At 41.8% G+C, this 57,671-nt stretch carries 57 protein-coding genes and 1 pseudogene (1 of these 58 only partly in view); 41 read left to right on the forward strand and 17 right to left on the reverse strand.

The genetic code is table 11. The features are described 5' to 3' along the window. The first annotated feature begins 48 nt into the window (after positions 1–48). Both rpoH and glsB read left to right on the forward strand, forming a co-directional pair. Positions 49–912: an RNA polymerase sigma factor RpoH gene (gene rpoH / locus BWD47_RS12555; protein ID WP_036970997.1), complete on the forward strand. Its 864-nt coding sequence runs from the start codon at positions 49–51 to the stop codon at positions 910–912. A gap of 92 nt (positions 913–1,004) precedes the next feature. Further along, entirely contained in the window at positions 1,005–1,925 is a 921-nt protein-coding gene (gene glsB, locus BWD47_RS12560) for a glutaminase B (protein ID WP_036970994.1), read from the forward strand. Positions 1,926–1,931: 6 nt separating this feature from the next. Here glsB and BWD47_RS12565 read toward each other — a convergent pair whose 3' ends face one another. Beyond that, positions 1,932–3,236: an inosine/guanosine kinase gene (locus BWD47_RS12565; protein WP_075594081.1), complete on the reverse strand. Its 1,305-nt coding sequence runs from the start codon at positions 3,234–3,236 to the stop codon at positions 1,932–1,934. A 230-nt stretch (positions 3,237–3,466) separates the two neighbouring features. On the opposite strand from BWD47_RS12565, the gene tadA reads away from it, so the two are divergent. Further along, a complete protein-coding gene (tadA, locus tag BWD47_RS12570) occupies positions 3,467–3,964 on the forward strand; it encodes a tRNA adenosine(34) deaminase TadA (protein WP_065978122.1) in 498 nt (165 codons plus the stop codon). Here the strand turns inward: tadA and BWD47_RS20135 are convergent, their stop codons facing one another. Beyond that, positions 3,965–4,138 (reverse strand): hypothetical protein, encoded by a 174-nt coding sequence (locus BWD47_RS20135; RefSeq protein ID WP_162898022.1) that lies wholly within the window; start codon positions 4,136–4,138, stop codon positions 3,965–3,967. A 103-nt stretch (positions 4,139–4,241) separates the two neighbouring features. Next, positions 4,242–5,717 (reverse strand): membrane-bound lytic murein transglycosylase MltF, encoded by a 1,476-nt coding sequence (gene mltF / locus BWD47_RS12575; protein WP_036970988.1) that lies wholly within the window; start codon positions 5,715–5,717, stop codon positions 4,242–4,244. Between the two features lie 376 nt (positions 5,718–6,093). Here mltF and purL point away from each other — a divergent pair, with 376 nt between their 5' ends. The 4 genes from purL (at position 6,094) to BWD47_RS12595 (ending at position 13,158) form a co-directional block, all read left to right on the forward strand. Further along, positions 6,094–9,978 (forward strand): phosphoribosylformylglycinamidine synthase, encoded by a 3,885-nt coding sequence (gene purL / locus BWD47_RS12580; protein WP_075594082.1) that lies wholly within the window; start codon positions 6,094–6,096, stop codon positions 9,976–9,978. A gap of 182 nt (positions 9,979–10,160) precedes the next feature. Next, positions 10,161–12,638, forward strand: coding sequence for a YdbH domain-containing protein (locus BWD47_RS12585; protein ID WP_075594083.1), 2,478 nt, complete (start codon positions 10,161–10,163; stop codon positions 12,636–12,638). After that, a complete protein-coding gene (locus BWD47_RS12590) occupies positions 12,631–12,813 on the forward strand; it encodes a YnbE family lipoprotein (protein ID WP_036970983.1) in 183 nt (60 codons plus the stop codon). Before BWD47_RS12585 ends, BWD47_RS12590 begins: the two co-directional genes overlap by 8 nt. A 9-nt stretch (positions 12,814–12,822) precedes the next feature. Then, the gene (locus BWD47_RS12595; protein WP_074988845.1) at positions 12,823–13,158 is read left to right on the forward strand and encodes a YdbL family protein; all 336 of its coding nucleotides are present in this window, start codon (positions 12,823–12,825) and stop codon (positions 13,156–13,158) included. 36 nt (positions 13,159–13,194) lie between these two features. On the opposite strand, the gene BWD47_RS12600 is transcribed toward BWD47_RS12595, so the two are convergent. Both BWD47_RS12600 and waaA read right to left on the reverse strand, forming a co-directional pair. After that, positions 13,195–13,716, reverse strand: coding sequence for a DUF1415 domain-containing protein (locus tag BWD47_RS12600; protein WP_036971769.1), 522 nt, complete (start codon positions 13,714–13,716; stop codon positions 13,195–13,197). 28 nt (positions 13,717–13,744) lie between these two features. Next, a complete protein-coding gene (gene waaA, locus BWD47_RS12605; protein ID WP_075594084.1) occupies positions 13,745–15,016 on the reverse strand; it encodes a lipid IV(A) 3-deoxy-D-manno-octulosonic acid transferase in 1,272 nt (423 codons plus the stop codon). Positions 15,017–15,181: 165 nt separating this feature from the next. On the opposite strand from waaA, the gene BWD47_RS12610 reads away from it, so the two are divergent. The 3 genes from BWD47_RS12610 to hldE are packed head-to-tail and all read left to right on the forward strand — an operon-like array spanning position 15,182 to position 18,682. Beyond that, entirely contained in the window at positions 15,182–16,624 is a 1,443-nt protein-coding gene (locus BWD47_RS12610) for a capsule assembly Wzi family protein (RefSeq protein WP_256719375.1), read from the forward strand. 28 nt (positions 16,625–16,652) lie between these two features. Beyond that, positions 16,653–17,243: an SIS domain-containing protein gene (locus tag BWD47_RS12615; RefSeq protein ID WP_036970972.1), complete on the forward strand. Its 591-nt coding sequence runs from the start codon at positions 16,653–16,655 to the stop codon at positions 17,241–17,243. Then, on the forward strand, positions 17,243–18,682 hold the full coding sequence (hldE, locus tag BWD47_RS12620) for a bifunctional D-glycero-beta-D-manno-heptose-7-phosphate kinase/D-glycero-beta-D-manno-heptose 1-phosphate adenylyltransferase HldE (protein ID WP_036970970.1): 1,440 nt from the start codon (positions 17,243–17,245) through the stop codon (positions 18,680–18,682). Before BWD47_RS12615 ends, hldE begins: the two co-directional genes overlap by 1 nt. Here hldE and BWD47_RS12625 read toward each other — a convergent pair. Continuing rightward, a complete protein-coding gene (locus BWD47_RS12625) occupies positions 18,672–19,394 on the reverse strand; it encodes a 3-deoxy-D-manno-octulosonic acid kinase (protein WP_036970968.1) in 723 nt (240 codons plus the stop codon). The genes hldE and BWD47_RS12625 overlap by 11 nt on opposite strands. A gap of 125 nt (positions 19,395–19,519) precedes the next feature. Between BWD47_RS12625 and BWD47_RS12630 the strand changes: the two genes are divergently transcribed. From BWD47_RS12630 to glpG, 6 genes are all read left to right on the forward strand, one after another. After that, positions 19,520–20,578: a glycosyltransferase family 9 protein gene (locus tag BWD47_RS12630; RefSeq protein ID WP_075594086.1), complete on the forward strand. Its 1,059-nt coding sequence runs from the start codon at positions 19,520–19,522 to the stop codon at positions 20,576–20,578. Further along, positions 20,578–21,138, forward strand: coding sequence for a D-glycero-beta-D-manno-heptose 1,7-bisphosphate 7-phosphatase (gene gmhB, locus BWD47_RS12635; RefSeq protein WP_065978004.1), 561 nt, complete (start codon positions 20,578–20,580; stop codon positions 21,136–21,138). Before BWD47_RS12630 ends, gmhB begins: the two co-directional genes overlap by 1 nt. 150 nt (positions 21,139–21,288) lie before the next feature. Next, positions 21,289–22,485 carry a glycine C-acetyltransferase gene (locus BWD47_RS12640; protein ID WP_036970959.1) on the forward strand — a complete coding sequence of 399 codons (1,197 nt, stop codon included), beginning with the start codon at positions 21,289–21,291 and terminating at the stop codon, positions 22,483–22,485. Positions 22,486–22,539: 54 nt separating this feature from the next. Continuing rightward, positions 22,540–23,565 carry an L-threonine 3-dehydrogenase gene (gene tdh / locus BWD47_RS12645; protein ID WP_036970956.1) on the forward strand — a complete coding sequence of 342 codons (1,026 nt, stop codon included), beginning with the start codon at positions 22,540–22,542 and terminating at the stop codon, positions 23,563–23,565. A gap of 55 nt (positions 23,566–23,620) precedes the next feature. Further along, complete coding sequence (gene glpE, locus BWD47_RS12650) at positions 23,621–23,938, forward strand: thiosulfate sulfurtransferase GlpE (protein WP_065978005.1); 318 nt, start codon at positions 23,621–23,623, stop codon at positions 23,936–23,938. After that, positions 23,935–24,750: a rhomboid family intramembrane serine protease GlpG gene (glpG, locus tag BWD47_RS12655; protein WP_065978006.1), complete on the forward strand. Its 816-nt coding sequence runs from the start codon at positions 23,935–23,937 to the stop codon at positions 24,748–24,750. Before glpE ends, glpG begins: the two co-directional genes overlap by 4 nt. A gap of 33 nt (positions 24,751–24,783) precedes the next feature. On the opposite strand, the gene BWD47_RS12660 is transcribed toward glpG, so the two are convergent. Continuing rightward, positions 24,784–25,191, reverse strand: a complete 408-nt coding sequence (locus BWD47_RS12660; protein ID WP_036970946.1) for a flagellar basal body-associated protein FliL — start codon at positions 25,189–25,191, stop codon at positions 24,784–24,786. Between the two features lie 166 nt (positions 25,192–25,357). On the opposite strand from BWD47_RS12660, the gene BWD47_RS12665 reads away from it, so the two are divergent. Both BWD47_RS12665 and ubiA read left to right on the forward strand, forming a co-directional pair. Next, positions 25,358–25,903, forward strand: coding sequence for a chorismate lyase (locus BWD47_RS12665; protein WP_036970941.1), 546 nt, complete (start codon positions 25,358–25,360; stop codon positions 25,901–25,903). Further along, a complete protein-coding gene (gene ubiA / locus BWD47_RS12670; protein WP_036970938.1) occupies positions 25,900–26,778 on the forward strand; it encodes a 4-hydroxybenzoate octaprenyltransferase in 879 nt (292 codons plus the stop codon). Before BWD47_RS12665 ends, ubiA begins: the two co-directional genes overlap by 4 nt. Here ubiA and BWD47_RS12675 read toward each other — a convergent pair whose 3' ends face one another. The 4 genes from BWD47_RS12675 to BWD47_RS12690 form a co-directional block, all read right to left on the reverse strand. Then, positions 26,779–27,399, reverse strand: coding sequence for a 2OG-Fe(II) oxygenase (locus tag BWD47_RS12675; protein WP_036970936.1), 621 nt, complete (start codon positions 27,397–27,399; stop codon positions 26,779–26,781). Positions 27,400–27,528: 129 nt separating this feature from the next. Continuing rightward, positions 27,529–28,416, reverse strand: a complete 888-nt coding sequence (locus tag BWD47_RS12680; protein ID WP_065978067.1) for a LysR family transcriptional regulator — start codon at positions 28,414–28,416, stop codon at positions 27,529–27,531. A gap of 122 nt (positions 28,417–28,538) precedes the next feature. Then, positions 28,539–30,065, reverse strand: a complete 1,527-nt coding sequence (locus BWD47_RS12685) for a DUF3369 domain-containing protein (protein WP_036970933.1) — start codon at positions 30,063–30,065, stop codon at positions 28,539–28,541. A gap of 52 nt (positions 30,066–30,117) precedes the next feature. Continuing rightward, positions 30,118–30,525: a DUF2721 domain-containing protein gene (locus tag BWD47_RS12690; RefSeq protein WP_036970930.1), complete on the reverse strand. Its 408-nt coding sequence runs from the start codon at positions 30,523–30,525 to the stop codon at positions 30,118–30,120. 85 nt (positions 30,526–30,610) lie between these two features. Between BWD47_RS12690 and BWD47_RS12695 the strand changes: the two genes are divergently transcribed. From BWD47_RS12695 to tsaD, 3 genes are all read left to right on the forward strand, one after another. Continuing rightward, a complete protein-coding gene (locus tag BWD47_RS12695) occupies positions 30,611–30,976 on the forward strand; it encodes a DUF2007 domain-containing protein (RefSeq protein WP_075594087.1) in 366 nt (121 codons plus the stop codon). Next, complete coding sequence (locus tag BWD47_RS12700; RefSeq protein ID WP_036970924.1) at positions 30,960–31,550, forward strand: YjaG family protein; 591 nt, start codon at positions 30,960–30,962, stop codon at positions 31,548–31,550. The genes BWD47_RS12695 and BWD47_RS12700 overlap by 17 nt, the downstream gene beginning before the upstream one ends. 61 nt (positions 31,551–31,611) lie before the next feature. Then, entirely contained in the window at positions 31,612–32,625 is a 1,014-nt protein-coding gene (gene tsaD, locus BWD47_RS12705; protein ID WP_036970921.1) for a tRNA (adenosine(37)-N6)-threonylcarbamoyltransferase complex transferase subunit TsaD, read from the forward strand. 1 nt (position 32,626) lies between these two features. Here the strand turns inward: tsaD and plsY are convergent, their stop codons facing one another. After that, a complete protein-coding gene (gene plsY, locus BWD47_RS12710; RefSeq protein ID WP_036970917.1) occupies positions 32,627–33,235 on the reverse strand; it encodes a glycerol-3-phosphate 1-O-acyltransferase PlsY in 609 nt (202 codons plus the stop codon). Between the two features lie 226 nt (positions 33,236–33,461). On the opposite strand from plsY, the gene folB reads away from it, so the two are divergent. From folB to BWD47_RS12750, 8 genes are all read left to right on the forward strand, one after another. Continuing rightward, positions 33,462–33,818, forward strand: coding sequence for a dihydroneopterin aldolase (folB, locus tag BWD47_RS12715; RefSeq protein WP_036970914.1), 357 nt, complete (start codon positions 33,462–33,464; stop codon positions 33,816–33,818). A 1-nt stretch (position 33,819) separates the two neighbouring features. After that, the gene (folK, locus tag BWD47_RS12720; RefSeq protein ID WP_074988850.1) at positions 33,820–34,308 is read left to right on the forward strand and encodes a 2-amino-4-hydroxy-6-hydroxymethyldihydropteridine diphosphokinase; all 489 of its coding nucleotides are present in this window, start codon (positions 33,820–33,822) and stop codon (positions 34,306–34,308) included. Beyond that, positions 34,305–35,108, forward strand: a complete 804-nt coding sequence (locus BWD47_RS12725; protein ID WP_036970908.1) for an undecaprenyl-diphosphate phosphatase — start codon at positions 34,305–34,307, stop codon at positions 35,106–35,108. Before folK ends, BWD47_RS12725 begins: the two co-directional genes overlap by 4 nt. Before the next feature lie 160 nt (positions 35,109–35,268). Beyond that, positions 35,269–36,612, forward strand: coding sequence for a UDP-N-acetylmuramate:L-alanyl-gamma-D-glutamyl-meso-diaminopimelate ligase (gene mpl / locus BWD47_RS12730; RefSeq protein ID WP_036970904.1), 1,344 nt, complete (start codon positions 35,269–35,271; stop codon positions 36,610–36,612). Between the two features lie 21 nt (positions 36,613–36,633). Then, on the forward strand, positions 36,634–37,257 hold the full coding sequence (locus tag BWD47_RS12735) for a flavin prenyltransferase UbiX (RefSeq protein WP_036970902.1): 624 nt from the start codon (positions 36,634–36,636) through the stop codon (positions 37,255–37,257). Next, a complete protein-coding gene (locus tag BWD47_RS12740) occupies positions 37,254–38,183 on the forward strand; it encodes an ABC transporter ATP-binding protein (RefSeq protein ID WP_036970900.1) in 930 nt (309 codons plus the stop codon). Before BWD47_RS12735 ends, BWD47_RS12740 begins: the two co-directional genes overlap by 4 nt. After that, positions 38,183–38,950 carry an ABC transporter permease gene (locus BWD47_RS12745; protein WP_036970898.1) on the forward strand — a complete coding sequence of 256 codons (768 nt, stop codon included), beginning with the start codon at positions 38,183–38,185 and terminating at the stop codon, positions 38,948–38,950. Before BWD47_RS12740 ends, BWD47_RS12745 begins: the two co-directional genes overlap by 1 nt. Beyond that, positions 38,950–39,615: a tRNA (guanosine(46)-N(7))-methyltransferase TrmB gene (locus BWD47_RS12750; RefSeq protein ID WP_074988851.1), complete on the forward strand. Its 666-nt coding sequence runs from the start codon at positions 38,950–38,952 to the stop codon at positions 39,613–39,615. The genes BWD47_RS12745 and BWD47_RS12750 overlap by 1 nt, the downstream gene beginning before the upstream one ends. Here the strand turns inward: BWD47_RS12750 and BWD47_RS12755 are convergent. Further along, on the reverse strand, positions 39,612–41,471 hold the full coding sequence (locus BWD47_RS12755; RefSeq protein ID WP_074988852.1) for an EAL domain-containing protein: 1,860 nt from the start codon (positions 41,469–41,471) through the stop codon (positions 39,612–39,614). The genes BWD47_RS12750 and BWD47_RS12755 overlap by 4 nt on opposite strands. Before the next feature lie 248 nt (positions 41,472–41,719). Here BWD47_RS12755 and panP point away from each other — a divergent pair, with 248 nt between their 5' ends. Next, entirely contained in the window at positions 41,720–43,348 is a 1,629-nt protein-coding gene (gene panP / locus BWD47_RS12760; protein ID WP_036970892.1) for a pyridoxal-dependent aspartate 1-decarboxylase PanP, read from the forward strand. 262 nt (positions 43,349–43,610) lie between these two features. On the opposite strand, the gene argE is transcribed toward panP, so the two are convergent. After that, a complete protein-coding gene (gene argE, locus BWD47_RS12765; RefSeq protein ID WP_036970890.1) occupies positions 43,611–44,765 on the reverse strand; it encodes an acetylornithine deacetylase in 1,155 nt (384 codons plus the stop codon). Between the two features lie 221 nt (positions 44,766–44,986). On the opposite strand from argE, the gene argC reads away from it, so the two are divergent. The 9 genes and pseudogenes from argC (at position 44,987) to BWD47_RS12810 (ending at position 52,686) form a co-directional block, all read left to right on the forward strand. Continuing rightward, entirely contained in the window at positions 44,987–45,997 is a 1,011-nt protein-coding gene (argC, locus tag BWD47_RS12770; RefSeq protein WP_065978016.1) for an N-acetyl-gamma-glutamyl-phosphate reductase, read from the forward strand. Beyond that, positions 45,997–46,758 carry an acetylglutamate kinase gene (gene argB / locus BWD47_RS12775; RefSeq protein WP_036970887.1) on the forward strand — a complete coding sequence of 254 codons (762 nt, stop codon included), beginning with the start codon at positions 45,997–45,999 and terminating at the stop codon, positions 46,756–46,758. Before argC ends, argB begins: the two co-directional genes overlap by 1 nt. A gap of 7 nt (positions 46,759–46,765) precedes the next feature. Continuing rightward, a complete protein-coding gene (locus BWD47_RS12780; protein ID WP_036970885.1) occupies positions 46,766–47,686 on the forward strand; it encodes an ornithine carbamoyltransferase in 921 nt (306 codons plus the stop codon). Positions 47,687–47,695: 9 nt separating this feature from the next. Further along, positions 47,696–48,898 (forward strand): argininosuccinate synthase, encoded by a 1,203-nt coding sequence (locus BWD47_RS12785; RefSeq protein WP_036970883.1) that lies wholly within the window; start codon positions 47,696–47,698, stop codon positions 48,896–48,898. A gap of 51 nt (positions 48,899–48,949) precedes the next feature. Continuing rightward, a pseudogene (argH, locus tag BWD47_RS12790) lies at positions 48,950–50,311 on the forward strand (argininosuccinate lyase); the annotation flags it as partial. A 582-nt stretch (positions 50,312–50,893) separates the two neighbouring features. After that, positions 50,894–51,100, forward strand: coding sequence for a hypothetical protein (locus BWD47_RS12795; protein ID WP_074988854.1), 207 nt, complete (start codon positions 50,894–50,896; stop codon positions 51,098–51,100). 14 nt (positions 51,101–51,114) lie between these two features. Continuing rightward, positions 51,115–51,639, forward strand: coding sequence for a hypothetical protein (locus BWD47_RS12800; RefSeq protein ID WP_075594089.1), 525 nt, complete (start codon positions 51,115–51,117; stop codon positions 51,637–51,639). An 11-nt stretch (positions 51,640–51,650) separates the two neighbouring features. Beyond that, complete coding sequence (locus BWD47_RS12805) at positions 51,651–52,160, forward strand: hypothetical protein (protein ID WP_065978021.1); 510 nt, start codon at positions 51,651–51,653, stop codon at positions 52,158–52,160. A gap of 58 nt (positions 52,161–52,218) precedes the next feature. Continuing rightward, positions 52,219–52,686, forward strand: a complete 468-nt coding sequence (locus BWD47_RS12810; protein ID WP_143474493.1) for a hypothetical protein — start codon at positions 52,219–52,221, stop codon at positions 52,684–52,686. A gap of 11 nt (positions 52,687–52,697) precedes the next feature. Here BWD47_RS12810 and BWD47_RS12815 read toward each other — a convergent pair whose 3' ends face one another. Continuing rightward, positions 52,698–54,074, reverse strand: coding sequence for a capsule assembly Wzi family protein (locus BWD47_RS12815; RefSeq protein WP_075594090.1), 1,377 nt, complete (start codon positions 54,072–54,074; stop codon positions 52,698–52,700). Then, on the reverse strand, positions 54,071–54,553 hold the full coding sequence (gene coaD / locus BWD47_RS12820) for a pantetheine-phosphate adenylyltransferase (protein WP_036970871.1): 483 nt from the start codon (positions 54,551–54,553) through the stop codon (positions 54,071–54,073). The genes BWD47_RS12815 and coaD overlap by 4 nt, the downstream gene beginning before the upstream one ends. Positions 54,554–54,771: 218 nt before the next feature. Between coaD and BWD47_RS12825 the strand changes: the two genes are divergently transcribed. Both BWD47_RS12825 and thiI read left to right on the forward strand, forming a co-directional pair. Further along, the gene (locus BWD47_RS12825) at positions 54,772–55,425 is read left to right on the forward strand and encodes a TetR/AcrR family transcriptional regulator (protein ID WP_075594110.1); all 654 of its coding nucleotides are present in this window, start codon (positions 54,772–54,774) and stop codon (positions 55,423–55,425) included. 109 nt (positions 55,426–55,534) lie between these two features. Then, positions 55,535–56,992 (forward strand): tRNA uracil 4-sulfurtransferase ThiI, encoded by a 1,458-nt coding sequence (gene thiI / locus BWD47_RS12830; protein ID WP_036970869.1) that lies wholly within the window; start codon positions 55,535–55,537, stop codon positions 56,990–56,992. A 121-nt stretch (positions 56,993–57,113) separates the two neighbouring features. Here the strand turns inward: thiI and BWD47_RS12835 are convergent, their stop codons facing one another. Further along, on the reverse strand, positions 57,114–57,671 hold the 3' portion of the coding sequence (locus tag BWD47_RS12835) for a ketopantoate reductase family protein (protein WP_075594091.1). The gene runs 345 nt beyond the window's last position; the window shows 558 of its 903 coding nt (coding positions 346–903); its start codon lies off the right edge, out of view; its stop codon occupies positions 57,114–57,116.

Consider the following 57,671-nt stretch of genomic DNA (forward strand, 5'->3'; position numbering starts at 1 on the left):
CTTAAAGAGTGCTAAGATGGTTTCAAATGTTTATCACTGAGGTGAAAAATGAGTAAAGATTTATACGCAATGGCACTTACTGCAGGTCAACAAAGCGCGAGTATGGACGGCTATCTTCAAGCTGTCAGTACGATTCCAATGCTTGATGCCGAGCATGAAAAGCAGTTAGCGACACGTCTTCAGGAAGAAGGTGATCTTGATGCTGCGAAGCAACTCATTATGTCGCACCTTCGTTTTGTAGCTCACATTGCAAAAAGCTATTCAGGGTATGGTTTACCGCAAGCTGATTTAATTCAGGAAGGTAACATCGGTCTAATGAAGGCTGTAAAACGCTTTGACCCGAGCGTCGGCGTACGCTTAGTTTCATTCGCTGTACATTGGATTAAAGCGGAAATTCATGAATACGTACTAAAAAACTGGCGTATCGTGAAAGTTGCAACGACAAAAGCGCAACGTAAACTATTCTTCAATCTACGTAAAAACAAAAAACGTTTAGGTTGGTTTAACCAAGCCGAGGTTAGCACTGTTGCTAACGAGCTAGGGGTTAGTGAAAAAGAAGTACGTGAGATGGAATCGCGTATGAGTGGCCAAGATATGGGCTTTGATTTAACGGGTGACGACAATGACGATGCACCTACAAGCACCTACTCGCCAGTACAATATTTAACTGATGGCAGTGCTGACCTTGCTGACGATATTGAAGAGCAGCAATGGCAAGAACAGTCGCATGCACGTTTATTTAGTGCATTAAAAACACTTGATGAACGCTCGCAAGATATCGTAAGTGCTCGTTGGTTAGCTGATGATAAAGCAACACTGCAAGAGCTTGCTGAAAAGTATAACGTGTCAGCAGAGCGTGTTCGCCAGCTAGAAAAAACAGCGATGAAAAAACTGCAAACAGCCATGAGCTAATGGAGTCACGAGCTAATTAAGAGCTCGGACTTCAGAGTTATCTCTACTATAAAGCCTCGCAAATGCGGGGTTTTCTGTTTTAAGGATACAGTATGCCAGATACTGATTACCAACACGTACTTAATGAAATTACCAAAGAAGTTCAGCCATTATTGAGTCAAGGCAAAGTGGCAGACTACATTCCTGCACTTGCGGATGTTGAACCAAACCAATTTGCAATTGCTATTCATACTGTCGATGGTCACACTTTTTGCGCTGGTGATTGCCGTGCTCGCTTTACCATTCAGTCTGTGTCTAAAGTGATGACATTAACGCTTGCACTGCAGCGTTATGGTGATGAACTTTGGCAACGCGTGGGCAAAGAGCCTTCTGGTACTGCATTTAACTCGCTCACTCAGCTAGAGTTTGAGCAGGGTATTCCCCGAAACCCGTTTATTAATGCTGGAGCCATCGTGACTTGCGATGCCTTATACAGCCGACTTTCAGCGCCAATGCACTCGATGCTTGAATCTTTTCGTCAACTGTCAGGCAATCCATCGGTTGTGATAGATAAAAAAGTTGCTAATTCAGAGTATGAGTTTCGTCATCGCAATGCCGCTATGGCACACTTAATGAAATCATTTGGTAATTTTAATAATGAAGTCGATGATGTTTTGTGGGCTTATTTTAATTTTTGTGCCATTGAGCTTAACTGTGTGGAGCTCGCTAAAGCGTATAATTATCTTGCAAACCAAGGCAAAGACACTCGGGGTAATAAAGTACTGAGTACAAGACAAAATAAGCAGCTTAATTCGTTGCTGTTTACCAGTGGTTTATATGATGCGGCGGGAGATTTTGGTTACCGTGTTGGGATGCCCGGAAAATCAGGGGTATCGGGCACAATATTAGCCGTTTTACCTAATCAGTTTACAGTTGCTGTGTGGGCACCACGTTTAAACTCATACGGTAACTCAGTGGCTGGGATAGCCGCCCTTGAGCGTTTATCCCAGAAACTGGATATTTCGATTTTTTAATGAGTATTACTGATCCCAGTATACTTGTTCTAAACAATCTTCACGTTCAGGTAAACCACGCGATAGACGCGGAGAGTGCTGTACGAGAACTTCATAACTCGCACGGTTGGCATACTTGCTAATTTGCGCCAGTGATGAGTAAGTCATCGCTGGTTGCTGGTGTTTCGCCGAATTAGCAACATTAAGCTTGTGGTACACATTTGCAGATAAATCATGTAGCACAGCAGCGAGTGCACAATCACCCGCGCCATTGGTGTTTTTAATGCTATCAGGGCCGCCCATGAATGGGGCAGTGTGGCTGTATGCACGGATTGGGTTTTGACAATCGTCTTTTCTCATTGCACGCGAAAATTCATAGCGATTAAAGTCAGCGATAGCGCCTGGTAGCAGCGGGTACTCTGTTTCGCGTTTAAATTGCTCGTCAACATAACCGGCCATAAACAAGCCTTTTTCACCTGCAGTACAAATCACTAAGTCGGTCCAATCAAGTGCTTTATCTGCCGCAAGAAGTGGGTCTTCGAAGCCTGTAATCGCAAGGCCTTCTTCTTCATTCATTGCTAAGATATCGACATGCTTTTTAACAAAGTCGGCCCACCATAAAGGGTCTTGCTCAATTAAGAATTTAGTGCCTAGAGTCAATACCACTGGCACGTCTGCATCATTGGCATATTTAACTGCCTGCATGGTTGCTTCAGTCATGGTTTCATCACCTTGGGTACGCATTAAGTATGCGCTGATCACAAGTGCTGATGAATTTTCAATTAACTCTTTATCAATTGATTCAGGACGTAGATGATTCATTAAACCTGCGCTTATCGCGAAGGTGCGCTCACCAGTTTCATCAATCAGTGTAAAACAGCGACCAATTGGGCCATCAACAGGTTGTAAATAATCTAGATCAACCCGGCTTGATGTATTACATAAAAAACGGTACGCATAGCTGCCAATTTTAATGTTTTCACTCATTACACCTAACAACACAGAGCGATCATCAGCAAGTGTTGAGTAGTTATGCATCGTGTTACCGATGGTGCCACCTGCGAACTCGTAATCGATCATATCGTCAAGCTTTAGGCGGTCATATAATGCATTGGTAATGTCGCTATCAATTACCTGTGACATGCCACGGCGCAATTGAAATTCATCGAGGAAAGCTTGATCAACTTTCGCTTCAATATCGACAACTATTTGATCGATACCCGTTATATAACTACGTTGTAGCCGCTCGGTTGAGTTCAGTTGATTTGTTAGTGGATCTTTGGCTTCCACTGGAAAATAATGTTTATGCCTGCGGCGTCCAGGAAATTTCATTTGCTACCCGTGTATTGATATCAATTGCAAAGTGTAAATCAACAAATTTACCTAGTTGAATTGCTATTAGCTAAATAAAAAAAGCGCGAGATTATAGCGCAATATAGGTTCATTGAGCCATGATAAAGCCATTAAAATTTACTTTAATTTTTTAGTGTAGTCTTAATTATCGCCCTTTTTATCGACTAACTAGGTATAATTACAGGCAGTTTACAAGTTTTGTGTGATTTATGAGCGAACAATATAGCGACGAATACTGGATGAAAAAAGCCCTCGCTTATGCAAATGAGGCGGGAAACATTAATGAAATTCCTGTGGGGGCGGTATTAGTCAAAGACAATCAATTAATAGCGTATGGGTATAATCGCTCAATTACTGATAACGACCCTTCTGCTCATGCCGAAATGATGGCTATTCGTGAAGCAGGTAAGGCACTTAATAATTATCGGCTTATTGATTGCACTTTATATGTCACTTTAGAGCCTTGCTCTATGTGTGCAGGGCTATTAGTTCATAGCCGAATTAAGCGTCTGGTATTCGGCGCAAAAGACGCTAAAACAGGATCGGCTGGGTCTATTATGAACTTACTGCAAGAACCGCGTCTTAATCATCAGGTTGAAGTAACCGGTGAGATAATGGCTGAGCAATGTGGGGCTGTAATTTCGGCATTTTTTAAACGCCGCAGAGAAGAGAAAAAAGCGGCTAAACTCGCTGCTCGCAACGCCTAGTTAAACAACTGGCGTTGCAGGAGTTTCCTGTGCTTCCATTAATTGCATCGCGAATAAACGACGACGCCAAATAACTTTTTTGTGGGTATTGCGTAACATAATACGACGGCGAGTCGCTGTCGAATAGATAACATTCCGTTTGAACTTATGTGTGGTACGTCTTCTTTTTAACATGTGTGCTCCTTAAGTGAGAGTAAAGCATGACATTGTCCATTCCATCAATACTAGAAGATAATGATCATTTGATGACAAGTAAACAGGTTTCTCTGGCTTTAGGCTAGTTGTTATCTGGCTTTTGCTGTTCAGAGCTGGTTTGTTGTTGAGTGTCAGCTGGTTGAGCCGTATTTTCATCTAACTCAGGCGAAATGACGGGTTGTTCTTCAATGTTTTCTTCGGTGCTTGGATTGGCAATCGCATCATTTTCATCCAACCAAACCAAAGCATCGTAGTAACGGCGAATATTATCAACATACTTCACGGCAACATCGCCACGCGCGTAACCGTATTTAGTTTGACGATAATAACGCTTTTTAATGAGCAGCGGTAAGCGTTTTTTTACATCAGCCCATTTATCAGGGCTCGCGCCTTCTTGTTCTGTGATAATTCTCGCATCATTTACATGCCCCCACCCGACATTGTAAGAGGCTAATGCAAACCAAGTACGATCAGGCTGTGGGATGCGTTCTGGGATCCATGAAATGAGTTGAGCTAAATATTCGGCGCCCCCTTTGATGTTTTGCTCTGGGGCTAAGCGATTTGTTACACCCACTTGTTTCGCAGTCGCTTGTGTAAGCATCATGATACCACGCACTCCGGTGGGCGATTTTGCTTTAGGGTTCCACATCGATTCTTGGTAACTGAGGGCTGCTAACAAGCGCCAATCAATATTGCCTGCATACTGCTCAAACCACGGTTGGTATTTGGGTAAGGTTTCTTTTATGGCCTCAATATATGCCAGTGTATTTACATAATTGAACTGCCTTACATGGCCAAAATACTTTTCTTCGAGGACGTATAACTGATTATTTTGTTTTACCTCGCCGAAAAAAGGCACCATCAAAGCGTATAAAGAATCATCACCATCTTTTCTGAGTAGCCAAGCTATTGGGTCATTTCTTGTTACTGAAAAGCCAATACTCAAATTAGGGTGATAGCGTCTAAACAACGATAACGTGTGTGAATCAGCCAGTGTGTAATCTATTTCATTATCAATCACCGCCTGTAGTAGCTCTTCCTCATCCATGTCTTCTGTTTCGTGCCAAGTTAGATTGGGATGAAGTTGCTTTAGCTGTTGCAGCGCTAAGGAATGGCTGCTTTTGGCGAGTACGGTTAGGTTACCTGTTAAATCTGCAAACTCACGAGGACGAACATGCCCTTGTTTATAAACAAGCTTTTGACTAATTGTGCGGTAAGTCGGGCCGAATCGGTAGTGCTGCGCGCGAATTGTATTGTAGGTAAGACCCGATGCAATCACATCTAAATCGCCACTTTCGAGGCGAGCAAACATGTCGGATAAATTAAAAAATGGCACCATTTCAAGCTCAACACCGACGTAGTCAGCAAACTCTTGCGCCAATTCATATTCGAAACCTTGTACGCCTTGAGGGGCTTGGTAATAATTACTCGCACCCGCTAATGTGCCAATTCTAATTTTATTTTGTGCTTTGATTTGCGCTAATTGCGATGGTTGCTGTTGCATATCACACGCGCACAACATGAGCACTAGGCTAAAAATAGCGAGTAACTTTTGCATAAAAAATAAATGCCCCTTAATACATTACTTTACCGTTATAGCAAAACTTCGTTGCTGCGTCACTTGGCGAATAGTACTAACAAAAATTATGAGCGACCTTATCGTTATTTTATCAACTATAACAAGGGTCTGTATTATGACGACTGGTGAGCCTATCAACGTGAAGATTTATAACAGCTTTCATTGTGTTTAATTCCAACTGAAACTCGCATTTATACGGCGTAATTGATTTTAATAAGGGGGTGACCATTCTTTGCAATCAATACCTTGCCTAAATCGCGTTTAATTCCAACTGAAACTCGCATTTCGAGGTGGTTTGGGTATATAATACGCGCCTAAAATATCGTTCAATCCCTAACCCCGGATGAAAATACCTATGTTGATCCTTCGTGGTGCACCAGCACTTTCCGATTTTAGAGTTCAGAAAATTTTAGCGCGTTGCCAACAGGCGCAACTTCCAGTCACCAATGTTTATGCAGAATTCATGCATTTTGCTGATCTTACTGCTGAGCTTTCAGCTGATGAGCACACTAAACTGGAGAAGCTTCTTACTTATGGTCCAACTATTGCCGAGCATACACCAGCAGGGTCGTTAATTCTTGTAACGCCGCGTCCTGGTACTATTTCGCCTTGGGCATCTAAAGCAACTGACATTGCACACAACTGTGGTTTGAGCCAAGTTCACCGTGTAGAACGTGGTATTGCATATTATGTTGAAGGTCAGTTAAGTGCTGAGCAGCTTGCAGACGTTGCTGCGTTATTGCATGACCGTATGACAGAAGCAACACACGCTGAGATGGCTGATGCTGCTAAGCTGTTCCGTCATGATGAACCACGTCCTATGTCATCAGTTGACATTTTAGGTGGTGGCCGTGAAGCGCTTGCGACAGCTAATGTTGAGCAAGGTTTTGCACTTGCTGATGACGAAATTGATTACCTGGTAGAAAACTTCCAAAAGTTAGGGCGTAATCCGAACGACATCGAATTATTCATGTTTGCACAAGCAAACTCTGAGCACTGTCGTCATAAAATCTTTAATGCTGATTGGACAATTGATGGCATCGAACAGCCAAAATCATTGTTCAAAATGATCAAAAACACCTACGAGCAAAATCCTGAAAACGTACTATCAGCTTATAAAGATAACGCTGCGGTAATGAAAGGCTCGGTAGCGGGTCGCTTCTTCCCGAATAACGAAGGTGAGTACGCGTATCATCAAGAAAACATCGAAATTTTGATGAAAGTTGAAACTCACAACCACCCAACAGCTATTGCGCCATTCTCAGGTGCATCAACAGGCTCTGGTGGTGAAATTCGTGATGAGGGTGCAACAGGCCGTGGTTCTAAACCTAAAGCGGGTTTAGTTGGCTTTACGGTATCTAACTTACGTATTCCTGGTTATGAGCAACCGTGGGAAACTGATTTCGGCAAACCAGGTCGTATCGTTACTGCACTTGATATCATGACAGACGGTCCATTAGGTGGCGCGGCATTTAACAACGAATTTGGTCGTCCTAATCTACTTGGTTATTTCCGTACATACGAAGAAAAAGTATCAAGCCATAATGGTGAAGAAGTACGTGGTTACCACAAACCAATTATGCTTGCCGGTGGTTTAGGTAATATCCGTTCTGAGCATGTTCAAAAAGGTGAAATCCCAGTTGGTGCAAAACTTATTGCACTAGGTGGTCCTGCGATGAACATCGGTCTAGGTGGTGGTGCTGCGTCAAGTATGACATCTGGCCAATCGAATGAAGATCTTGATTTTGCCTCTGTTCAACGTGAAAACCCTGAAATGGAGCGCCGTTGTCAGGAAGTTATCGACAAATGTTGGCAATTAGGTGATGCAAACCCAATCGCTTTCATTCACGATGTGGGTGCGGGTGGTTTATCAAACGCATTCCCTGAGCTGGTAGACGACGGTGGCCGTGGTGGTAAATTCCAACTACGTGATATCCCGAATGATGAGCCGGGTATGGCACCACACGAAATTTGGTGTAACGAATCACAAGAACGCTATGTACTTGCTGTTGCGCCAGAAGATTTCCCACGTTTCGAGGCAATTTGTAAACGTGAACGTGCAGAATTCGCAGTGATTGGTGAAGCCACTGAAGAGCGTCACTTAACGGTTGAAGACAGCCACTTTGGTAATAATCCTGTAGACCTTCCTCTTGATGTATTACTTGGTAAAGCACCAAAAATGCACCGCGAAGTTGAGTCTAAAAAAGCACAGTCGCAGCCATTAGATGTGACGGCAATTGATGCAGCTGATGCAGCACAGCGCTTATTACGCTTACCAACGATTGCAGAAAAAACTTTCTTAATCACCATTGGTGACCGTACGGTAACGGGCTTAGTTGCACGTGACCAAATGGTCGGTCCTTGGCAGGTGCCAGTTGCAAACTGTGCGGTAACAGCTGCGACGTATGATACTTATCACGGTGAAGCAATGTCATTGGGTGAGCGCACGCCAGCTGCACTTCTAAACTATGGTGCGTCTGCACGTTTAGCGGTGGCTGAGTCATTAACTAATATTGCATGTGCTAACATCGGTGGCCTTGATAATATCAAGCTATCTGCAAACTGGATGGCAGCAGCGGGTCACCCAGGTGAAGATGCGGGTCTTTACGAAGCGGTTAAAGCGGTAGGTGAAGAGTTGTGTCCGGCACTTGGTTTAACGATCCCTGTGGGTAAAGACTCTATGTCGATGAAGACACAGTGGGATGAAAACGGTGAACAAAAATCAGTAACAGCTCCATTATCACTGATCATCACTGCATTCGGTCGCGTTGAAGACGTACGTAAAACAGTAACGCCACAGCTTCGCACTGATAAAGGTGAGTCATCGCTATTATTAGTCGATTTAGGTGCGGGTCAAAACCGACTGGGCGCATCAAGCCTAGCACAGGTTTACAAGCAATTAGGTGATGTAACCCCAGACGTTGATAACCCTGCGTTATTAAAAGGTTTCTATGAAGCGATGCAAGCGCTTGTTGCTGATAACAAGTTACTTGCTTACCACGACCGTTCTGATGGTGGTTTATTTACCACAATCGCTGAAATGGCGTTTGCTGGCCACACAGGCGTAACGGTTGACCTTGCAGGCTTAACGGGGTCAGACATCGAAGCACTTTATAACGAAGAACTAGGCGCAGTAATTCAAGTTGCTAACGCAGATTTAGACGCAGTTAAAGCGGTACTTGCTGATCACGGCTTAGCGGCTATTAGCCATGAAATTGGTGCATTAAATGCCGATGACCGTGTGGTATTTACTCGCGGTGATGCAGTCGTGCTTAATCACACACGCACAGAGCTTCGTACAATTTGGGCAGAAACCACTTACCAAATGCAAGCACGTCGTGATAACCCAGAGTGTGCTAAGCAAGAGTTTGATGCAAAATTTGATGCCAAAGACCCAGGTCTAAACGTTAAATTAAACTTCGACTTAAACGAAGACGTAGCTGCACCTTACATTGCAACAGGTGCAAAACCGAAAATGGCTATCTTACGTGAGCAAGGTGTTAACTCTCACTTAGAAATGGCTGCGGCATTTAACCGCGCAGGTTTTGCAGCGGTAGACGTACACATGAGCGACATTCTTGAAGGTCGTTTAACACTTGAGCAGTTTAAAGGCTTAGTGGCATGTGGTGGTTTCTCTTACGGTGACGTATTGGGTGCGGGTGAAGGTTGGGCTAAGTCAATCTTATTTAACGAGATGGCTCGCGAGCAGTTCCAAAGCTTCTTCCACCGCGAAGATACATTCAGCTTAGGTGTGTGTAATGGCTGTCAAATGCTTTCAACATTGAAAGAGTTGATCCCCGGCACAGAGCACTGGCCACGTTTTGTAACCAATAAGTCAGAGCGTTTTGAAGCACGTTTTAGCCTTGTAGAAGTACAAGAAAACCCATCGGTATTCTTTAATGGTATGGCGGGTTCTCGTATGCCAATCGCTGTTTCTCACGGTGAAGGTCATGCTGAGTTTGCTAACAGCGATGCAGTAAAAGCCGCGCTTGAGTCAGGCACTGTGGCTGTGAAGTTTGTTGATAACTACGGTAACCCAACAACGCAATACCCAGCTAACCCGAACGGTTCGCCAGAGGGTATCACAGGTATTACGTCTACAGATGGCCGTGCAACGGTTATGATGCCTCACCCTGAGCGTGTATTCCGTACAGTAGCGAACTCATGGCACCCTGATGAGTGGACAGAAGACAGCCCGTGGATGCGTATGTTCCGCAACGCACGCAAAAACGTGGGGTAGAGTTTAAGTAATCTACTTAGGTTCATATAAACCGGTTAAACTAAAAAGGCTGCACTATTAAGTGCAGCCTTTTTGTTTATAATGGGTTGAGAAGCGAGAAGCGAGAAGCGAGAAGCGAGAAGCGAGAAGCGAGAAGCGAGAAGCGAGAAGCGAGAAGCGAGAGCAAAGGCAAGGAGAGTTTTTTGAAGTTTAAACGTGCTATTACAGGCTTGTTAGGTTTAGTGCTCGGGGTTTTTCTGCTTGCCTATATTTTTAGATTACCACTGACCTCATGGTACTTAACGCCTGTGCTGAGTGCTAATGGCATTGAGCTGCATTGTATTGATTGGTCATTAACAAGAAAGCTTGATTTAAAGGTCGAAAAGCTGTGTTTGAGTTATCAAGGTCAGCAATTAGAAGTTGCGGGTATACGTGCTAATAAGCAGCAAATTATCATTTCTCGTGCCAACCTTACGATCAATAGCCCCTTATCAAAAAGCGACAATCAGCGTACAGAATTAAAAAAACTTGCTTTAGACCTTCCAAAGCAAAGACCGCTTATAAATATTGAGCAGCTTGATATTTCGTCGGGTTTTAGCGCCGAGCCGGTTAGAGTTACCGTGCAAGAAAATCGCTTAAATCACTTTACAGTCAGCCGTGATATTAATGCGGATGTCACGGTTACTGGTGGTGAGATAGTCACCAATATAATGCTTAATGATGAACTTGCCGGAAGGTTTATTGCGCTGCCAAAAAATGCCCATTTTTCGACTGACTTACAGATTAAGTTCGATGGCATAACACTCAATGTGGCCAGCTCAGTTACTGCCGATTATCAACATGAACATCAGTATCAGCAAAATAAGCAAAGCATTGAACACTGTGATTTTAGCGCACAGAGCCGTGGCCAAGTAACGGCTGAATTTCAGCTCAATCAACAACAGCTCACTGCTGATTTGAGTGGTTTAAAGAGTCAAGTCGTTGTTTCACCTATTTGTTTAGATAAAATCGAACAGCAGCAATACCAAGAGTTTGCACGAGCACACACCCCCCTTACTTGGCATGTGCAGTTTACACAACCCATTGCGCTGCAACAAAAGCAGCTTTCTTTACCCGAGTTGGAACTGACTTCGAGTAATAAACAAGGCCAATTGGTGTTTAAAAATACCCAATTAGCGCTAGATGCTCCCCTTAAAACGCTTTACTCACACGCTGTAGTAAATTTCACCAGTGACGAGATAGATAAGCTAATGTTGAAGGCTCGTATTGAAGCAGGGCGCGTTAACTCTGAATTTCAACTTTCAATGGCATCACTGCCTGATTTTATTGATGTACTAGCGGATGGCGTGAGTATCAAAGGTGAAGTAGAGCTTGAGAATATACTTACTCGTCCTATAGCGGGTAATCTCAATGCTGATATATCCGTTAAAAGAGCTCAAGTTTTTGATGCGAAAGTGACTGATTTAAAAACTAAAATAAACGTGCATCTCAGTGATTCACAGAACGTAACAGCGAAACTCAATAGTGCTATAAAGTCAGCGACCTATTCAGATATGCAGATGTCGGGACTAACAAATGAGCTCACAGTGAAGAGTGATTTAAGTGTGGGAGAGTTATTTGCTGATATTAGCGCGACCAGTAAATTAGCTAAGCTAGTGACTCCTAAACTGACATTAACGAATTTGTCTGTGGTGTCAAATGCAACCCAAAGTCGCGCATTACAGGCAACGCACCATGTTTTTGTCGACGGTATTGAAGCGCTGATAACACATCATATGTCTAAGGTTGCTCATCCATTTGAGTTGGTGATACCTGAACAAGCTATGTCAAAACTCAACCCTATTTTAAAGCAGTTTGAGCCATTAGCGACGTTAACCGATGGCGTTATCTCGGGCCTTATAAAAGGTGACGTAAACTTACTGCAGGCAAGCGGGGATATTCGCATTGCTAAGCTCAGTGCGCTTTATAATGATTATCTCGCTAATGATTTTAACGTTGAGGTGAAGGGAGAGTTTAATTCAGGTCAGCTTAATATTGCCCCAACTAAATTTACACTTAATGAACTGCGTGCAGGTGCTGTGGTTACAAAATTACAAGGCCTATTACAGGTTGACGCAAATAAGCCATGTACATCAAATGTCACTGGTCTTGTGATGGGGGGAGCATTTGTTGTGAATGAATTTTGCCCGCTTGCAACAAGCCAAACTGCAATGATTAAGTTCGAAAACATCGACGCCAGCAAGTTGGTAACGCTGGATGCGGAGTCTGGTATTAGTTTATCTGGGCGCTTAGCAGGGACCTTGCCTGTCATTATAAATGAGCAGGGCATTGCCGTTAAGCAAGGGCAACTGGTTAATCAAGGCGATGGTAAATTATTGATTACTAACAATGCAGGTTTTGAAGCGGTAAAAGCACAGCAACAAGAACTAAGTACCACGCTTAGCTTGTTAGAGAATTTAGATATTAAACAATTAAAAAGCAGTGTTGATCTTAAACCGGATGGGTGGCTGCACTTAGGTGTTAACTTACAAGGCTTTAATGAAAAACAGCAGCAAGCCGTTAATTTTAACTATAATCACGAGGAAAATGTGTTTACGTTATTAAGAGCACTGCGTTTAAGTGATGAGATTACTCAAAAGGTTGAGAAAGAGTATGCAAAAAAAGGAAGCAATAATGGCTAAATGGTTAGTAATGCTAACAGCCGTCGGTTTGTTAAGTGCTTGCACACACCGCGTTGAGGTAGCAGCAAAAGAACCTATTACAATCAACTTAAATGTGAAAGTTGATCACGAAATCCGCGTTAAAGTGGATAAAGAACTCGACACGTTATTCAGTGACGACAGCGAATTATTCTAAGGAGCAAACATGCGTAAATTCCAACTTAAAAAATTGAATGTGATCACTTTAATCAGTGCTGTTTGTTTATCATTTTCTGCTTGGGCTATTAGCCTAGATGAGGCTAAAAACCAAGGATTAGTGGGTGAAGATAGCTCTGGTTATCTCGGATTAGTCGTCAATAACAGTGAAGCGAAAGCCGTGGTTGATGAAATCAATGCGAAGCGTAAAGAGCAATACTTGAAACTTGCCAAAAAGAACAATTTATCTTTAGCGCAAGTAGAGGCATTGGCGGCCGCGAAAACTATCGAAAAAACAAAACCTGGTCACTATATTGAAGTGAATGGTCAATGGGTAAAAAAATAACCTATTAAAGGTGCTAAAAGCCAGCGAAAGCTGGCTTTAGCCTTTATCAATACAGCTTTTTAACAGCTGCTGCCAAAAGTCGATACCCTTGCGTCTTGCAAGTTTAATATTATGCTCAGGAATAGATTCAGGCTCATCGTAGTTGGCGAGCGCTTCGCTCATACTCGCTTCACGAATTAAATGAAGTGTCGGGTACGGAGCACGGTTTGTATAATTTGCAGCATCTGTCTCATCACTATCTGCAAACACATAATCGGGATGAAAATTAGCGATTTGATATTTCCCTTCAAAGCCTTGTGCAACCAGTAGTGCGTTGGCTAGGTCAACCAAATCTAAAAACTCGTCAAAATCACTAAAGCCTTGCTCAAACATTAGTAAAGTTGTTTCGCGCTGCTCATTGTGGTCAAGTTCCGTGCATTGCTCAAGCATATCCATGACAGCATCATCTAGTGTTACTGACGGACTGACTTGATAGTGAATACAGTTGTTTTCTACTTCTTTACGGGCAAATGGGCAAAAGTTGTATTTCACAATGACACTTGATACCCATTCGCGCATTTGTAGTTCGGGACGGCTTTTTGGCAGGTTATGATTCACGTTGTTTCTCTAAAAATTGCTCAATTAATTGCACTGTTTTACGAATAGCACCTTGATTATTAACAACACATTTTGCGGCTTGTTGACCTAACTTAACGAGGGCCTCGTTATCGGCACTTAAAGCGATAAGTGTTTCGGCAAGGTGCTGTTCATTGTTAACTGTTTTAGCACCTTCAGCGTTTATAAGCTCAGGGTAAATATGGTCAAAATTATACGTGTGAGGACCTGCTAGTACGCCAACTGAAAATGCCGCAGACTCGAGTGGGTTATGGCCACCTCGTTCAATTAAACTGCCGCCAATGTAGCTTATGCGAGCAACGCCATACAGGCATTGTAGTTCACCTAAGGTATCGGCAAGAACGACTTGTTGGCTCGTATAATTATTCTCGCTGCGACGACTAAAAGTCATGTCTGAATGTTTAAGGAGTGATGCTACTTTATCAAATTGTTCAGGATGACGCGGAGCTATAATTAACAGGGCATCGGGTACTACACTGAGCAACTGCTGATGTGCACTTAGAACACGCTCATGTTCAATTGGGTGGGTTGAACCTGCAACCCAAATAAAGCGCGCGTTGTTATATTCGCTTTTAAGAGCGGCGACTTTATCTAATTGCGCGCGCGTGGGGGTTATATCAAACTTAATTGAGCCAAAGACACGCACCTTCTGCGGCGCTAAACCTAACTCAATAAAACGGTTAGCATCATCTTGGTTATGACTGGCAAGGGCGCTAATTGAGTTCATAATCACGTTTGTTAAAGGCATCACTTTTTGATACCCCTGCTGCGACTTAGCTGAAAGCCGCGCATTTAAAACAAGTACTTCAATATTGCGTTTTTTACATTGCGCCATTAAATTGGGCCACAACTCTGTTTCCAGAATGCACAGGACGCGAGGCTTAATTCGCTTTAAAAACCGGCTGGTGGCACACGGGAAATCAATCGGTAAATAACAGCAACTGAGCGTATTTTTAAAGTTGTTCTTTATTTGCTCACGACCAGTGGGTGTATTACAGGTTACTAAAATACTTAGCTGCGAATTTTTCTGTTGCAGCGCCTTGATAAGTGGCGTTGCTGCTAAAACCTCACCAACAGACGCGCAATGTATAACCACGTCATGCTGTTGTAATGATGAAACACCAAAACGATGTGTAAAATGCGCACGGTAGCCTTTATTTTTTTTTCCACGCAAAGCGTAAAGGTAGAAAATAATAAGCGGGCTAAGAATGTATAAAATGAGAGAATATAAAATACGTGCCATTGGTTAGCCTATCAGTGTAAAACATTATGATAGCGTGTTAGCCAATCGAGCTAAATATAAAATGTTAAAAAGGGTTATCTTGCAGAGTTTTAAGTGTTTCGTCGCCGCTAATTTGGTAGTATTTCAGTTACTTTATATTTAGTCTTTATAGTTATGAAATTTAAAATGATAAAAGCCACGGCTATAAGCGTGTTACTCAGTTGCTCTTCTCCTTTATTGGCAACACCCACCGCTTACTTACCGATTGGCATGGATGCACAGCTTGATCATCAATTAGATACTTTATTTGCATTAACCTCAGGCACACCTATGACGAAGCCATATCGTTTGGCTGAGGTAGAATACGCACTTAATGAACTTGAAAATAAAGCGCCAAGTTTGGCTGCAGCGATCCGCGCTAAGATTAAACCCTATCAGCGTGAAGATGCTATTACGCGTGTGGGTCTAAAATTTCAGGTCGATGGTGATACTACGAAGAAAATTGCTAATCAACGTGGTTTAAGCTCAGATGAGTGGGGCCAAGGCTTTTTTGAAGGTATTTGGCGTGCAAACGATTATACCTTAGTACAAGTTGGTGTTGATTACAGAGCCAAGCAAAATAAATTTGTGAATTACAATACTTTTGTAAGTTTTGCTGGAGATGATTTGCAACTGAATGTTGGTTATAAAGAACATTGGTTTTCACCGTTTAAACATTCAGCTCAAATTATTTCTACTAATGCAAAAACAGCCCCTTCTATTTCATTAGGTATGGTGCAACCTGCGCATAATTGGTGGAATTTTGACTTTGAGCTGTATTATTCTGAATTAGAGCATGTCGAAAACGGTATTTTATATCAAGGGGAGCTGCATAGCGGCACGCCAAAGCTTGCTGGTACGCATTTCAGTATAGAACCCCTAAGTGGTTGGAAAATTGGCATCAACCGTATGATGCAATTTGGTGGTGGTCCTCGAGAGGTTGATGCAGGTGATGTGTTTGATGCATTTTTTGACCCAGCGGGTAATGATAATAGCGAGCTTGCAGGTGGGCCAGATAATGAGCTAGGGGATCAGTTTGCATCTATCACTAGCACTATCAATTTTGATTTTGGCTTTCCAACCGAGTTGTATTTTGAGTACGGTGGCGAAGACACAAAAGAGCACCAAAATTACCAATTCGGCAATATTGCTTATAGTATCGGTGCTTTCTTCCCACAAATAACGGATACCGTTGCGCTACGCTATGAGCATACAAATATGCACAGTTTGTGGTATGAAAATTATATATATCCAACTTTTGGGAACACCGTTGATGGTTTTGTCGTAGGACATTTTGCAGCGGATCAACGCTATTTCGGAGATGGTGTTCCATCTCAAACTCATGTATTAGAGCTGAGCTACTTAGAGTCTCTGAGCTCTTTATGGGTAGCGAAATTAACAAGCATTAAAAATGAGAGTAACTACCATTATGATATTGGCGGTTATAGTAAAGAATACGAAAGTGCCATTGAACTTCAACTGAGCAATACGCGTCAATTGAATGAACATACACTCGAAACCACCCTGACTTATGGCGAAGATGTGTTTGGTGAAAATTATACTTGGCTATCTGTTGCATTATACTGGTAGGTCTAGCCGTTTTTTTTAAGGAATTTATATGTCTAATCTTGATTCTGTAGCGGCAAGCTACCTAGAAAGTTTAAATCGTCATCAAATGCTGTTTGAGACCATGGAAACTTATCATCCTGAGGTAATGCAATTACTTGAAGCATGCCACAGCGCTTTGCAGGCAGGTGGTAAAGTAATTTGGTTTGGTAATGGTGGCAGTGCCGCCGATGCGCAGCATTTAGCGGCAGAGTTTGTTGTACGTTATAAGTTAGAGCGTGGGCCGCTTGCTTCAATCGCATTGACAACTGACACGTCAATTTTAACGGCGCACAGTAATGACTATCATTTTGATACTGTGTTTGAACGCCAAGTTCAGGCGTTGTGTAAACCTGAAGATTTAGTGATTGGCTTAACGACTTCAGGCACTAGCCCTAATATTAATCTTGCGCTTGCTGCGGCTAATGAAATAGGCGCTTTCACAGTGGCTTTAACTGGCCGTGACGGCGGTAAAGTGAAAGATATCGCGAAGCTGCCAATTATCATTAAAAACGATGAAACAGCACGCATTCAAGAAGCACATATGTTTATCGGTCACTGGTTATGTGAAGCCATTGATATGGTTGTAGCGGAGCAACAGTAATGGATTTAGCGTTACTTAAAAACTTATCTAAAGCGCGAATTTTAGTTGTTGGTGATGTGATGCTAGACCGTTACTGGCATGGTGACTCGGGTCGTATTTCACCAGAAGCCCCGGTGCCCGTAGTTAAAGTCAGTAAGTTTGAAGACAAAGCGGGTGGCGCTGCAAACGTGGCTAAAAATATTGCCCGTTTAGATGGTAAGGTCGGTTTATTAGGGCTTGTTGGTGAAGATGAGAGCGGGCAAATTCTTGAAACCATTTTGAGTTCTGAGAAAATTGATTCGCAGCTTGTTAGCGTCTGTGATTTACCCACCATATCTAAAATGCGCGTGATAAGTCGTCATCAGCAAGTGGTTCGCCTAGATTTAGAAGAAACCTTTACTGAACAACACAGCCAGTTGCTTTTGAATCGTTTAGAGTTAGTGTTAGATGATTATGACTTTGTACTATTTTCTGATTACAACAAAGGCTCACTAAGCTTAATTCAAGCCATGATCCAAGTGGCTAAAAATGCAGGTAAAACGGTTCTTGTTGATCCTAAATCATCGGATCTAAATTTGTATCGTGGTGCCGACTATATTACGCCAAACTTGAATGAATTTAAGCTGGCTGGTGGTAAAACTGAGTCTGAGCAAAGCTTAACCGAGAGTGCGCGCCAGCTTATTGAAGATGCGGGCGTTGCGGCGATGTTATTGACTCGTTCAGAGCAAGGAATGTCGTTAATCAGTCAAACTGAGAAGCATGACTTTGCGGCGCAGCAATTAGAAGTCAGTGATGTTACTGGTGCCGGAGATACTGTAATTGCTACATTAGCGGTGATGTTAGGCGCTGGCATGCAACCTAAAGATGCCGTTGAAATTGCTAATCTTGCAGCGGGTATTGCCGTAAGTAAACTAGGCGCAGCGACGGTATCTCCTGAAGAATTGAGTCGTAAATTGGGTCAGTACTTACAGCAAACCGGCGAGCATTATCAAACGCCATTTGAAGATGTGTTGCAGCATATCGAGTTTGCAAAACAAAATGGCGAGAAAATTGTCTTTACCAATGGCTGCTTCGATATTCTACACGCAGGTCATGTACGCTATTTAGCGCAGGCAAAAGCCAGAGGCGATCGTTTAGTTGTTGGTTTAAATAATGACGAATCAATCACGCGCCTTAAAGGACCTGAACGTCCAATAAACCCGCTTGAAGAGCGGGCTATGGTTCTCAGTGCGCTTGCATCGGTTGACTGGGTAATTCCATTTGGTAGTGCACAAGAGAGTGACACGCCAGCTAAGCTCATCGAGCAAATTAGCCCCGATGTACTGGTGAAAGGGGGTGATTACACGGTTGATCAAATTGCGGGTGCAGACCATGTATTACGCCATGGCGGTAAAGTTGAAGTGCTTGAGTTCCTTAATGGTTGCTCGACGTCTAACGTCATCAGCAAAATTAAATCTTAAGCAATGCTTGGTAGTCACAATACAGTGACTGCCAATCACTTTGTTGCCAGTGCATTATCTCATTACGGCCTTGTTCTTTGGCAAATGAACGGGCAAGGCGTTTAATATTTTCTTGTTGCCACGCAATTTCGGGCTGTCTTATTTCACCACGGTCAAAATCGATAATAAAGACCTTACCCGCTTCGTCAAATAAAATATTATTGATATTCAAATCAGCGTGATAAACACCGCGGTTATGAAATTCACTGAGCGTTGTGGCCACATTCTTTAATTCGTCATGAGTTAACGGGCGAGTCACCAAAATATCTAAAAGGCTTTGTGCTCCTTTTACTGCCTCGGTGATAATATCGCCTCGATAAATAAAACCACTTCGTGTGACTTTTGCAGCGATAGGTGTGGGCACATTTAAGCCTAACTCAGTTAAGTGCATCATCAACGAAAACTCTTTGTAAACCCGCGTGTGCTCTAAGCCGACATACACATATTGATCTGTTAATAGTTTGCCTATGAGTCCGCCACGCCAATAATGACGCAATACACCAGTCAGTTGTTCATGCTTAAAAAACCAGGCCGTTGCTCGGCCTTTTTTAGCGCCAACTATTTTATTTTGTTGTTGCCAAAAGTGAGCATCAAACCAGTCATATGTAAGCATCTGAGTGTATGCAGGGTGGCACAAAAGGGTCGAATTTTGCAGATGCTGAATGTCGAACATAACAACTTAAAATATAAACAGTGAATAGCTATATAGTACCGCATTTTTAGCTTTTCGCATAAGTGCTTGCAATAGCATCAGGTTAATTTAAGATCGCCTATTATTTGCTGTTGCTAAGGGTGCACGTGACTCAATCAACCTCCTATTCAGATATTTGTATATTAAGGCTTTCGGCTATTGGTGATGTATGTCATGCGGTGTCGGCGGTGCAAGCAATTCAAAAAGCGCATCCTCATGCGAAAATTACTTGGGTTATTGGTAAAGTGGAAGCGATGCTGCTTGCTGATTTACCGGGTGTTGAGTTTGTTGTATTTGATAAAAAGCAGGGTAAGCAAGCATACAAACAACTTAAAGAAACCTTTAAAGGGCGAAAGTTTGATGTGTTACTTCATATGCAGGTAGCGCTCAGAGCTAATCTTGCTGCACGTTGTATACCTGCTAAAGTTAAAGTGGGCTTTGACTGGGCACGTTCAAAAGAATTACATAGCCTATTTATCAATAAGCGAATTGCAGCTCAAGCAGAAGCACATGTTCTTGAAGGGTTCCTAGGTTTTGCAAAAGCAATCGGTGTACCAGAGTATGAGCCTAGCTGGCAGATGCCAATAACAGATGCTCATCAACATACGGCAGATACTTTACTCGGTACAGAGCGGTTAGCAGGACGTATTTTTGTTATTTCACCTGCGGCCAGTAAAAAAGAGCGTAACTGGCTTCCTGAACGTTATGCTGCGCTCGCTGATTACGCTCATAATCAAGGATTCTCAGTTGTGATTACGGGGGGGCCAACACCTCTTGAAAATGAACTGGCTGAGCAAATTATTGCGCACAGTCACGTGCCTGTACTCAACTTAGTTGGTAAAACTCAGCTTAAAGAGTTGTTGTGTGTGCTAAAGCGTGCCTCATTAGTGCTTGCGCCTGATACAGGACCTGCGCATATGGCCGTTACAGTGGGTACACCGGTGATAGGTTTATACGCTCACTCAAATCCAAAACGCACGGGGCCTTATTTATATCAAAATTATGTTGTTGAGGTTTATCACCAAAACTTACTTGAGCAAACAGGTAAAACAGCAGACCAGCTGCCGTGGGGGACACGCGTTAAAGGTGCAGATTTAATGGCGCAGATACGTGTTGAAGAGGTTACTTTAATGTTTGATCTTGTTTTATTAAAAGAGCAATTGTGATGAGTAAAGTGCTATTTTTAGACCGCGATGGTGTTGTAAATATTGACCATGGTTACGTATACAAGCCAGATGATTTTGAGTTTGTGCCAGGGGTCTTTACGGCGTGTAAAAAGTTCACTGATGCAGGTTATGAAATTATCATCGTGACGAATCAATCTGGAATTGGTCGAGGCTATTACTCAGAGCAAGATTTTCACCACTTAAGTGAATGGATGAAAAATGAGTTTTTAAAACACGGCGTACACATTCTAGATGTCTATTTTTGTCCACACCATCCAAGTAAAGCGTTGCCTGCCTATTTACAAGAATGTGAATGCCGTAAGCCAGCACCTGGCATGTTGTTGCAAGCGATTGAAGAGCACCACATAGATCCCGCTCAAAGTATCATGGTTGGTGACAAACTTGGCGATTTACTCGCTGGCGAAAGAGCCAATGTGGCAACGCGTGTTTTAGTGCGCTCTGGACAAAATTATGCAGAGTCAACGGAGCAGCATGCGCACTATGTATGCGACTCGTTAGCTGAATTACCTAATTTGATTTTACACTTACAGCAGGTATGACCAGTTTTTTCCTATCTACCGCGCCTAATTTAGGTTGTGCGACGAACTACAAACAGTGCAATTGTTCGCCTAAGCTTTTACAATAGGCGCAAATTTCACAGTCACAGCTAATCGGCTCTGATTACTTAAAAGATTATTTGGAGATTTCAGATGAGAGCATCTGCGTTTTTCACTCAGCTTCAGCAACAAATAGATGAAGTAAAAGCTGAGGGTTTATACAAAAGCGAACGTGTTATTACTTCACAGCAACAAGCTCAAATTGAAGTTGCATCAGGTGATAAAGTTATCAATTTCTGTGCAAATAACTACTTAGGTCTTGCAAATAGCCCAGAGCTAATAAAAGCCGCACAACAAGGCCTTGACGATCATGGTTTTGGTGTTGCTTCAGTGCGTTTTATCTGTGGTACTCAAGATATTCATAAAACATTAGAGCACAAAATTTCTGAGTTTCTAGAAACAGAAGACACGATTCTTTACTCATCGTGTTTTGATGCTAATGCAGGCTTATTTGAAACAATTTTAGGCCCAGATGATGCCATCATCTCAGATGCGTTAAACCATGCTTCTATCATTGATGGGGTTCGTTTATGTAAAGCAAAACGTTTCCGCTACGCTAATAATGATATGAGCGACTTAGAGAAGCAATTAATTGCAGCTGATGAAGCCGGGGCAAAAACCAAGCTTATTGCCACTGACGGTGTGTTTTCAATGGATGGCGTTATTTGTAATCTTAAAGCAGTATGCGACCTTGCTGATAAATACGATGCATTAGTTATGGTTGATGATTCTCACGCAGTGGGCTTTGTGGGTGAAAACGGTAAAGGAACACCTGAATACTGTGGCGTATTAGACCGTGTCGATATCATTACCGGCACATTAGGTAAGGCGTTGGGCGGCGCATCAGGTGGTTATACATCAGGTAAAAAAGAAATTGTTGAGTGGTTACGTCAGCGTTCACGTCCATATCTTTTTTCTAATTCATTAGCTCCATCAATTGTTACAGCATCAATCAAAGTACTTGAAATGTTGAGTAACGGTGGCGAACTTCGCGCTAAATTATGGGATAACGCTCATTACTTCCGTGAGCAAATGGAAGCAGCAGGGTTTACCTGCGCAGGTAAAGACCACGCGATTATTCCAGTAATGCTTGGCGATGCGAAGGTCGCTTCGATGATGGCTGACAAGTTACTTGCTGAAGGTATCTATGTAACAGGTTTCTCATTCCCTGTTGTACCTAAAGGCCAAGCACGTATTCGTACGCAAATTTCTGCGGCGCATACAAAAGAGCAATTAGACACTGCAATTGCTGCCTTTACCCGTATTGGTAAAGAAATGGGTGTTATCTAATTTTATTTTCTAAACCGAAGCACCTGCTTCGGTTTTTTTAATTGAGTGTAAATCATGAAAGCATTATCTAAATTAAAAGCAGAACCAGGGATCTGGATGACCGATGCGCCAAAACCTGAGGTTGGCCATAACGATCTGCTTATTAAAATCCGCAAAACAGCAATTTGTGGAACAGATGTCCATATTTATAAATGGGATGAATGGGCACAAAACACTATTCCAACACCTATGGTTGTTGGCCACGAATACGTGGGTGAAGTGGTTGATATGGGTCAGGAAGTACGTGGTTTCCAAGTGGGTGATCGTGTTTCTGGTGAAGGCCATATTACCTGTGGTCACTGTCGTAACTGTCGCGCTGGTCGCGTGCATTTATGCCGTAACACAACAGGTGTGGGTGTGAACCGTGAAGGTGCATTTGCCGAATACCTCGTGATCCCTGCATTCAATGCATTTAAAATTCCAGATAATATTTCTGATGAATTAGCATCAATCTTTGACCCATTCGGGAATGCGGTACACACAGCGTTGTCGTTTGATCTTGTTGGTGAAGATGTCCTTATCACCGGGGCGGGTCCAATTGGTATTATGGCAGCAGCGGTTGCTAAGCACGTCGGTGCGCGTCATGTAGTGATTACTGATGTAAACGAGTACCGCCTAGATTTAGCGCGTAAAATGGGCGCGACACGCGCTGTAAACGTTGCGAATGAAAACCTAGAAGATATTATGAAAGAGCTCGGCATGACCGAGGGCTTTGATATTGGTCTTGAAATGTCAGGTGTACCGGTTGCATTCAACAGCATGTTAAATAACATGAATCATGGTGGTAAAGTTGCCATGCTGGGAATTCCACCATCAGATATGGCAGTTGATTGGAATCAAGTTATTTTCAAAGGCTTAATTATCAAAGGTATTTATGGCCGAGAAATGTTTGAAACGTGGTACAAAATGGCGAGTCTAATTCAGTCTGGTCTTGACCTTAATCCAATTATCACGCATCAATTCTCAGTGGATGATTTCCAAGAAGGCTTTGATACAATGATTTCAGGCCAATCAGGTAAAGTAATCCTAAACTGGGATTAATACCGTAGAGTGTGATAAGGCGGCTTTCGGCCGCCTTTTTAGTTTAGAGAGTGTTATGTCATATAAACATATTTCAGTCAGTGAAACGTTTGCATTATTAGATAAAAATGATGTGGTGATTGCTGATATTCGCGACCCTAACTCATTTCAAGCTGGGCATATCCCTGGTTCTGAGCATTTATCAAATGCTAATATCAGTGAGTTTATGATGAACAAAGAGTTTGATCAGCCTATTATTATCGTTTGCTATCATGGCGTAAGTTCTCAAGGCGCAGCAAGCTATTTAGTAGAGCAAGGCTTTGAAGACGTCTACAGTATGGATGGCGGCTTTACAGCATGGCAGACACAACAACCGGAGCACATTGAACGATGATTGAATTGGGCAGCATTAATAATCCTCGCGCCGCGCAAGGCTTTATCGATTACATTAAAAGTAAAGGCTTGCAGGGTGAACTGCGCTCACACGATGGTAAGACAGTGATTATTTGTGTTGCTCCTGAGCATTTTCATCAAGCTCAGCCACTGTGGCAAGCGTTCACCGCGAATCCAAATGACGAAAAGTACCTTCAAGCATCGTGGCAAGTTGGCAGTACTGAGTCGCCGTTGTTATATCAAGGCCAGTCACTTAACCTAAAAGCACGCTTTAAAGCATTGAGCTGGTTAAACCGTACTGTGACCTTGGTTTCAATCGCTATTTTTGTGGCGTTTTTACTGGGTGGGTTTGAAACTCTTTATGGTATGTTGCAATTTAACCCTGCTAAGCCGCTAACCTGGTTTACCCCTGCGATTGTTCATTTTAGCGCTATCCACCTCATTTTTAACCTGATTTGGTGGATGACACTGGGTAATGACATAGAAAAACGCAGTGGTAAATTAACCTTAGTTGGGCTTTTCTTGGTGACGGCATTTATCAGTAATTGGGCACAGTTTTTAGTAGTTGGTCCGAACTTTGGTGGGCTCAGTGGTGTTGTGTATGGTTTGCTCGGTTTCTGTTGGATTTACAGTGTAATGCGACCTCAACAACCCCCGCTTGTTAGCAACAGTATTGTTGGCTTTATGCTGGTGTGGCTAATTTTAGGCTTTGTGGATATGTTGCCGGTTAGGATGGCGAACTGGGCACATTTAGCAGGGCTTATTGCGGGTATGGCTTACGCCATGTCAGATAAACTATTGTCGCGTAAGTAGTTTTATTAAATGTGACGGCCTTTGCCGTCACGTTTAATGGTATAAATACTTAGTAAACAACACTTCACGTACTATTTCTTGTCCAGTCTCTTGCTTTAACAGTGCTTTGAGTTTTTCTGTACAGCGCTTTCTAATTTCTTCACGGCCCGTGAGCGACTTGATATTTTCTTCAGGTTCTTTTGACAGTATCTCGACAATCGCATCACGCAATAGTGGAGTATGGTGCTCAACCACACCAATATCAGAAATATCATTAAGCATTAGATCAACAGTGATCCGTACATAACCCAGTTTTTTATTTCCTTGGCCAATATAATTAGTGATAATGTCAGGCTCAAAACCGAAGTAACCGACATTTGATTCTGCGCGTGTCGAGAAACTTGTCGTAGCGCCAATAACGAGCATGCTAATCAAGTAAATTGATAACAATGACTTTTTCATAGTTTAAGAATATCCCACCTATTCAATGGTTTTTAGTCTATACCCAAATTAACTTAAGATACAGGTTGTTCTCTGTTTTTTAACCCATGTAGAGATTAAATCATGACTTTTTCGAAACGGGTTGCAGTGATATCATTTACGCGGTTTTTATAATTATTGAGTCGTTGTGATTACATTCCCAGTTTCGTTAGCTGCGCATTGGCAGCCTGCTTCGGCATACCCTTATTTAACGCAACAGCAGCAAGGTTGGTTGCTTGAAGCAGGGTCATTGACGGCCAAGCTTAAGCGTCATTGCCAACACTTTTCGGTTAAAGTGCTCAATGAAGCCCCTTTTGATCTTACAAAGGAGCAACAAGCTTTATTAAATACGCCGTTGAGCCAAGCGCTTAACCGCGAAGTGCTACTATTATGTGATGATAAACCAATGGTTTATGCACAAAGTTGGTTACCCGCAGATGATACCTTAAAAAAGCAGCAGTTGCTAAGTATGGGAACACGGCCATTAGGGGATGTTATTTTTCAAGACCCAAGCTTATCTCGCACAGAGATAGAAGTGGCAGAGTTTAATGAGCAGCACACTATTCAAACTTTATTAGCTGTGCTTGGCAAAGAGTCTAAACCACTGTGGGGAAGACGAAGTGTATTTTCATTGTCAAATGCCCATTTTTTAGTGGCCGAAGTTTTTCTGCCAGAGGCTTATATTTACTTATGAAACTAGCTGCATTAAAAATCGCACACATTCCTTATTACAAACAACTTATGCGAACAGATAAGCCGATTGGTACTTTGCTATTGCTTTGGCCAACGTACTGGGCGTTATGGCTTGCAAATCAGGGAGCACCAAGCTTATTAAATTTTGTGGTGTTTAGTTTAGGGGTGTTTGTAATGCGAAGTGCAGGCTGCGTTATCAATGACTTTGCTGATCGTAAAATTGATGGTTCAGTAAAGCGCACAGCAACGCGTCCCCTAGCCGCAGGGCGAGTGTCCAGTGGTGAGGCGTTGAGCTTATTTGTGTTGTTAATTGCCGTGGCATTTGGATTAGTTTTAATGCTGGGGTGGTCGACGATTTTGCTCTCTTTGGGGGCTCTTGCGTTGGCATTTTGCTATCCGTTTATGAAGCGTTATACCCAATTACCACAAGTGGTACTAGGAGCCGCATTTAGTTGGGCTATTCCAATGGCATACATGGCCTCAATTGGCTCAGTGCCAATTGAAGCGTGGCTGTTATTTATTGCAAACCTCGTGTGGACTGTGGCTTACGATACCATGTACGCCATGGTTGACCGTGATGATGATTTAAAGATTGGTGTTAAATCAACGGCCATCTTATTTGCACGTTTTGACAGGCATATTATTTTCTTACTGAATGCGCTATTCATTGCGATACTCAGTTACATTGGCATAAGCAATCAGCTTGATATGCCTTATTGGTTAGGCTTAATAGCGGCGATTGGATTTTTACTTTACCAGCAAACGCTTATTCACTATCGCGACAGAGAGCACTGCTTTAAAGCGTTTCTAAATAATCATTATGTCGGGCTGGTTATTTTTATTGGCCTTGTAGCATCCTTGCCATTACCGTTTTGATTATCGCGGTGGGTCGATAATGCCGCTTATTGAGGCATTTTTTCTGAACCAACCAGCAATTGAATAACGCACATCGTCTGCGGGTAATACCTCATGCATAAAGCGTTCGCTTTCAAACATGACTAATGTGCCTGCCTTCGGTTTTATGACCACTTCAATGTCTTTACTTTTAGGTTTATAAATAACCAACTCGCCGCCAGACGCGGGGCTATTTAGGTAGCAAACCGTTGTAAAAATACGGTTTGAGCGTCCTTTAAAGGCATCGTAATGCTTTTTATAAAAGTCACCTTGTTGGTACTTCGCATAGTGGCATTCATAATCAAACAAGCCCAAGAAAAACTCTCTATTTAACTGGGTCTTAATTGCTTCCATGGTCGCGAGATAAGTTATTTGCGCTTGGCTTGAGCTATCAAACCAAAAGGTCTTATCTTTGCGTACCGTTTTATCGATTTGCTGATCGTTTAACCTACCGATACCTGCAACATGAAAATGGGGATTAATTCGGTAACAATCTGCAATTAAATCATTTATCAACTGCTCATCAATTGCGTTTTCAACAATGGCATAACCAGTATGTTCAATTGCATTTAAATAAGTATTGGAAATAAGCTGCGCGGTCATTCATATGCACAATCAAAAAAAGGTGCGTAAGTGTATCTGAAAAAAAATTACATGCACGCTTTTTATGCAGTAAAACAATGAGGATGTATAAGCTGGCCTAACGTAGTCAAGCCAGCTTGATATGTACATTTAGTTGTGGCTAGATAATGCTGTTTTTTCAATAAGATCTAATAAATAACTCACGTGCGAGTTTTCATTAATTTGTTGATTAGTTTGGATCACTAACTGTTCGTGAGCGATTCCTTTATTGGTTTTTAATACTAGCAATTCAGGGTCTGAAGAAACGCTGTTGGCATGCTCAATACTTGCAATCGCAATATGGTTTGACTTTTTCAAGCCTTCCATAACTTGTTCAATACTACCGACCTTAACGCTGGTTGATTTATTGAATGAATCAATTGCTTCGTTTAGCATCGATTGAACCGGCTTCGATTGTGAAAAACAGCTGTACATTGGGTAGTCTGTTAAGTCTTTCTTGCTAATGTCTGTTTTATTAGCAATTGGATGATTTTTTGATACAAATAAAATTAGCTGATCAGGCAAATGGATATCACTACCAATGCTATTCATGGCTTGTGAGCAAACGCTGATATCAATTTCACCAAGTTGCAGTTTGCGAATTAACTCACTTTGTTCTTGCAACTGCATTTCAATTTTAACATGTGGGTATTGTGCTAAAAATTGCCCACACGACACAGGTACAACTGCACTTGCTTTAGTTGTGTAGCCGATAACGAGCTTTTCGTTTTCACAACCATTTAATGACTCGAATAAACGTTTTTTTGTTTCTTCTAAATTATTAAGTGTTTGTTGTGCGTACTCGAGGAAAAGTTCACCTTCTTTGGTTAGCTTTACAGAACGAGTAGAGCGAGTAACGAGTTCATAGCCCACTTCATCTTCAAGTGTTTGAATACTACGAGTTAATGCTGAAGTGCTTATCTGGGTTTTTTCAGCAGCTTGGCGGAAGTGTCTGAGTACGCCGAGTGCAACGAATTGTTCAAGTTGTTCAAATCTCACTTTATATAGTCCCTTTTTATTAAGTAAGCCCTTACATTGAGTTAAAATAATAATACCTAACATTGAGTATAGTAAATTATTGTACCCATTTTTAAAAGTGTTGTTTTACAGGTAAGTTACAACTAGTCAGGGTAACGGTCTTTAATCTCCAAGAAAAGTGGTAAATTTTCAAGTAATAAGTCGACTAAAGTTGGATCAAAATGTTTCGAACGTTGATTTTTTATTAGTGCAAGTGCTTCATCGAGTGGCCACGCTTTTTTGTAACAACGGTCACTGCATAGAGCGTCAAACACGTCAGCAAGTGCAGTTATACGACCAACGATATGAATATCTTTACCTGCTAAACCGTGTGGATACCCAGAGCCATCCCACTTTTCATGGTGCTGAAGTGAGATCATTGCACCGCAAGTCATGATCTCGTTACTTGAATTTTTTAGAATTTCATAACCTACTTCAGCGTGTGTCTTCATTATTTCCCATTCTGTATCATCTAATTTTCCGGGCTTATTTAAGATGTTGTCAGGGATACTTATTTTTCCTATGTCGTGTAAGGGGGAGGCAAGCTTGATGATTTCACACTGAAAGGGATTAAGTTCTGATAGTTTTGCAAGTAACTCGCTGTATAACGCGACACGTTTAACATGTGAGCCTGTTTCTTTAGAGCGTTTTTCTACTGCTTCACCAAGAATATAGGACAATTCCTTTTGCGATTCTTTTACCATTTCGCGCAATTTAAGATTGTCATAGGCCAGTGCAATATTGTTTGCATAAAACTCAAGAAGTTGATGATCGGTAGCATGTAATTTACTTCCTTTATTTACATACAGCATAGTTTCAAGGCCCGCTTTGGTTGGAAAGTAACCAATGTAGTCGGTACTTGTTTTTAGTGATGACTTACGATCATGAGCATCAATAAATAAACTTTTAACTTCGTCAGGAATATTATTTTGACTGGGGATAGGCCCAACGCCTGAAGCCGCCAATAATTGAAAGTCTGTTGCAGGAGATGATTGTAAATTAACCGCGGCAGCACAATAAATTTGAGTGTCGTTTATACCCATCACATTTGTCACGTGGCTTAAAATAGTGGATGCAAACTCTTGCACACTGTCGCATTTTAAAAAGTTAGCTGAGGCATTTATGATTTGTTCGAGGCCATGTTTATGGCGATCAATAATTTGGATATCACGATGAGATCTCAGTGCAGAATAGAGCAGTGTTTTAATTTTTATGGCTGTTAATTCGGTTTTGTTTTTGTAATCGTTTATATCGTAATCACGGATAATAGATTCTTCAGGTGCTTCACCTGGTTGTCCGGTGCGCAGAATTAGGCGGATATGGTGGTTATCAATGTCGTCCCTAATATACTGAATAAGTTCAAGTCCCGCATGGTTTGTTTCCATGACGACATCAACAAGTGCCACTGAAAAAGGGATATCTTTTTTCAAAAGCTCTTTAGCCTCTGCTGCAGAATAGGCATCGTAGAAGCGTAAGCTTTTATTTTCAAATTGAAAACCAGCTAGTACAAGCTTGGTAACTTGATGAATATCTTCTTCGTCATCAACAACAAGAATATGCCAGTATTCTGGTTCTTCAGTTTGTACGTTATTTTCTTCTAACCGTTCTTCAGAAAATAAAAAATCATCCACACAAGCACCACTTATTGTCGTATCAGGTAACAATAAGTATAGAGGCAGAAATTTACTCTGCCTTATCCACTAAGGGTTTTTTTTCTATATTTCTTAATTCAATTTCTATTGCATCACATGAAATATGAATCTCATATAAAGAGGTAAGAAGCGATAAAGTTAAGCAAGCAAGACTGAGTCCAAATAATATGATGCCTGTTGTATTAAACTCAATAAACAAAGCGAACATTGACAAGGTACACATGAGAAATGATGCCACGCCGTAAACTTGCATTATACGAATCAGTTTAATACGCTTTCTGAGGTTGGCGATTTGTGCAACAACCAAAGGACGAATACTTTCTCCTTCTCGCGCATTCAGTTCTCGAATGAGTTGGGCAAGTACCAAAAAGCGATTGGTGTATGCAAGTAATAGTAAAGAAATGGCCGGGAATAACAGCCCAGGCGTTGTTAATGTCATAAGGCTACCTTCAATATAGGTTGTAGCAGGGTCAATTGCTAGGGTAGCTTAGGTTGCTAAAGCTGCAAAGTAAAAGAGAGTAAATTTGCATAAAAATAATTTAAATCAACCAACTACGTCAGAACCTTTTTCATGGGTACGTATCTACCAAGCCGCTAATGGGCTTGAAGCTAATATTATAAAAGGGCTTTTACATACCGCAGGAATACAATGCCAACTGCAAGGTGAGCTTCTGCAAGGTGCATTGGGAGAGATTCCCTTTGAACAAACGGGGGTTGATATTCTTGTTTACGCATTAAAAGAGCGCCATGCACAAGAAATATTGGTAAACTACCGGCAAGTAAAACAATCGGCTCCAGACTGGGTTTGCCCATCATGCAGCGAACTGAATGGCCCAACATTTGAAATATGTTGGTCTTGTAGGACTGTTAAGAATGACGAAAGCGAATAATTTTCAACGCATTAGAGAATTAAACTATTTGCAAAAAGCGGTATTAGGCGGCGCGCTTCTTGAGCGTATGTTGCCTAATTACAGCTTATTTAGTGAAGCAACTGGCTTTGGTGACGCAGCGGTATTTCGCAGCGCACTGAATGTATGCTGGGAAAAAATATTACTGCCAAAAAGTAAGATAAGCCTTGAAAAGCAAATTGAAAAAATTGAGCCTAATGTACCAGAGCTCAGTGACTTTGATATGTTTGGCACTTACCCCGCTATTGACACTGCAACCGCATTATTGGGAATGTTGCATGGTCTGATGGCTAAAGATGACCAAGAGTTTTTAAACATTAGCAAAATTTCACAAGCCTCTGTTGCACGCTTTATTGAATACCAATTAACGGTTGAAGGTGAAGTGGCTGATAACAAATCAGTCCGCGAACACCCGCTAATGCAGTACGAGATGGATGTGCTTGCAGAGCTAATTGATTTTGTTGAGCAAATGGGCCGAATTACCTCAGAAAACGTAAAAGAGCTCAAGCAGCTTGCTATTTCAGACGGTCAAACCAACATTGGTATTGCAATTTAGTGTTCAGTAATGCGTATTTTAGCTGTAAAATACGCGCTTATTTTTCTTGGCGGAGTAATTGATGCGAATTTTAGGTATTGAATCATCATGTGATGAAACAGGTATTGCCATTTACGATGATGAACAAGGCTTATTAGCACATCAACTATACAGCCAAGTTAAAGTGCACGCAGACTACGGTGGTGTGGTACCTGAGCTTGCATCACGCGACCATGTACGTAAAACTTTGCCATTAATCGACGCAGCTTTTGCGCAAGCCGGTTGTGGTCCTGACGATATTGACGGCATTGCTTACACCGCAGGGCCAGGTTTAGTGGGGGCTTTGTTAGTGGGCACCTCTATCGGTCGCTCTCTTGCTTATGGCTGGAATATTCCTGCTGTCGCTGTGCACCACATGGAAGGGCATTTACTGGCGCCAATGCTTGAAGAAGATAAGCCTGAATTCCCGTTTATTGCGCTACTTGTGTCGGGTGGGCACACAATGATGGTGAAAGTGTCAGGGATTGGTGAGTACGAAGTACTGGGTGAATCTGTCGATGATGCGGCAGGTGAAGCATTTGATAAAACAGCGAAGTTATTAGGACTTGATTACCCAGGGGGTCCTCGTTTAGCAAAACTAGCTGAGCAAGGCACGCCTGAACGGTTTGTGTTTCCACGTCCGATGACAGATAAACCTGGGCTTGATTTCAGCTTCAGTGGTTTAAAAACGGCTGCATCGCTTGCTATTCGTGACAGTGCTGATGATGAGCAGACTAAAGCTGACATAGCCCACGCATTTCAAACTGCAGTAATTGATACGTTGATTATTAAGTGTAAGCGTGCCCTTAAACAAACAGGTATTAAACGCTTAGTGATTGCCGGTGGAGTGAGTGCTAACGTTCAATTACGTGCGCAATTAGAGCGTGTAATGCAAGGCATGAAAGGTCGAGTGTATTATCCTCGCACTGAATTTTGTACAGATAACGGCGCTATGATCGCCTACGCGGGCATGCAACGCCTTAAAGCGGGGCAGTTTGCAAGCCTTGATATGAAAACTAAGCCGCGCTGGCCAATCGACTCATTAGAAGCGCTGTAACTTAGTCGTTGTTATTGTCAGGGGCTTTTTTCTTAGTCCCTACTTTTGGCTCTTCACCACTTAATAAACGGGTTATGTTTGCTCTGTGACGGAAAATAATCAACAGTGTTAAAAACGTGACTGGCAACGTATAAAGTGGTTTTATCCACCATGTATAAAGTGGGGCAAGCGACACTGTAATAAGTGCTGCAAGTGACGAATAGCGCGTTATTGCGATTATTAATAGCCAAGTCGCGATTAATAATCCACCTAAAGATAATCCAATAGGTAGTAAAGTACCAAAGGCCGTAGCAACGGCTTTACCCCCTTTAAAGCTGAAAAATACAGGGTACATATGCCCTAAACACGCTGCGACGCCAATTAAACCTAACATCAGCGGTTCGATTTTTAAGAAATAAGCGCCCCACACAGGGATGGTGCCTTTTAAAATATCAAACACCAGCACTAATACAGCCGGGACTTTTCCACCAAGTCGGTACACATTGGTGGCACCGGGGTTATTCGATCCGTGACTGCGTGGGTCTGGTAGTTTAAATAACCTAGACACGAGGATTGCGGAGGAAACCGACCCCAGTAAATAGGCTAAAACTAACATTAAAACTTCTAACACGCGCTTCCTTATTTTTTAATCTGCACTTTTGGGCTATCATTGGCGGCAAAACCATCTGCCGCTACTTTTGAGTAGATAGTACGCTACATTTTGCAGTGCATCTACCCGTTATTGTAGAGGGAATTTTTATATATTAAAACTTTATGACAGCTCTGTGCGCATTATTGAAATTAATACGCGTATACGATAGGTATTGGTTTTAATATTTATGTCGCTTGGAGTATCAATGGACAAGGTATACATATCACAACTGCACGTAGACACCATTATAGGCGTGTATGATTTTGAAAAAGAAACGAAACAAAGCCTGTATTTTGATATTGAAATGGTGTGTGATATTTCAGCCGCAGCGGCAACCGATGATATAAACTTAGCGCTTGATTACGCTAAAGTCAGTGAACGCGTTATAGCGCACACGACGGCAAAACCCGTCGAACTTCTTGAAACCTTAGTTGAACAACTCGCCGCGATTATTTTAACCGAATTTACAACCAGCCAAGTCACAATTCGTGTCAGCAAACCAGCTGCGGTTCCTCAAGCTAAAACGGTGGGAGTCGAAATCACCCGTCACAAGGCAAGTTAATATGGCACAGATTTTTATCAGCTTAGGCTCGAATGTAAATAAAGAGCATTATATTCGCCAAGCATTAAAGACGTTAAAGCCGTATTTCCCTGATAGTGTTCATTCATCGGTATATGAAAGTGAAGCGGTGGGATTTGCGGGTAATAATTTTTATAACTCAGTGCTTGGTGCGAATACTGACATGCCACTGCCTGAGCTGTGTACATTACTGAAGCAAATAGAGTTAGATAACGGTCGTACTCGTGAAGATAAAAAGTTTAGTCCTAGAACATTAGACCTTGATTTATTGTTTTATGATGACATTATTTGCGATTCGCCAGCGCAATTACCGCGTGATGAAATAACAAAAAATGCGTTTGTTTTAAAACCGCTAGCAGAAATTGCCCCTGATTTTTTTCACCCTGTAGCTAAGCAAACACTGGCTGAGCTATGGAAAAATTATAACAACCCACAACAAAAACTATGGAAGGTGGAGTTTACTAACCCATGAGTATTATTGAGATAATTGTTTTAGCCTTAATTCAAGGATTGACTGAGTTTTTACCTATTTCGAGCTCAGCGCATTTAATTTTACCTTCGCAAGTTTTAGGCTGGCATGATCAAGGTTTAGCATTTGATGTTGCAGTACACGTAGGTACGCTTGGTGCGGTGGTACTGTATTTCCGTAAAGAAGTGGTTGATATTTTGGGGGCTTGGTTTAAGTCGTTTGGCTCACAAGGCGCAACCGATGACAGCCGTTTGGGCTGGTGGATCATTGTTGCCACGATTCCTGCGTTATTAATTGGGTACTTATTTAAAGACTTTGTAGAGAGCTATTCACGCAATGCGTGGGTGATTGCCACTTCAACTATCGTTTTCGGCTTGTTACTTTGGTATGCCGATGTAAAAGCAAAACAAGTAAAAAATATCTACCAAGTAAATTTTTTTAGTGCGTTACTATTGGGCTTTTCGCAAGTGCTGGCAATGGTCTTTCCAGGCACGTCGCGCTCTGGCATAACGATAACCGTGGGTTTATTGCTGGGTTTAAATAAGCAAAGCGCAGCACGTTTTTCGTTTTTAATGTCGATTCCGGTCATTGCTGCGGCAGGTTCATATTATATATATCAACTTGCAACTGCAGGTGAAGCGATTGATTGGCAAGCTATTTTACTCGGTGCAGGTCTATCGTTTGTTTCGGCTTATGCCTGTATTTTCTTTTTCTTAAAAGTAATTGAGCGCATGGGCATGATGCCATTTGTTATCTATCGCTTGTTACTTGGTGTCGGTTTATTTGCATTTTTAATGCTGTAAAAACCGTTTTACTCACTTTAAAAAACACCTCGGTCTTGAGGTGTTTTTTTATGTTTGCTATTCGGCAAAAGTCTATTGCCGTCTAATCATGGTAAGTAAAGGTTATATTTGGCATTATAACGCTTTATTTTTTCGTAATTCATTTTGTTCAGGACAGTAGATGCATATTCATATTCTTGGAATTTGTGGCACCTTTATGGGCGGGATTGCCGCAATCGCTAAATCGTTGGGTCACACAGTGACAGGCTCTGATCAAAATGTTTACCCCCCAATGAGTACGCAGCTGGAAGAGCTTGGCATTACGCTAACTCAAGGTTATGACATTACACAATTAGACCCCGCGCCCGATATGGTGGTCATTGGCAATGCGATGAGTCGTGGTAACCCCTGTGTGGAATATGTGCTCGATAAAGGCTTACCTTACACCTCAGGCCCAGAATGGCTTAAGCATAATTTATTGCAAAACTCATGGGTGCTTGCTGTCGCAGGCACGCATGGTAAAACGACAACCGCGAGTATGTTGGCATGGCTGCTAGAATATGCAGGTATGAAACCGGGCTTTTTGATTGGTGGCATTGTGCAAAACTTTGGGGTATCAGCACGAGTTGGTGAGACGCCGTTTTTTGTCATTGAAGCCGATGAATATGACACCGCCTTTTTTGATAAACGCAGTAAGTTTGTGCATTACTTACCACGGACCTTAATCCTCAATAATCTTGAATTTGATCATGCTGATATTTTTGAAGATTTAAATGCGATTAAAAAACAATTTCATCACTTGATGCGTACATTACCCTGTAGTGGCAAAGTTATCTGGCCAAGCCAAGATGAAGCACTGCAGGATGTGATTGAGCGCGGCCTTTGGAGTGACAGCGAAACGCTGTCAGGTGATTGGGATTATCGCTTACTTAAAGCGGATGGCAGCGAGTTTGAAGTGTTGTTAGCGGGAGAAGTACAGGGCGTTGTGTCGTGGCAAGCCATGGGCGAACATAATGTCAAAAATGCGATTATGGCGATTGCAGCTGCGCGTCATGTCGGTATCGCTGTGCCCGTGAGCATTGCAGGTTTAGCTGAGTTTATTTCACCTAAGCGTCGTATGGAACTCAAAGCTGATATAAAGGGCATTAAAGTGTATGACGATTTTGCCCATCACCCAACCGCGATAAAAACGACTTTAGCAGGCCTGCGCGCTAAAGTCGGCAATGAGAAAATTATTGCGATATTAGAGCCCCGTTCGAACACCATGAAAATGGGTGTGCATCAGCAAACGCTTATTGACTCGCTTAGTGCAGCCGATGAGGTGTATTTGTTTGAGCCAGAAAATTTGAGTTGGTCATTAAAAGACTATGCTGACAAAGCGGGTATGTACTGCAGCACAAGTACTGAGGAAATCATTACGTTGGTTGCAAACAGTGCGGCTGCCCATCACCATATTTTGATTATGAGTAATGGTGGCTTTGAAGGTATTCATCAGCGCTTGATCACGGTATTAGAACAAAATTAACCAGTATACGGAGTTAACTGTATGCAATTTAAAGATAAAATAACCCTAGCGTTTAGTGGCGCGTCGGGCGCGCCTTACGGTTTAAGGTTGTTAGAAGTATTATTAGAACAACAGTTTCAAGTGTACGTGTTGATCTCAAGCGCTGCGCGTGTGGTACTTGATACCGAATCAAATATTAAGCTTTCAGGTAATGAAGACAAAGCGACAGAGCAGCTTAGTAAGCTGTTCAATGCAGCCCCAGAGCAGCTAAAAGTATTTGGTAAAGATAATTGGTTTAGCCCCGTAGCATCGGGCTCGGCAGCCCCTAAAAAAATGGTGGTGTGTCCTTGCAGTGCAGGCTCAGTCTCGGCCATTGCCGTTGGCGCATCTGATAACTTATTGGAACGTGCTGCTGATGTGGTTATTAAAGAACGTGGTCAGCTTATTTTGGTGCCACGCGAAACACCTTTTAGTGAAATACACCTAGAAAACATGCTCAAGTTAGCAAAATTGGGTGTCACCATTATGCCTGCAGCACCCGGGTTTTATCATAAACCTGAGCACATTTCTGACTTGGTCGATTTTATGGTGGCACGTATTTTAGATCATTTACATATTGAACATACTCTAACGAAACGTTGGGGTTATGGAGAGGGCAAACAGTGAGCGAACAGACAATCGCATTAAATATTGAAGGCCTTAAAAAGGTTTATAAAAATGGCGTTGAAGCCGTAAAAGGGATTGATTTACAGGTAAAACAAGGCGACTTTTTTGCTTTGTTAGGTCCCAATGGGGCGGGTAAATCAACCACAATTGGCGTGATTTCATCACTTGTGAATAAAAGCGCAGGCCGTGTTGAAGTCTTTGGTCATAATATCGATACAGATCTCGAAGCTGCAAAATCAGAGCTCGGCTTAGTACCGCAAGAGTTTAACTTTAGCCAGTTTGAAACGCTTAACCAAATATTAGTTAATCAAGCTGGCTACTATGGCGTACCAAGAAAGCTTGCTCATGAACGTGCTGAAAAATACCTAAAACAACTTGGTTTATTTGAGAAAAAAGATAAACAAGCTCGCACGTTATCGGGGGGAATGAAGCGCCGTTTAATGATTGCCCGTGCGCTTATGCACGAACCAAAGTTACTTATTCTTGATGAGCCTACGGCGGGGGTTGATATTGAACTGCGTCGCTCTATGTGGGATTTCTTGCGTGAAATCAATAAACAAGGCGTTACCATTATTCTTACCACGCACTATTTAGAAGAAGCGGAATTGTTGTGTAAGAACATCGCTATTATTGATAGTGGTGTGATTGTCGAAAACACCACAATTAAAGCGTTACTTGCCAAGCTTGATAAAGAAACCTTCGTGCTTGACTTAAAACAGCCAGTTAACCCTATCAGCCTTGATGGTTATCAGTTTACTTTAACCGATGATCATACCTTAGAAGTTGAGGTGGCTAAATCGCAGGGGCTAAATCAGGTGTTTACGGCGTTAACCGAGCAAGGCAATACAGTGCTCAGTATGCGTAATAAGGCCAATCGATTAGAAGAGTTGTTTGTGGGTTTATTAGAACAAGGGCGAGGCGAATAATGTTTAAATATGGTGTAGCGCTAAAGAGTATTTGGATTAAAGAGTGTATTCGTTTTTTACGTATTTGGGTGCAAACGCTGGTACCGCCAGCAATTACGATGAGCCTTTATTTTGTTATTTTTGGTAACCTAATTGGCTCACGCATTGGTGATATGGGTGGTTTTTCCTACATGGAATTTATAGTACCTGGCCTCATCATGATGTCGGTGATTACTAACTCTTACTCTAATGTGGCGTCGAGCTTTTATTCCACTAAATTCCAAAAAAGTATCGAAGAGCTACTTGTGGCACCGGTGCCTAATTACATCATTGTACTAGGCTACATGGGTGGAGGTATGACACGAGGCATGTTGGTTGGCTTAATTGTTACGTGCGTGTCTTTGCTATTTGTTGATATTCAAATTCACAATATTTTCGTGATTATGGCGACTGTGATTTTAACCTCAGCCGTATTTGCTCTGGGGGGCTTAATAAATGCAATTTACGCAAATAGCTTTGATGACATCAGTATTATACCTACGTTCATTTTAACGCCATTAACCTACTTAGGTGGGGTGTTTTACTCGATTACCCTGTTACCTGAGTTTTGGCAGGGGGTATCGCAAGTAAACCCAATTATATATATGGTTAATGCATTTAGGTATGGCTTCTTAGGTGTGTCGGATGTCGACTTATCGGTCGCGTTTGGTGTACTAGGGTTATTTATTGTGGGGTTATTTACGTTAGCTTTAACGCTAATTAAACGCGGTGTGGGGCTTAGACACTAATGACAGATGCAAATTCGAGAAGTATTGTATCGAATCAACCCGGCTTGCATGACAAGCTAGACGAGATTGTTTTAAAGCACTTAAGTGCAGAGTTTAAAAAACCAATTGCAGCGCACACGCAAGCTGCATTTGACCAAGTGAATGACAAAGTTCACGCATTCAATGGACCAATTATTCTTGATTCATGCTGTGGGGTGGGAGAGAGTACCGCTAATCTTGCTAAGCGCCACCCAGAGGCACTTGTTATTGGAATTGACAAGTCGTCACATCGTTTAGATAAGCACGATATTGAATATAAACAAACAGACACTGGCCAGTATATTTTGGTACAAGCTGATTTAAATGATTTTTGGCGTTTAGCGGTTGCAGCAAATTGGCAGCCAACTCACCATTATCTGCTTTATCCAAACCCTTGGCCAAAAGCTAAGCACTTACAAAGGCGCTGGCATGGGGCCGCAATTTTTCCATTTATTGTTAAACTTGGCGGCCGATTAGAGCTCAGAAGTAACTGGGATATCTACGTTAAAGAGTTCGCTCGCGCCCTTGAGTTGGCTGGACATCCATGCCAAGTTGAACGCTATGAACACGATGTGCCTATTACGCCGTTCGAGCGAAAGTATTGGGCCAGTGGACAGCAGAGCCACCGCTTAGTCATAAACCTTTAAATTTGCGTGTTAATGTAGGGAGTGGGTGGGGCAAAATAATTACCTTGCATGAGTGTGATACCCGCACGTGAAAGTGCATCGGCAATTTGCTCACTTTCTACTTGCTCAGCAATAACCGCTAAGTTTAATTGCTGAGCATACTTCACTAAATGCTCTATAAACATAAAACTATCGGCATTATTGTGTATTTGGCTTACTAGGTCTTTGTCGAGCTTTAAGCCATCCACTTCAAGCTTTAAAATGTGAGACAAGTTTGAGTACCCCGCGCCAAATTCATTGATCATCACTTGCGCCCCTTTATTCTTTAATAAACTAATAAAGGCTTTCACTTGGCTAAAGTATGCAATGGCTTCAGTTTCATGAAACTCAAAAATAATATTGTGTGGTTTTGGGTAACGCCTTAATTGCTGCTCTAGAAATTCACTTAAACTTGGATCGAGAATATCTTGCGCGGTGATATTGATACTCCAGCGCACATTTGTCTTTCTGAATTGCTCAATACATCGTGAAAACATGGTGCGTGTTAACAACCCGTCCATGCGTGAGCGCTTTAATACAGCCATAAAGTAATCAGGGCAATGAATCCGACCTTGTGCAGTTGCCATTCTGGCTAAGCTTTCATAGTGACTTATTTGCTTCAGTTCCGTGTTATAAATTGGCTGAAAGTAGGGCACGATTCGATTGTTATCGAACGCTTCTCTAACTTCTTTAGCGAGAGTGACGTTGTGTCTAAATTGCTCTTCAACTTGTTTAAATACATTCTCATAGCGAACAATACGTTGGTTATTTAACTTGGCTTGTTGCAAGGCTATATGTGCATTTTCTATGAGCATGAGTTTGTTACACGAGGCGACTCCAGCATGCAAAGTAATATAAATAAATGGCTCGCTTAGCACGGGAATTGCGTGATTAAAGGTATTGATAATATCGTCAATACGTTGCTCAGCGTTGCGAATATTCAATAATGCGATTTTATTCGTCGCTAAACGAAAGGTTGCGCTCTCGCTTGGTATGCGGGATTGAAAATATGTGAGTAAATTAGCCATCACTCTATCGCTGACATCGGTGCCATAAAAACTACTAATATCCTCAAGCTCATTGATACTGATAACAGCAAGTTCCATGCGGTGTCTGGTTGTTCTTTCTATGTAATTCTCGAGCGCAATATGATTGGCAAAGCCGGTGCGAGCATCAGTCAGGAGTGAGCGTTTAAGCTGTAAAAAATAAAGCCACGCGATTAAAGCAACAATAAAGAAAAAGAAGCCGCTTGTAATGGTTGCTTTTGTTATGCTGTGTTGCAGTTGCTCATTGAGATCATCAATAGCAATGTCTGCACCTGTAATATAAGTGTGGCCGTTTTTGTCAACAAAGGTCACAAAGATACTTTTAAAGTTGCCCCAGTGATCTTGTGATATTTCAAAAACGGGTTCTGTCGAAAAAAAAGCTTCTTTATTGATGTCGGTGGCTTCAGGGTACGCATCTAAAAAGTGTGTCACGCGTCCACTGTTGTGATCTTTTTGAGTATAGCTAGAGGCACTAAAGAATACCGTATCATCGCGCAGCACCATCGCATATACATACGCTACCTGCATTTGCTTAGCGTAGTCAGATAAAGCCCTGCTCTTATCTTTATACAGCTCAGGTGAAATAGTTTGGCCTGCATTCACACGGGTATGATAATCATCCCCTAAAATATGCTTAACACTGATTGCCGCATTGAGTAATTTGGCATCAACATTCGCCATTATCTCACTACGTGTTGATTCATAGGTGTAATAAATATAGCCAAATAAGCTAATAAAAAATGCGGCAAAACCATAAATAAGCCAGCGTGTTCTTTGCATTCCATTCGGCATAGGTGTTCCCTTTGCAGTTATGACTTGATTATACTTAAAAAATACGCAGCTGATAGCAGAAAATTACGACAAAATTCACCCATCGATCATTTTTTTGTCACCGAAAGCATGGCTTTTTGGCTTTAAGCGAGACATTTTCATGATATTCCAGTAAAGTTAGCCAATTTCATAGAAACAGTGCCGCAAAATGTAAACCTCAATGTTCCTGCATTGGGTTCATTTTTAAGCTGCTTATAATGGGTATTAGGATGGATCAAAAGCGTTGTGCCGTCGCCTCTAAAGAAAGTTTGATTCGTATTTTTACGGTGCCAGAAGCACCAGACTCGACACTGAGTAAAATTGAATCAGAGATTTCAAGCAACCTTGCAGGATTCTTAAACGAGAATATTGCTGCGATTGAGAAGCCTCTTCATGAGATAGAGAAAGACTTTCAATCGGCAATGATTCCAGAAGAGCCCACATTTGTATCTGACTATGCTCAAGATATTATGGAGCAACTTGTTGCGCATTCAGTTCATACAGCCGCGCCTAGCTTTATTGGCCACATGACTTCTGCTTTACCGCACTTTGTACTGCCGTTATCAAAGTTGATGGTAGGTCTGAATCAAAACTTAGTAAAAATTGAAACCTCAAAAGCGTTTACCCCACTTGAACGACAAGTGCTTGGTATGATGCATCACCTTGTATATGGACAAGATGATGCGTTTTACAGTAAGTGGATGCATAGTGCAAAAACGTCACTCGGTGCATTTTGCTCAGGGGGGACAGTTGCCAACATTACCGCACTGTGGATTGCACGAAACCGTTTATTAAGAGCGGATGGCGATTACAAAGGAATTGCAGCTCAAGGCTTAATTGCGGGTATGTTGCATTATGGCTATAAAGGGCTTGCTGTACTGGTTTCTGAACGAGGTCATTACTCTCTTGGTAAAACAGTCGATTTATTGGGAATTGGTCGCGACAATATCATTGCAATAAAAACCGATAAGAACAATAAAGTAGACATTCAAGCCATGCGTGAAAAAGCGCAAGAACTGGAAGCGGCAGGCATTAAGGTAATGGCGCTGGTAGGTGTTGCGGGTACTACGGAAACAGGCAGTATTGACCCCCTTAATGATATGGCTGATTTAAGTGAAGAATTGGGCTGTCATTTCCATGTTGATGCAGCATGGGGAGGAGCAACCTTATTATCGCAAAACTATCGTCATTTATTGAGTGGTGTTGAGCGAGCCGATTCAATTACAATCGATGCCCACAAACAGATGTATGTGCCAATGGGCGCTGGTTTAGTGTTATTTAAAGACCCAGCAGCAACCGATGCGATTGAGCATCATGCAGAGTATATTTTACGTAAAGGTTCAAAAGATTTGGGGAGTCATACGCTTGAAGGTAGTCGACCAGGCATGGCAATGTTGGTGCATGCATGCTTACGTGTCATTGGTCGTAAAGGTTACGAGATGCTGATTGACCGCAGTATCGTTAAAGCACGTACCTTTGCTGAATTAATTAGGCAAGACGAAGACTTTGAGCTGATTTCAGAACCTGAATTGTGTTTATTAACCTATCGATATGTCCCTAAACAGATTCAAGAAAAACTTAAAAATGCTGACGAAGAAACTAAACTCGATATTTATGCTTCACTGAACCGTTTTACGGCCAGTATGCAAAAACGTCAGCGTGAAGCTGGGCGTTCTTTTGTATCGCGTACACGTTTAACCCCTGCGCAATACGATTACCAGCCTACCGTGGTGTTTAGAGTTGTGTTAGCGAATCCGCTTACGTCAAAGGCTATATTAAAAGATATTCTTGCAGAGCAAAAAGAACTGTCTAAAACAGATCCTGTATTTAAAAAGTATTTAAGTAAGTACATGGATTAGGTGATATAAATAAGTAAAAAGGAGCTTGAAAGCTCCTTTTTTTATACCAATTTGCGTATTTCAATGAGCAAGGTTGAGGCAATAAAAGCTCGTTGATAACAATGCAAAAATTTCGTTATTTAGGTATTCTCGGCAATTGCTCCTGCATTGCTCCTGCATTGCTCTACCTTCTGCATCTATGCAGTCGTAAATCAGCAATTTTTAACGCAGTTAGCGACTGGTTTAATCCCTCAAAATGATTAAAAATTATTGCAAAATGGTATTATGCCTTTTGAAAACAGCTAGCCTTAATCATTTCACTGATGATCTGTTGCGATGGTTTGATTTTTTCCATGGCTAAAAACTCATCAGGCTGATGTGCTTGGTTGATTGACCCTGGCCCCATAACAATCGTTTCACAGCCTAATTGTTGAATAAACGGCGCTTCGGTGCAGTAGTTAACTGCAACCGCAGGTTGGCCTGACACCTTTTCTGCCAGTTTTACTAAAGCGCTATCTGTGCTGCCGCTGAATGCAGGTATTGGGTCGTGTAAGTCAATAACGCTGACAGCGTTTGGATACTCAGTATTTATTTCATTGGCTGCATTAATCAAAATGGCTTGCAGCTCTTGTACGCTTAAACCGGGTAGTGGGCGCATATCAATGTGCATTTCACAGCAGCCACAAATACGGTTTGCGTTATCGCCGCCATGAATATGACCTAGGTTTAATGTTGGGTACGGTATTACAAAGTGCTCAACTGAATATTTATTCTTTAATTCGTCTTTAATGATTAACAGTTTTGTAATCATTTTATGCATGACTTCGATGGCATTTAAGCCTCGCTCAGGGTCTGAGCTGTGACCCGAACGACCCACAACGCGAATCGCTGAACTCATGTGGCCTTTATGAGTAAACACCGGTGTCATGTCTGTTGGCTCGCCAATAATACAGCGCGCGGGCTTTAAATTAGGGTGGCGACATATTTGCTGAGCACCCGCCATTGTCGTTTCTTCATCGGCTGTGGCTAAAATTAATAAAGGCTCTGTTTGCTGGCTTGCATCAAGCTCACTAATGGCCTGCAGTACAAAAGCAAAAAAACCTTTCATATCAATGCTGCCTAAACCGAATAACTTGTTGTCATGCTCGCTTAATTTAAACGGATCATAATTCCAGCGGCTGTCATCAAATGGCACGGTATCGGTGTGGCCCGCTAACATCAGTCCCCCTTCACCTTCACCCCGTCTCGCTAATAAATTAAAGCGACCTTTGCCATGCTCAAGCTCTGTAATTTCGCAGCTAAAGCCTAAGGTTTCGCACCAATTGGCAAGTAAGGTAATGACCTCTTTATTGCTCATGCATAAAGAGTCTTCAATTGCACTAATTGAAGGCGCAGCAATCAATTGTTGATACATCGATAAAAAAGAGGGAAGCGACATAAAAAAATCCAAAAATAATTATTCAATCTAATTGCATAACAATATAAAAGTATTTATTATGAATATCAATTCACTTTTTGAGCATAAATATACTTTAAAGTAGCGTATGAACACAAAACGACGATAACCTTATTTCATTACTTTAGATAGTGTTTTTATTCGCTAAACAGCGAGTAGTTTTAAATGTGTAAATAGATAAGTTAAATAGGTAAAACCAAGCAATGAATGTAGTGATTATTGGCGCAAGTGGATATAGCGGCGCAGAGCTTGCGAGTTTAGTCGCCAAGCACCCACAACTAACTTTAAAGGCATGTTATGTCTCTGAGGGCAGCTTAGATAAAAATAAGTGTTTAAGTGACTTATATCCTGAGCATTTAGGGCTTTTAGACCATCCATTACAGCCATTAACAGCAGCCGCTTATACCGACATCGAACAGCATGCTGATTACGTGTGTTTATGTACAGATCATGAAGTGAGTGTTGACCTTGCTCCTCGATTTTTAGCAATGGGTAAAAAAGTATTCGATTTATCAGGCGGCTTTCGTTTAGCTGGGAATGAGGATTACCTCACTTACTATGGCTTTGCGCATCAGCATCCAACGCTTTTAACACAAGCAGCCTATGGACTAGCAGAGTGGAATGCGGATGCAATCAGTCAGGCAAATTTGGTTGCGGTTGCAGGCTGTTATCCTACAGCCGCACTTAACTCATTAAAACCATTGAAAGAAGCCGGCTTATTAGCAGAGCAAACAATTATTATTAATGCCGTGTCAGGCGTCACGGGGGCGGGTAGAAAAGCGAGTGTTAATACGCATTTTTGCGAAGTATCACTTGCGCCTTATGGGTTATTTAACCACAGGCACACACCTGAAATTGAACAACATTTAGGCCATCCTGTGTTATTTACCCCGCATTTGGGGAATTTTCCGCGGGGAATTTTAGAAACTATTTATGTGCAATTAAAACCCGGTGTAACACCAGAGCAAGTAACAGAAGCGTATCAGGTGTTAGCCGATGAACCGTTGATTCGTTTACTTGGAAGCAAAATACCCAGTATTAAAGGCGTTGCTAAACAGCCGTATGTTGATATTGCGTGGCAACAAAAAGGCGAACAGCTCATTGTTATGTCGGCCATTGATAACCTGTTAAAAGGGGCGGCTGGGCAAGCATTGCAATGTATTAATTTAGCGATGGGTATACCTCATCATACCGGATTAGTAGGAGCGTTATGATGAAAACATGGGTCATTAAAATTGGCGGTGCGGTATTAAATACTGCCGATGCTGCAAAAGCCCTATTTGATGTTTTAATCTCACAACAGCAAGCTAACTTTGTGATTGTTCATGGTGGGGGTGCATTAGTTGATGCATGGCTTATGGATGCGGGATTCGCCAGTGCTAAGCACCAAGGTTTACGTATCAGTCCAAAAGAACAAATGCCATACATCGTTGGGGCGTTAGCTGGCTGTGCTAATAAACAACTAATGAGTCAAGCCATTGCCTCGGGTCATAAACCTGTGGGTATGAGCCTTTATGAAGCCGGTGTTGTGGTTAAGCAAAAATTAAAAGCGTTGGGGCAAGTTGGGCAATGCTGTGACAGTATCGACAGTATTTTACCCAGCTTAATTGAACAAGGCCGTCTACCATTAGTCAGCTCTATTGGTTTTGATGAAGAGGGACTTTGGTACAACGTAAATGCAGATGAAGCGGCCGCAGCGATTGCGAAAGAGCTTGATGCAGAACTTATTTTTATGACTGATGTAGAAGCGGTACTTGATGCAAATAAGCAACCATTACATCAACTTAATACGCAGCAAATAGATGCATTAATTCTTCAAGGAGTTATTCAGGGCGGGATGGAGGTCAAAGTTAAGACCAGTCTTCTTGCTGCCCAACATTTACGACGTGGTGTGTATATCTCAAGCTGGTTAAAGCCAGAAAATTTAGTCGCTTTATTGCAAGGCGAGCACGTTGGAACAAAGATTACACCATAGGTATTACATGTTAACTCACTTTTTATCGGGTCTTGAATTAGACCAAAAAGGCGCGCTTAAATTATTAGACTTAGCGCAAAAAATTAAAGCAAACCCTGTTGATTTTAGCCAAGCGTTAGCGGGCAAATCAGTGGTGACATTATTCGAAAAACCAAGCTTACGCACGCGTTTATCATTCGATATAGGCATTAATAAATTAGGTGGCCATGCTGTGTATTTAGACTCACAAAATGGGGCTATGGGTGCACGTGAATCGGTGAAAGATTTTGCTTTAAATATTTCTACTTGGGCCGACGGTATTGTGGCTCGTGTATTTGCACATAAAACATTAACTACGCTTGCTGAATTTTCGTCAGTGCCTGTGGTGAATAGTCTGTGTGATTTATACCACCCATGCCAAGCATTAGCGGATTTCTTAACGCTGCAAGAAGTACACGGCGATGTCAGTAAACTGAAGCTTGCTTATTTAGGTGAAGGCAATAACGTGACGCATTCACTTATGTTACTTGCTGCAACGTTAGGGACTGATTTTGTGGCGGTTTGCCCTAAGGGGAGTTCTCCAGATTCACAGATTCTCAAACAAGCAGAGCAAATTGCAGCCATGAATGGTGCATCTGTGATGGTCAGTGACAGAATTGAAGCGGCAGTCGGCGCAAATGCAGTCTATGCTGATACGTGGGTATCTATGGGAGATAAAACCCCACTTGAGCAAGTTAAGGCTAAATATATGCCGTACCAGTTAAATCAAGCGTTGCTTGATCAAACGGGCGCGCAAACAGTGTTGCATTGCCAGCCAGCTCATCGCGAATTTGAAATTACCTCTGAGGTAATGGATGGCCCTGCATCAAAAATTATTCAACAAGCAGAAAATCGTATGCATGCGCAAAACGCACTGCTTGTCACATTATTAAATCCAAATTTTGTTTAAGGAACACCAATGAGTTCAATCAAAAAAGTCGTATTAGCCTATTCTGGTGGTCTAGATACATCGGCAATCGTGCCGTGGTTAAAAGAGAACTACGGCTGTGAAGTTATCGCATTCGTTGCTGATGTAGGCCAAGGTGCTGAAGAGCTTGAAGGCGTTGAGGCCAAAGCAATCGCCTCAGGTGCATCTGAGTGTTATGTGGTTGACCTAAAAGACGAAATGGTCAGTGATTATATTTATCCGACATTAAAAACAGGCTCTATCTACGAAGGTACCTATTTACTGGGTACGTCGATGGCGCGCCCTATTATTGCAAAAGCACAAGTAGAGATTGCGCGTAAAGTGGGGGCTGATGCACTGTCGCATGGCTGCACAGGTAAAGGTAACGACCAAGTGCGTTTTGAATCATGTTTCGCAGCATTAGCGCCTGATCTTAAAGTGATTGCGCCATGGCGTGAATGGGATTTATCAAGCCGTGAATCATTACTAGATTACTTGGCTGAGCGTAATATCCCTTGTTCAGCATCTGCTACAAAAATTTACAGCCGTGATGCAAACGCATGGCACATTTCGCACGAAGGTGGCGAGCTTGAAGATCCATGGTGCCAACCGAGCGATCAAGTGTGGACCTGGACTAACTCTCCAGAGCAAGCACCAAACGAGCCTGAATATGTGACATTAAACGTAGTAGAAGGTGAAGTGGTTGCGGTTAATGGTGAGACATTAAAACCATACGATTGTTTAGTTAAGCTAAATGATATCGCAGCGCCACATGGTGTAGGCCGTGTAGATATTGTTGAAAACCGTTTAGTCGGTATGAAATCGCGTGGTTGTTATGAAACACCTGGGGGCACAGTAATCATGGCTGCACTGCAAGCTGTTGATGAGCTCGTGTTAGATAAATCAAGCCGCAAGTGGAAAGAAGTGCTGGGTGGTGAGTTCTCACACTTAGTGTATGACGGCCGTTGGTTTACGCCGCTTAAAGATTCAATTCTTGCAGCTGCTGAATCACTCTCAAAGCTGGCAACAGGTGAAATTGTTCTTAAACTGTATAAAGGTCAAGTAACTGCAGTACAGAAGAAGTCACCTAACAGCTTATACAGTGAAGACTTTGCAACCTTTGGTGAAGATGATGTATACGACCAATCACATGCTGAAGGGTTTATTCGTTTATTCTCACTTTCGAGCAGAATCTCTGCATTAACGAAAAAATAATTTTATTTTGCCCCGTTCAGCGGGGCAATATCAGCGTTTGGAGAGAATTCAATGGCATTATGGGGCGGACGTTTTTCTACGGGTCCAGATGAAGCATTTAAGCAATTTAACGATTCACTTCCCTTTGATTATCAGCTTGCAGAGCAAGATATTATTGGCTCAGTTGCGTGGGCCGGTGCGCTTAAACAGGTTGATGTGTTAAATCAACAAGAGTACGACGATCTTGTCACAGCACTTAATACTCTGTTGGATGAGGTTAAAGCTAATCCACAGGCTGTTGCTGTGGCAGGGCATGAAGATATTCATTCTTATGTTGAGTCGGCATTAATTGACAAAGTTGGCGACTTAGCAAAAAAACTTCACACAGGTCGTAGCCGCAACGACCAAGTTGCTACAGATTTCCGTTTATGGTGTCGCGACACAGCGGATCATATTCTTGACGCTATTGCTGATTTAAAGGCCGAATTTATTGCTTTAGCAGAACGTGAGCTGGGTACTATTTTACCGGGTTATACACATTTGCAACGCGCTCAGCCCGTGCTCTTTAGTCATTGGTGCATGGCGTATGTGGAAATGCTTGAGCGTGATGAAAGTCGTTTAACAGATGCGAAAAAGCGTATGAACTTTTGTCCATTAGGCAGTGGTGCACTGGCAGGTACGGCGTACCCAATTGACAGGCAAACGCTTGCCGAGGGGCTAGGTTTTACCGCTGCAACGCGCAATAGTCTTGATGCAGTGTCTGATCGCGACTTTGTGGTGGAGCTATTAAGCTGTGCCTCTATCTCAATGATTCATTTATCTCGTATGGCTGAAGATCTTATTTTCTATAATTCTGGTGAAGCAGGGTTTGTTGAATTGTCGGATGGTGTGACGTCGGGTTCATCATTGATGCCACAAAAGAAAAACCCAGATGCACTTGAGCTAATTCGGGGTAAGACAGGGCGAGTTTTTGGTGCTTTTAGTGCCATGATGATGACCTTAAAGGCCTTACCACTTGCATATAATAAAGATATGCAAGAAGACAAAGAAGGCTTGTTTGATGCGATGCCAACGTGGCTTGCGTGTATTCATATGGCACAAGCATGCATTAAAGGGATTAAAGTTAATGCTGAAAAGACCCTAGCCGCAGCAAAAGGGGGGCACTCTAACGCCACCGAATTGGCTGACTATTTAGTGGCTAAAGGCATCCCCTTCAGAGAAGGCCACCACATCGTAGGCACCTTAGTGCAAATGGCTATTACCGAAGGGAATAACTTAGAAGATTTAAGTTTAGAGCAATTCAAATCTGTGCATAGCATTTTCGAATCAGATGTATATCCTGTATTAGAAATAGATGCATGTATTAAAGCGCGACAGGCTTTAGGGGGTACCTCGTTAGAACAAGTAACGAGCGCCATCGATAATGCCAAGAAGTCTGCTAATAAAGATGTGTAATGCACATTAAGCTGATGCCGAATTAACGGTTCTGTTATTTCGGCTCAAAGCTATGGATGGCTGAATTCTTGCCGCACCAAAGTGACAGCGTACACAGACATTTTACAGTGTGGTGCTGATGGTTTATAAACAATAGCCAAAAATTTGGCACGATGTCTATTAACTCAACGCCATAATGTATTACTCGTTGTGCAAAAAGTGTGATGAGGCTGTTTGTCTTATACACGATGAAAATAATGTGTGTCGCTCACGTTAAAAGAACGAAATTCATTTTGAAGTCTTGTGATAATGCGGTGATCCCGTGTAAAAACGAGGCTTAACTCCCTGGATAGGAAAAACGCACGGTTACCCCTGTGCGTTTTTTTATGCCTAAAATTTACAAAGGTCAGCGGAAATTGATCAAAATGATCGTTGTTTCTAAAAAGTTGGATCACTAATTGCAAAGTTAGAGACAGCAGTTATTTTACTGCAAAAAGCGTCAAAAGAATGAGAACGCTTAACTCAGCTTACAACCTGTTGTAAGCTTATTGTAAACAACTAATAATTTAAAGGATTTAACTGATGCAAGTTACGAACAATAGCCAACTTCAAATGCAAGCTTACAGCCAAATGCAACAAACAAAGCCCGCTTTGGAACAAACTACTAGTAATAAAACCCTGCAATCTGATACAGTAACTTTATCAAACGAAGCGCTGTCTCTATCAAGTGGTATTGATCTTCAACGCGGTGGCGGCGCTGTTTTTCCAAATAAGAAGAAAGAAGAATAAATGACGGGTAATGGATGTTTCTAACTGAGCTTTTTGGTGTTTTTTCATTGTCGGCCTTTGTTGTATGGGGCATGTTAATGGCGTTCTTTTTTAATGTATTTGTGTATACATTAGGAGTGAAGAGAAAAACGACCTTGTTGCTCAGTTCATTCATAATGGCAACCTCTTATATGGCAGGGGATTTTTTATTCACTTGGTTATCACCAGTCCCAGCTACTTACCTCGATTGGGCATTATATGATGTTGTGACCATAGTATTCTTGGTTTCATCTTATTTCGTTTTTAAAAAAACTACCCCTTCATTTCTTTACCTCATAATTGGCTTAAGTATTAACACAACGTTATTCTTGCTAATGTATCTGGACCTATTTATTTACGGAAATACTCAACCTTGGTTCTTTTGGGATATTTATTCTTTTGGTGTAAATATAGTTGATTTATCTATGATTGTTGCTTTGATTGTTGATCGTGACTTTCTTGGATTGAATAAGTTTAAAACATTTATACATAATTCTCTCAAAACTCATAAGTTAGCTTAAAAAGTTAAGCTATGTATATCAGTGATGTAGTAGGAAGCCTGATAGGAGCCTTCATTGAATGGGGATTTTTAATGGCATTCCTTTTCAATTTAGTAACCCACATTAACAAACCAGATAAACGTCTTGTCGTTTTGTCCTTGATAATGATGCTTTCATACTTCTTGAGTGGAGTATTAAATTTATCAAGCAATATCTATCTGAACTGGTTTTACTTTGATGTTATAACCATCGCGACCATATTTATTTGGATTTACTGTGGGCGAGCCGACTCTTTCTATGCCATTTATTATGTCGTTGTAGGCTTGTTTTTAAACTCTCTTTTGATGCTTTCTATTTTTGTAGATATCGTACTTGTTGAAAATCGTACTCCTTGGATTCTTTGGAGTATCTATTCGTTCGGCGTAAATATTATTGATCTTATGATGATAGTCGCATTACTTACTAACAAGGATTTTTTTAAGTTTGCAGCAGTAGCGAAACGTTTTCGTTCTAAAGCGACTAGAAGACTGCCCAGTGCTTAAACTCTTGCAAGAAAACTTTGGTCTTTATCTCGCTACTTTCATCATGTGGGGATTTTTAATGGCCTTTTTATATAACATGGTGAAGAAGTCTTCATCGCCAAATGGTGATAAAACAGTGATGTGGATGGCGCTGGCTATGTTTATCTCTTACATGGCTAGTGACCCATTACTTAATATAGCGTTTGGCTACAATATGTTAGATTCGAGTTTTGCATACGTCATTTGGGCTGGCTCTGATTTATTGATGTTGGCCGTTATCTGGTTAGTCGCCCACCAAAAAACCTTTCTTGAAGTGCCTGCAAAGCTGTATATTTACACGGGGCTTTTAGTAAATACATCGCTGTTTTTAGGGATGTACTATGATATTAACTACACTTATACGGGTGAGTGGTGGTTTTGGGATTTTTACACTATTACAGTGAATCTCATGGACATGATGATGCTTATAGCGCTGTTTTGTAATAAGGATTTTTTAGGGTTAGTAAAGCTTTATAGAAGCATGCGAGGTCAAACCAAATTAGCCTGACCTCACCCGCTCTAGAAACGGTATTCCCAGCTTGTTCTAAGTGCTGTATTCGTGTTTGAGTCGTTGCCCATCTCACCTTTTGAGACCAGCCCTGTTACTTTCCAAAGACCATTGAAGAGTGCTTGTTGGTAGCCAAGTTCAAGTTGCAATTGGCTTACGCTGGTAATGGTTTCGTTATCAAGGCGTTCACTATCAATCCATCGTAGCTTTGCATGTCCACCATAGCCATCTAAAGTATGGTAATAGGCTCCAAGGATAGCCGATTTACTTTGTTGTGGTATTGAGCTTCCTACAAGTCGCTGGCGTTGAGTATAGCTTCCTGAGCCGTAGACACACTCGCTATGTAGTTCACATGTTTGTTCTGTATTTGAGTACTCTAAATACGTTTTTAATAAACTATCCGATGTACCAAAATAACTTTCAACGCCTAACGTGTAGAACGGATCGCTGGGTGCTAAACCACTTTTGTTTTGACCCATTACCTCTGCGTAGAATGCCACAGGGTGCGATAACGCACTTGTTGAGTACTTAATATCAAAACTTGTTAAACGGTGAGTCGATTCGTTATTTTCTAATGCAATGACATCACGCTCTGTTGATGTTAAATAGTCAGAGCCGGCAGTATTAAAGGCAACTTCTAGTCCCATAAGTGGTGTACTGGCAAATCTGAGGGCCCAATAATCACCTTGTTCACTGTTGTTTAGATACGGTTTTTGCTTGGCATATATCCCCGTTAACTGCCAATTCCCCACAAACGATAACCAATGTGGGCCAACATACTGGCTATTAGCTCGACTAAAACGCAGTCCTTTCATGGGCGCGGCATTATTAGAGAGTAACAGCGCATTTTCGTTACTAGGCCCCCACCAGTGACTGACTTGTTCAGCACTAATAGACCAGTTACCGACAAGCACAGCTAAATAGCTGTCTTGGTAATTAACATGCTGTGTATCGAGTGCCTCATCGGCGTAATTAACACTGACTTTTGCACTGACACGCTGACCTGTGATTGAGCCGTAACTATTTATACCGCTTTTTTGCTGGTGGCGTTTACCAAAGCTTTGGTGTGTTTCAGGCTCGCTATTGTAATTTAAGCGCACACTCGAGCTGGTTTTTTGCTTCGCATTATCTAACGCATGTTTTACATGCTGATAAGCAAACAAGCTTTGCGCGTTAAGTTGGCTGGTATTTACAGACGCTAAGTCTCGTGCAATTCCTTGCCACATAAGCGGGTAGCTATTAATTGGTTGCTTAATAACGCCTTGATTAAATAGCATTTCGATTGATGCGCGTAGCAGTGGGTCATCGCTTTCTATCCATGGCCCAGCAATACTTGGCGCAGAGATCATTAGTAATGCACTTAAGCTAATGAGCTTCTTTAATTTCATCCGTGTATTTTTTCCTGTAATGCTTTACCAACTATTGGGTCAACAAATTCACTTACATCGCCATGATGACGTGCTACTTCTTTCACTAAGGTTGAAGAGATAAAAGAATTTTTTTCGGCAGGCGTTAAAAACACGCTCTCTAAATCAGGGTTTAGGCGGCGGTTCATGTTTGCTAATTGAAATTCATAGTCAAAGTCTGACACCGCACGAATACCGCGAATAAGAACTTCTGCTTTATGCTCGCGCGCTAAATCAGCCAGTAAACCAGAAAACCCGATAACACTGACATTATCAAGGTGCGCTAATATTTTATTAGCCAGTTCAACACGCTCATCAAGTGTAAAGCAAGGTTGCTTACTTGGGTTGTGCGCAATTGCAACAATAACGTGATCGAACATTTTTGCAGCGCGATGAATTAGGTCTGTGTGGCCATTTGTTAGCGGGTCGAATGTGCCCGGATATATTGCAGTAACGTTCATAACTATCAGCTATCTATAAATTTGCTTGTTATATTAACAGTGTTTGAGTCTGTATGCAGCTTAGAAAATACGCGTATCTTACTAGTTTTTGTCCCTAAAAAGGAACGGTAAACCGATTGAGGTTAGATTTTTTCAAGGTAGTATTTTATTGCCGCGCATTTGTTTATACTGCTTGGCTTTCAGTACTTAATAATCATAAAAAACAGAGTAATCAGCATATGAGCACTAAGGATAAAATTATACACACCAGCATTGAGTTATTTAACCTCCATGGTGAGCGTGCCATAACAACCAATCATATAGCTGCACATATGGGTATTAGTCCGGGTAATTTGTATTATCACTTTAAAAATAAAGAAGATATCATCCGTCATATATTTGCTTTATATAGTGAGCACTTGCACACTCACTTCAAGCCGTTAACCCCCGATGATGATGCACTCGAAAACTTAGCAGGGTATTTAGACTCCTTGTTTGAATTGATGTGGCGATACCAGTTTTTTTATGACAACTTGGGTGACATTTTGTCGCGAGACGAAGCCCTTAAAAAAGATTACATCGAATTTCAGGCGGCATTACTTGAACAAGTCAAAGAGGTTTTATTAGCGTTGAGAGCGGGTGATATTATCACCATTGAAGATGATGATGTAACAGAGCTTGCTCATATGTTAAAAATGACAGTGAGTTTCTGGACACCTTATATCAAAGCGCGTCGCTTAAGTGGTGAATTGGCAAGACAAGATATTTACCACGGTATTTTAAAGGTGTTATTACTATTAAAAGCCCACTGTACTGAGCATAGCCTAGCGCAAGTTAACCAATTACGCGCGAAGTACTTAGCTTTAGCTAACGCTGAACCAACGGCACAATAATCCGTCTGAAGCAGTTTATTTCCTAGACGCTATAATTTTTGTTATAATCGCGCGCCCTTGAGGTTGGTATGTCTCAAGGCGTGTGAATTCCACAGTCTAAGAGTGAACTATGCTTAAATTTATCGTCAAATTACACCCAGAAATCGCTATCAAGAGTAAATCTGTACGTAAGCGTTTTACCAAGTTATTAGAAAATAACATTAAGATCGTTTTACGTCGTGTTGACGAAAAAGTGCAAGTAAGAAACAACTGGGATAATATTTCAGTTGTAAGTCTCTTGGAGTCAGAACAAGTCCGTCTCGATATCATCGATGGCTTAAAGCGTATACCTGGGATCGTACAGTTTATAGAAGTAACAGAGACTGATTTCGAATCGCTTGATGACATCTACCAAAAAGCCAAAGAATTAATCGGCCACACCATTGAAGGCAAAACATTTTGTGTTCGTTGTAAGCGCTCTGGTAAGCACGACTTTACATCAAGTGATGTTGAACGCTATGTAGGGGGTGGGTTAAATCAACATGTAGAGGGCGCGCGCGTTAAGTTATCTCACCCAGAGGTAACAGTACGTTTAGAAGTGCGTGACGAAAAAGCCTACATTGTTACAGAGACTCATTTTGGTATGGCTGGTTTCCCATTACCAACGCAAGAAGATGTGCTATCACTGATGTCAGGTGGTTTTGACTCAGGTGTTGCTAGTTATCAAATGATCAGAAAAGGGGCTCGTACTCACTTTTTGTTCTTTAACTTAGGCGGTGCAGCGCATGAAATTGGCGTGAAGCAAGCAAGTTACTACATTTGGAAACAGTTTAGCTCAACCCATAAAGTGAAATTTGTCACTGTTGATTTTGAACCCGTCGTAGCGGAAATACTCGAAAACATTGAAAACAGCCAAATGGGCGTTGTACTTAAACGTATGATGATGCGTGCTGGCAGCCAAGTGGCTGAAAAACTAGGTGTACAAGCACTTGTTACCGGTGAGAGTATTGGCCAAGTTTCGAGTCAGACGCTGGCAAATTTAAGTGTGATTGACCGTGTCACCGAAACGCTGATCATTCGCCCACTTATTCAACACGACAAGCAAGATATTATTAATATTGCACGTAAAATTGGCACAGCAGAAATGGCAGAGAGTATGCCTGAATACTGTGGTGTAATATCTAAAAAACCAACAGTTAAAGCAAAAATTAAAACCATCTTAGCTGAAGAAGCTAAATTTGATTTTGATGTACTTAATACGGTGGTTGAAAATGCACGTGTTATGGATGTCCGCGACATTGATACCGAAGCAAAACAAGAAGTGAAAGAAGCAGAGTCAGTCTCTGATCTTCCAAAAGACGCAGTGGTTGTTGATATTCGTTCACCAGAAGAAGAAGACGCTAACCCGCTAGAGCTTGAAGGTATCGAAGTAATTCATTTACCATTTTTCCGCTTAGCGACTAAGTTTGGTGATTTACCAAAAGATAAAGAATACTACTTATATTGTGCTAAAGGGGTAATGAGCCAGCTACAAGCGCTTATTTTACACGAAGAAGGCTTTAGCAACGTAAAAGTGTATCGCCCATAAGTAAACGGGTATAGAAAAGCGCGAATTTCGCGCTTTTTTAATGCCTAACGAAAGACGCTGACTTTTCAATTTGCTGTTAATTGGCACACCTTCCAGCCGCCATAATAGAAGAGGGGTGTTGTTAAAGCCCTGCTGATTTGGCTTTTATCATACTAAGCATGGCTTGATTGTAGGGGGTTTTCACTCCAAGCTTAGCGCCTTGCTCACATACATACCCACAAATAGCGTCAATCTCAGACGCTCTATTATGGCTAATATCTTGTTGCATCGACGAAAAGTTTGCGGCGGTTGCACTCATTACACTGTAGGCATTGTTTAGCGCGTCACTTAATGAGAGTGAAATACCTTGTTTGTTAGCAACTAAGCACGCCTCACTGAGTAAATTAATAATTCGTGAGCTAAAGTGCGGCGTACGAAGTTGACCGTTTTTTACATTATGAATAGCGCTTAACGGATTAATAGCGATATTCACCAACAGTTTTTGCCAACGAAGGGTATGAATATCATCGGTAACACTAAAATTAGGTAAGCTGCTAAAGTGCTGCTCGATCTGCTTTAGCACTTTGCGCGCAGCATCATTACACGTACCTAAAAGACTGGCACCGTCACCAGTATGATTCACGCTGTATTGAGTTGCTTTGAACCCCGCCTGCTGAGTGGTTAAAAATGATAGACCTTG

The organism is Pseudoalteromonas sp. PAB 2.2, assembly GCF_001938575.1.
Lineage (GTDB): Bacteria > Pseudomonadota > Gammaproteobacteria > Enterobacterales > Alteromonadaceae > Pseudoalteromonas > Pseudoalteromonas lipolytica.

Bases quoted from the DNA above. Each gene is read 5' to 3' on its own strand.
- glpG (WP_065978006.1), top strand. From the start codon at position 23,935: ATGATTGAATTGGGCAGCATTAATAATCCTCGCGCCGCGCAAGGCTTT.
- mltF (WP_036970988.1), bottom strand. From the start codon at position 5,717: ATGCAAAAGTTACTCGCTATTTTTAGCCTAGTGCTCATGTTGTGCGCG.
- BWD47_RS12735 (WP_036970902.1), top strand. From the start codon at position 36,634: ATGCAATTTAAAGATAAAATAACCCTAGCGTTTAGTGGCGCGTCGGGC.
- BWD47_RS12745 (WP_036970898.1), top strand. From the start codon at position 38,183: ATGTTTAAATATGGTGTAGCGCTAAAGAGTATTTGGATTAAAGAGTGT.
- BWD47_RS12590 (WP_036970983.1), top strand. From the start codon at position 12,631: ATGGCTAAATGGTTAGTAATGCTAACAGCCGTCGGTTTGTTAAGTGCT.
- BWD47_RS12615 (WP_036970972.1), top strand. From the start codon at position 16,653: ATGTCTAATCTTGATTCTGTAGCGGCAAGCTACCTAGAAAGTTTAAAT.
- BWD47_RS12780 (WP_036970885.1), top strand. From the start codon at position 46,766: ATGTTAACTCACTTTTTATCGGGTCTTGAATTAGACCAAAAAGGCGCG.
- BWD47_RS12595 (WP_074988845.1), top strand. From the start codon at position 12,823: ATGCGTAAATTCCAACTTAAAAAATTGAATGTGATCACTTTAATCAGT.
- purL (WP_075594082.1), top strand. From the start codon at position 6,094: ATGTTGATCCTTCGTGGTGCACCAGCACTTTCCGATTTTAGAGTTCAG.
- BWD47_RS12825 (WP_075594110.1), top strand. From the start codon at position 54,772: ATGAGCACTAAGGATAAAATTATACACACCAGCATTGAGTTATTTAAC.
- BWD47_RS12640 (WP_036970959.1), top strand. From the start codon at position 21,289: ATGAGAGCATCTGCGTTTTTCACTCAGCTTCAGCAACAAATAGATGAA.
- coaD (WP_036970871.1), bottom strand. From the start codon at position 54,553: ATGAACGTTACTGCAATATATCCGGGCACATTCGACCCGCTAACAAAT.
- mpl (WP_036970904.1), top strand. From the start codon at position 35,269: ATGCATATTCATATTCTTGGAATTTGTGGCACCTTTATGGGCGGGATT.
- BWD47_RS12725 (WP_036970908.1), top strand. From the start codon at position 34,305: ATGAGTATTATTGAGATAATTGTTTTAGCCTTAATTCAAGGATTGACT.
- gmhB (WP_065978004.1), top strand. From the start codon at position 20,578: ATGAGTAAAGTGCTATTTTTAGACCGCGATGGTGTTGTAAATATTGAC.
- argC (WP_065978016.1), top strand. From the start codon at position 44,987: ATGAATGTAGTGATTATTGGCGCAAGTGGATATAGCGGCGCAGAGCTT.
- BWD47_RS12810 (WP_143474493.1), top strand. From the start codon at position 52,219: ATGGCCTTTTTATATAACATGGTGAAGAAGTCTTCATCGCCAAATGGT.
- BWD47_RS12785 (WP_036970883.1), top strand. From the start codon at position 47,696: ATGAGTTCAATCAAAAAAGTCGTATTAGCCTATTCTGGTGGTCTAGAT.
- tadA (WP_065978122.1), top strand. From the start codon at position 3,467: ATGAGCGAACAATATAGCGACGAATACTGGATGAAAAAAGCCCTCGCT.
- BWD47_RS12795 (WP_074988854.1), top strand. From the start codon at position 50,894: ATGCAAGTTACGAACAATAGCCAACTTCAAATGCAAGCTTACAGCCAA.
- thiI (WP_036970869.1), top strand. From the start codon at position 55,535: ATGCTTAAATTTATCGTCAAATTACACCCAGAAATCGCTATCAAGAGT.
- BWD47_RS20135 (WP_162898022.1), bottom strand. From the start codon at position 4,138: ATGTTAAAAAGAAGACGTACCACACATAAGTTCAAACGGAATGTTATC.
- rpoH (WP_036970997.1), top strand. From the start codon at position 49: ATGAGTAAAGATTTATACGCAATGGCACTTACTGCAGGTCAACAAAGC.
- BWD47_RS12815 (WP_075594090.1), bottom strand. From the start codon at position 54,074: ATGAAATTAAAGAAGCTCATTAGCTTAAGTGCATTACTAATGATCTCT.
- BWD47_RS12800 (WP_075594089.1), top strand. From the start codon at position 51,115: ATGTTTCTAACTGAGCTTTTTGGTGTTTTTTCATTGTCGGCCTTTGTT.
- tsaD (WP_036970921.1), top strand. From the start codon at position 31,612: ATGCGAATTTTAGGTATTGAATCATCATGTGATGAAACAGGTATTGCC.
- ubiA (WP_036970938.1), top strand. From the start codon at position 25,900: ATGAAACTAGCTGCATTAAAAATCGCACACATTCCTTATTACAAACAA.
- glpE (WP_065978005.1), top strand. From the start codon at position 23,621: ATGTCATATAAACATATTTCAGTCAGTGAAACGTTTGCATTATTAGAT.
- BWD47_RS12600 (WP_036971769.1), bottom strand. From the start codon at position 13,716: ATGCGCGAATGGGTATCAAGTGTCATTGTGAAATACAACTTTTGCCCA.
- BWD47_RS12805 (WP_065978021.1), top strand. From the start codon at position 51,651: ATGTATATCAGTGATGTAGTAGGAAGCCTGATAGGAGCCTTCATTGAA.
- argB (WP_036970887.1), top strand. From the start codon at position 45,997: ATGAAAACATGGGTCATTAAAATTGGCGGTGCGGTATTAAATACTGCC.
- panP (WP_036970892.1), top strand. From the start codon at position 41,720: ATGGATCAAAAGCGTTGTGCCGTCGCCTCTAAAGAAAGTTTGATTCGT.
- waaA (WP_075594084.1), bottom strand. From the start codon at position 15,016: ATGGCACGTATTTTATATTCTCTCATTTTATACATTCTTAGCCCGCTT.
- BWD47_RS12565 (WP_075594081.1), bottom strand. From the start codon at position 3,236: ATGAAATTTCCTGGACGCCGCAGGCATAAACATTATTTTCCAGTGGAA.
- BWD47_RS12755 (WP_074988852.1), bottom strand. From the start codon at position 41,471: ATGCCGAATGGAATGCAAAGAACACGCTGGCTTATTTATGGTTTTGCC.
- BWD47_RS12675 (WP_036970936.1), bottom strand. From the start codon at position 27,399: ATGACCGCGCAGCTTATTTCCAATACTTATTTAAATGCAATTGAACAT.
- BWD47_RS12700 (WP_036970924.1), top strand. From the start codon at position 30,960: ATGACGAAAGCGAATAATTTTCAACGCATTAGAGAATTAAACTATTTG.
- BWD47_RS12750 (WP_074988851.1), top strand. From the start codon at position 38,950: ATGACAGATGCAAATTCGAGAAGTATTGTATCGAATCAACCCGGCTTG.
- folK (WP_074988850.1), top strand. From the start codon at position 33,820: ATGGCACAGATTTTTATCAGCTTAGGCTCGAATGTAAATAAAGAGCAT.
- BWD47_RS12625 (WP_036970968.1), bottom strand. From the start codon at position 19,394: ATGTTCGACATTCAGCATCTGCAAAATTCGACCCTTTTGTGCCACCCT.
- tdh (WP_036970956.1), top strand. From the start codon at position 22,540: ATGAAAGCATTATCTAAATTAAAAGCAGAACCAGGGATCTGGATGACC.
- BWD47_RS12660 (WP_036970946.1), bottom strand. From the start codon at position 25,191: ATGAAAAAGTCATTGTTATCAATTTACTTGATTAGCATGCTCGTTATT.
- folB (WP_036970914.1), top strand. From the start codon at position 33,462: ATGGACAAGGTATACATATCACAACTGCACGTAGACACCATTATAGGC.
- BWD47_RS12690 (WP_036970930.1), bottom strand. From the start codon at position 30,525: ATGACATTAACAACGCCTGGGCTGTTATTCCCGGCCATTTCTTTACTA.
- argE (WP_036970890.1), bottom strand. From the start codon at position 44,765: ATGTCGCTTCCCTCTTTTTTATCGATGTATCAACAATTGATTGCTGCG.
- BWD47_RS12610 (WP_256719375.1), top strand. From the start codon at position 15,182: ATGATAAAAGCCACGGCTATAAGCGTGTTACTCAGTTGCTCTTCTCCT.
- hldE (WP_036970970.1), top strand. From the start codon at position 17,243: ATGGATTTAGCGTTACTTAAAAACTTATCTAAAGCGCGAATTTTAGTT.
- glsB (WP_036970994.1), top strand. From the start codon at position 1,005: ATGCCAGATACTGATTACCAACACGTACTTAATGAAATTACCAAAGAA.